The organism is Microbacterium sp. Bi98 (assembly GCF_918698045.1).
GTDB lineage: Bacteria > Actinomycetota > Actinomycetes > Actinomycetales > Microbacteriaceae > Microbacterium.
Window position 1 is genome coordinate 1 of record NZ_CAKKLK010000004.1, and the last position, 57,671, is coordinate 57,671.

Genomic DNA, 57,671 nt, shown 5'->3' on the forward strand with positions numbered 1-57,671 from the left:
GGGAGGGGCACTCGCGGCGTGGGGAGGGAGAGACATGCCCGCCAGAACGGCGTGAACACCGAGAAGTGGGTGCCGCCGCCGGTCTTCACCGTCCACGGTTCGTGCAGCAGCGACGCCTGGAACGACGTGACCTCGTGGCCGTCCGCGCGCAGCGCCGCCTTGAGCGCGGTGTCGACCTCGCGTTCGGCGCCCCCGTATCGCCGGTTCCAGAAGACGGCCGTCGCGCCCGAGTCTGCGACGGTCTCGCGGACGATGCGTTCGGCAGGACCTCGACGCAGCGTCAGAGTGGCGCCGAGTTCCCGCAGCGCGTCGTCCAAAGACGCGAGGGAGTGGTGGAGCCACCAGCGTGCGGCTCCGCCGAGCGGTCGGATGCCGGGGGACTCCTCGTCGAGGACGAACAGCACGACCAGTGGTTCACCGCGATCGATCGCCGCCCTGAGCGCCGGATTGTCGGCGAGTCGAAGGTCGTCGCGGAGCCAGACGAGCGAGGGAGAGGCCATGGCTCCATTCTGACGGGGTGGACGGAACGAGTGGGCGGGCTTGCGCTGCCGGCTGCTCAGCGGATACGAGGCACTGCGCGCATCCGCGGTCGAGCCGGCTCAGTCGTCGCCCACAGCGCCCAGACGACGAGAAGAGGCTGGAGGAAGAGTCGTCCCAGACGCCGCGCCTCGGTGTCGAGCCCCGGGGTGGACCGGTGAGTGCGCCACTGGTGCACGTTTCCCGGGAACACGGCGACGAAGAACGCGGCGGTGGCGATTCCGACACGCCGTCTCTCGTTCGGCAGCAGGAGCAGCCCGGCGGCGAGGGCGACCTCCGCGGCGCCCGACGCGATGATGATCGCCTCCTTGTCAAGACGAGTGGCCCGAGTCGCCCAGTCAGGCACGACGACGCGGAAACCGCGGGTGCTCGTGAAGTGGACGATGCCGATCGCACCCAGGGCGAGTGCGAGGATCCAGCGCGCCAGTGGTCTGATCATCCGCTCACGCTACCCCGGCGGAATCGGAGCTCACGGGTGTCGCCCGGGCGCGTCGCGGCAGGTCTGCCCGCCCAAGTGGCGGCCTTTGCCACACTGAGTGCATGACCGTCCTGCGCATCAGCATCCTCTTCGTGCTCGCCGCCGTCGCCGAGATCGGCGGCGCGTGGCTGATCTGGCAGGCCGTGAAGGAGAACCGTGGCTGGGTCTTCGCTGTGCTCGGCGTGATGGCTCTCGGTGCGTACGGGTTCATCGCGGCGCTCCAGCCTGACGCGAACTTCGGACGTGTGCTCGCCTCGTACGGCGGGGTGTTCATCGCCGGATCGCTCGCGTGGGGCATCATCGTCGACGGCTTCAAGCCGACCGTCTGGGACTGGGTCGGCTCGGCGATCGCGCTCGTCGGCGCGGCGATCATCATCCTCGCTCCCACGGCGGCGAACACCGAGTCTGACGTGGCGTCGTAGCGGTCAGCGGCCCCCGGGCATGCGAGTAGCCTAGATCCAGACCCAGATGGAGTGTGCAGTGCCTGAAAATGCTCAGCCGAAAGACGGCTTCGCCCTGTTCTCTGACCGTTCAGTCGTCGCCATGCGCGTCAACGGGACCCTCAAGGACCTCGCCGCGACAGTGACGGATGCCGACGAGGTCGAGCCGGTCACGATCGACAGTTCCGACGGGCTGAACATCCTGCGTCACTCGGCCGCGCACGTGCTCGCGCAGGCGGTGCAGCGGATCAACCCGCAGGCGAACCTGGGCATCGGGCCGCCCATCACCGACGGCTTCTACTACGACTTCGGCGTCGACACCCCGTTCACGCCCGAAGACATCAAGGCCATCACGAAGGAGATGCAGCGCATCGTCCGTGAGGGGCAGCGCTTCGTGCGTCGTGTCGTCACGGACGACGAGGCGCGGGCAGAGCTGGCCGACGAGCCGTTCAAGCTCGAGCTCATCGGTCTCAAGGGCGGCAAGGAAGCCGCCGAGGGCGCCTCCGTCGAGGTCGGCGAGGGCGAGCTGACGATCTACGACAACACGACCCGCGACGGCGAGGTCGTCTGGAAGGACCTCTGCCGCGGGCCGCACCTGCCCAACACCCGCATGATCGGCAACGGCTGGGATCTGACCCGCATCGCCGCCGCGTACTGGCGGGGCAGCGAGAAGAACCCGCAGCTGCAGCGGATCTACGGCACCGCCTGGCCGTCGAAGGACGAGCTGCGTGAGTACCAGCACCGCCTCGAGGAGGCCGCCAAGCGCGACCACCGCCGTCTCGGCAAGGAGCTCGACCTCTTCTCGTTCCCCGAGGAGATCGGTTCGGGTCTGTCGGTCTGGCACCCCCGTGGCGGCATCGTCCGCGGCGAGATGGAGCAGCACGCTCGCAGGCGCCACATCGAGGGCGGCTACACCTACGTGTACACCCCGCACATCTCGAAGGAAGACCTCTTCCTCACCTCGAACCACCTCGTGACGTACAAGGAGGGCATGTACCCGCCGATCGTCATGGACGAGGAGCGCGACGACGAGGGCAACATCACGAAGCAGGGCCAGGACTACTACCTGAAGCCCATGAACTGCCCGATGCACATCCTGATCTACAAGGAGCGCGCGCGCAGCTACCGTGATCTGCCCCTGCGGTTCGCCGAGAACGGCACCGTCTATCGCAACGAGCTCTCCGGTGCGCTGCACGGCCTCACCCGAGTGCGCGGCTTCACTCAGGATGACTCGCACCTGTTCGTCACCCCCGATCAGCTCGAGGGCGAGGTCGCGAAGGTCCTGGAGTTCATCCTGTCGATGCTGCGCGACTTCGGTCTCACCGACTTCGAGCTCGAGCTGTCGATGAAGGATGACGAGAAGTCCAAGTGGATCGGCTCGGACGAGTTCTGGGAATCGTCGACCGATGCTCTCCGCCGGGTCGCCGTGGCATCCGGCCTGAAGCTCACCGAAGTCCCCGGCGAGGCCGCGTTCTACGGACCGAAGATCGACCTCAAGACGCGTGATGCGATCGGCCGCACCTGGCAGCTGTCGACCGTGCAGGTCGACCCGAACCTGCCCGAGCGCTTCGAGCTCGAGTACATGGACAAGCACGGCCAGAAGAAGCGTCCGATCATGATCCACCGTGCGCTGTTCGGCTCGATCGAGCGGTTCTTCGCGATCCTCCTCGAGCACTACGCCGGCGACTTCCCGGTGTGGCTGTCGCCCGTGCAGGTCGTGGGAATCCCCGTCGCCGACGAGTTCGCCGACTACCTGGGCGAGATCGTCCAGACGCTGCGCACGCAGGGCGTGCGCGCCGAGCTCGACGCCTCCGACGACCGGATGCAGAAGAAGATCCGCACGCACACGACCGGCAAGGTCCCGCTGCTGCTGATCGCGGGCGAGAAGGATCGCGACGCGGGCACCGTCTCGTTCCGCTACCGCGACGGCACGCAGGAGAACGGCGTGCCGATCACCGATGCAGTAGCGCGCATCCGCGCAGCGATCGATGCACACACTCTCGTGCAGACAGCAGGGGACCTGGCGTGACGTCCTCGGAGTCGTGGGAGGACGCCGGCGAGTTCGCGGGCGTCCCCGACGAGTTCCAGCGGCTCTGGACGCCGCACCGGATGGCCTACATCCAGGCTGGTCCTGAGCCACTGCGCGAGGAGTGCCCGTTCTGCGAGGCTCCGAAGTTCCCGGATGCCGAGCGGCTGATCGTCGCCCGGGGGGAGACGGCCTATGTGCTGCTCAACCTTTTCCCGTACAACTCCGGACACCTGCTGGTGTGCCCGTACCGCCACATCGGCACCTACGACCAGGCAACACCCGAGGAGGTCGCCGAGATCGGGGCACTGACCCAGATCGGCATGCGCGTGCTCCGCGAGGTCTCGCGCTGCGACGGCTTCAACATCGGGATGAATCAGGGTGCCGTCGCCGGTGCCGGAGTCGACGGCCACCTGCACCAGCACATCGTGCCGCGGTGGACGTCGGACGCCAACTTCTTCCCGATCATCGCGAAGACCAAGGCCCTGCCCCAGCTGCTCGGCGAGGTGCGCGAAGCCGTGGCGAACGCCTGGCCGACGACGGCGTAGGCCACGGCTCGGAATCGCGGGTCAGCGCACCTGGCGTGCCGTGAACTGCATCCGAGGGTTCGCGTAGAACTCCTGCGCTTCGACGAGCTGCAGCTCGCGCGCACCCGACTCGAGGGTCGCGGCGAGCAGGTCGAACACGCTGGACGCGGTGCGCTCGAGCGCCGTCTTCGCGTCACCGGATCCGACATAGTGGGCCGTGAAGAGCGCCGCGGTGACGTCGCCCGAGCCGTTCGCCTTCATCGGAAGCCGAGGCGTCTGCACGATCCAGGCTCCTGCGGCGTCGGCCACGAGCATCTCGATCGTGTCGTCCTCACGGTCCGGCCGCTCGACGCTCGTGACCAGCACCGTGCTCGGTCCCATCGCCATGGCCAGGTCGACCGAGGCCAGGGTGGACTCGAGCGTGTCGGGCTCGGTGCCGGTCAGGAACCCGAGCTCGAACTGGTTCGGGGTGATGATGTCGGCAGCCGGCACGACCTTCTCGCGCAGCAGGATCGGGATGGCCGGGGCGACGAAGCATCCTGACTTCGCGTTGCCCATCACCGGATCGCAGGCGTACACGGCGGCGGGATTGGCGGCCTTGACGCGCGCCACGGCGTCGATGATCACATCGCCGATGCCCTCGCCGCCCTGGTAACCGCTCAGCACCGCGTCGATCTCGCCGAACACGCCGCGCTCCTCGATGCCCGTGATGACCTCGCGCACGTCGTTCGGAGAGATGAGCGGACCGCGCCAGGCGCCGTAGCCGGTGTGATTGGAGAAGTTCACGGTGTAGACCGGCAGAACCTCGACGCCGATGCGCTGCAACGGGAAGACCGCGGCGGAGTTCCCGACATGCCCGTACGCGACGGCGGACTGGATGGAGAGGACCTTCATTCCCCGATCCTTTCTTTCAGAGCGGGAATGCTCCCGCGGCGGTGGGTCATCGTGCGGCCGATACGAGGTCGGCGACGAGTGTCGCAGTGTCGTCTTCGGACAGATCATGCACTGTGAGGCGCAGATGGCGCGACGGATCGGCGCGTTCGTCGAGGGCGAAGTCGTCGCCGGTTCGAGCGAGCCAGCCCCGACGCATGAGGCGTTCGGCGACGATGCGCGCCGGCTTCGGCAACTCGATCCACAGGCTCAGACCGTCGGTGGCGGGGGAGTCGAGGCCATGCTCGCGCAGCCGCGACGCGAAGGCCGCATTGCGTGCCGCGTAGTGCTCGCGGGCGTCGGCGATGCGTGCGAGCACCGACTCGTCGGTCAGCTGAGTGAGGGTGAGACGCTGCAGCAGGTGGCTGACCCAGGTGGTTCCGGGACTCAGACGCATGGCGAGGCGCTCTGCCGTGGTGGCATCCGTCGCCGCGATGGCGAGGCACATGTCCGGCCCGAGGAACTTCGAGACCGAGCGAACCAGCGCGAACCGCCGGTGGTCCGGGCCGATCAGCGATTCGTATGGACGCTGCGACAGCATCGAGAAGTGATCGTCCTCGATGATCAGCACGTACGGATGAGCGGCGAGCACGGCGCGCAGCTCCGCCGCACGAGCGGCCGTGAGACTTGCCCCCGTCGGGTTCTGAGCGCGCGGGGTGCAGATCACCGCTCGCACGCCGGCATCCAAGGCGGCGCGCAGCCCCTCGACCGTCATCCCCTGTTCGTCCACCGGCACGGGAACGGCCCGATACCCGCCGAGTCGGACCGTGTGGATGCTCGCCAGGAAGCAGGGATCCTCGAGTGCGACGGCATCGTCGCGCATCAGCGCCTGCGCGAGCAGTCGCTCGACGGCGTCGACGGCGCCGCTCGTGACGGTGATGCCGAAGTCGAGGTGACCGAGATCATGCGCGATCCATTCGCGCGCCCAGTCCTGCAGCCCCGGGTCGATGACGGGCTCGCCGTAGAGCACCGGACGACCGGCCACCGTGGCCAGCGCAGGCGATGGATCGGGGATCAGTCGAGGGTCCGGGTTGCCGGTCCCGACGTCGCGCAGCACCGTATCGGAGGCGTAGCCCTCCTGGGCCACCGACTCGAGACCGGCGATGACCGTGCCGGCGCGACCTCGGGAGATCACGAGCCCGGCCTGAGCGAGCTGTCGGTATGCGGCGACCGCGGTGTTGCGATTGACTCCGAGGGTCGTGGCGAGCTCCCGCACGGGAGGGAGGGGACTGCCGGCGCGCAGCACACCGCGCTCGCGCAGACCGCGCACGCTGTCGGCGATGTCCGCTGCGGTCGTTCCGGTGATCTGGTCGCTCATGTGTCCTCACCACCGATTCTAGGTCGTTCCGGACAGTGCTACTGTTTGGCCTAGATCAAACGAGACATCGTTCGACACACTCATGCACATCGTGCTTCCCCGACAGGAGCTCTCATGACCGAACAGACCACCACCGGATCCTCGCGCGTCAAGCGCGGTCTCGCCGAGATGCTCAAGGGCGGCGTGATCATGGACGTGGTCACCGCCGATCAGGCCAAGATCGCCGAAGACGCGGGCGCCGTCGCCGTCATGGCGCTCGAGCGGGTTCCCGCCGACATCCGCGCACAGGGCGGTGTCTCGCGCATGAGCGACCCCGACATGATCGACAGCATCATCGCGTCGGTGTCGATCCCCGTCATGGCGAAGGCACGCATCGGCCACTTCGTCGAAGCGCAGGTGCTGCAGGAGCTCGGCGTCGACTACATCGACGAGTCCGAGGTGCTCTCTCCCGCCGACTACGTGAACCACATCGACAAGCACGGCTTCGCTGTGCCCTTCGTCTGCGGTGCCACCAACCTCGGTGAGGCGCTGCGCCGCATCAATGAGGGCGCGGCGATGATCCGCTCCAAGGGTGAGGCCGGCACGGGGGATGTCTCCGAGGCGATGAAGCACATCAGGAAGATCCGTGGCGAGATCGCGGCTCTCACGGCTCTTCCGAAGGACGAGCTGTTCGTCGCGGCGAAAGAGCTGCAGGCGCCGTACGAGCTCGTGGCCGAGATCGCCGAGACCGGCAAGCTCCCCGTCGTGCTGTTCGTCGCGGGTGGCGTCGCGACCCCCGCGGATGCAGCGATGATGATGCAGCTGGGCGCCGACGGCGTCTTCGTGGGCTCGGGCATCTTCAAGTCCGGCAACCCGGCGGAGCGCGCCAAGGCGATCGTCAAGGCGACCACCTTCTTCGATGACGCCAAGGTGATCGCCGAGGTCTCACGCGGACTCGGCGAGGCTATGGTCGGCATCAACGTCTCCGACCTCCCCGCGCCGCACCGCCTGGCCGAGCGTGGCTGGTAGTCCACGGGTCGGCGTCCTCGCGCTGCAGGGCGACGTGCGCGAGCACGCCGCCCTGCTCGCGGGACTCGGAGCCGAGGTGGCGCTGGTGCGCCGCCCGGAGGAGCTTGCGTCTGTCGACGGTCTCGTCATCCCCGGCGGCGAGTCCAGCGTGATCGACAAGCTGTCGCGCACATTCGGGATGCAGGAGCCGATCAGGGACGCGATCGCTGCGGGACTCCCCGTGTACGGGACATGCGCCGGGCTGATCCTTCTCGCCGATGAGGTACTCGACGGCATCGAGGGACAGCAGTCATTCGGCGGCCTGGACATCGCCGTACGCCGAAATGCCTTCGGACGCCAGACGGAGTCCTTCGAGATGGACCTCGACGTTCCGGCGCTCGGTGAGGTGCCCGTGCACGCGACGTTCATCCGAGCTCCGATCGTCGAAGGCGCAGGCGAGCGGGTCGAGGTGGTCGCCTCGCTTCCGGACGGCAGAATCGTCGCCGTGCGGCAGGGGCCACTCGTCGGCACCAGCTTCCACCCCGAGGTCGACGGCGAGACGCGCTTTCACGAGCTGTTCCTCGCGGGAGTCCGGGAGCGCACCTCGCGCCGTTGACGCCATGCCGTGCGACCCGCCACGGACCGGCGCGTGACAGGCGAGGGCCCGAGGTCGGACTATTCTCGTTCGAGTGACTGGATCCAGGGCTGAGGCCGCGTATGCGCGTGCCGTCACCGCATTCAGCACCCCGACACTCGATCTGCTGCACGGTCGGTTCGCCCCGTTCGTGGTCGCGTCGCTCACTCTTCTGTTCACCGCCGACCGGGCGTCTGTCGCGGTCGCGGATGCGCACGCCGAGCTGGGCGAGGTGCTCGACGAACTCCGAGCGGCGGGGTACGACGACGACAGGCGCCTTCCGTCCGGGAGCGGCCGGGACGTGTGCCGGAACTGGGTGCGCCTCGGCTGGCTGATCCAGCAGATCGACGACGACGTCGAGGTCTACCGCCTGTCTGCGCATGCCGTCGCAGCACTCGAGATATCCGGCCGCACCGGCGGAGGGCGCACGCGCGTGTCGAACTCCCGCGTGCGCACCCTCCTCGACGCGGTCGACCACCTGTCGGTGAGCGCGGAAGTCGACCCGGTCCGGCGGCTGGCGCGGCTGTATGACGAACGCGATCTGCTCGACGCAGAGATCGCTCGCATCCAGGAGACCGGGCATGCCGACCCTGCCGACGATGAGGAGCTCCTCGAGGAGGCCGAGAACGTCCTGCACCTGGCACGCGAACTGCCCGCCGATTTCACGCGCGTCGCCGAGTCGCTCAGGTCGATGCAACGCGACGTCGTCGCCCACCTGCGCAGGGACGAGAGACCGACGAGCGAAGTGCTCCGCGAGTATCTGCAGCGCGCCCAGGATGTGATGCAGTCGACACCGGAGGGGCGCGCGTTCGCAGGAGCCCTGCGTCTGATCGGCGACCCCGATCGCATCGATGCCCTCACAGAGCAGCTTCGCGGACTGCTCGGCCGGCCCTTCGCCCGTATGCTCGACGGCGCGCAGCGCGCCGAGCTCGACGCCATCGGTCGACGCGTAGAGCAGGGGGTGGAGGAGGTGCTGGCCGCGCAGCGCCGCGCTTCGCACGTGATCACCGGCCAGGTGAAGACCCACGATCCGCTGCGCGATCGTCAGATCGACGACCTCCTGCGCGACGTCATCGCCGGGCTCCATGGGTGGTCCGGCCCGGCGACGGTCGTCGACCCGGTGCGCAGCATGCCGCTGATCGATCTCGGGCATCTGCGTCAGACCACCAGCGATATCCGCCCGCCGCGTGCACCGGCGCCCCTCGCCGACGCCGATGACGTCGACTTCCTCGATCATGACACGCGCGCCTGGGGCGGTCCGAGATATGCCGAGCTCGAGGAATACGTCGCCGGACTGGGGACGGACTTCGACCTCGCCGATGCCTTCCGGTCGGTGCCCGACGCGGCTCGGCGCCCTGTCGATCTGCTCGGTCTGCTCGAGATCGCGCACCGGAACGGCCTCACCGAGGGAGATGGTATCTCGACGGTCGAAGCATTGCGCCCGGACGGCACGAGCAGGCGATTCGCATTCGGCGCCGTGACCGCCCGCAGCACGAAAGAGGATTCAGATGATGAGTGACGACGACCTCACCACAGCCGGCGCGGATGAGGGGTTCATCGCTCCGACGGCGATGGAGGACGACCTCGAGGCGCACTTCCCCGGCGATCGCGGCACGCTCGATCCCGAGATCAGACGCGTGCTCGTGCACCTGCTCCAGCGGCGTTTCATCTCGATGGAGCGCAACCGACGTGAGTGGACGCTGCTGCTCGAGCACCAGCAGGTGATCGAGTCGCGGCTCAACGACATCTACCTGCGTCTGATCATCGATCACGCCAGAGGGTTCGCGTACAAGCAGCAGCTGCGCTCTGACGAGGTCGAGATGCCCGTGCTGCTGAAGGACTCTCCGTACTCGCGCGCCGAGACGCTCGTTCTCGTGCACCTGCGGACCGTCTACCAGCGCGAGTCCGCGTCCGGCGAGGGTTCAGTGCGGATCGACATCGAGGACGTCGAGCAGACCGTGCTGAGCTACTTCGCGGACGTCGACGGCGGAACCGCGAAGCAGCAGCGCGCCATCCGCAGCGCATTGGATCGGCTGGATCGAGAGGGCATCGTGCAGGAGGAGACCAGCGGACGCTACCGGATCACCGCGCTCGTCGAGGTGGTGCTCAGTGCGGAGACGCTCAAGGAGCTGCGGGAGTGGCTGCGATCCCAGGCGGTGGTGGCGCGATGACGATGATGGACACGCTCTTCGGGATGATCCCCGCGAGCTCACGCGGTCAGCAGTGGGTCGCGGAGGAGCTCCAGCTCATCAACTGGGGCGGCTACGACGGCGGTCCCCACCGAGTGCGGTTCTCGCCCGATGCGACCCTGCTGTGCGGCGGATCGGGGTCGGGCAAGTCGACGCTCATGGACGGCTACATCGCGCTGATGATGCCGCACACGACGCCCTTCAACGGCGCGTCCAACGGCGGCGTCACGGGCCGTCCCCGCGGCGACGAGCAGCGGAACATCCTGTCGTACGGGCGCGGCAAGATCGACGAGTCCCGCACCGAGGAGGGGACGAAGCTCCGCGTGCTGCGCGGCGACGGCGAGGACACCTGGAGCGCCGTCTCGATGACGTGGTTGGATCACGACGGCTCGCGCTTCACGGCGGTGCGCGGGTGGTACATCCCCGCGGACGCCCGCACCCTCGAGGACACCACGCGATTGCGGGCCACGATCGACGGCGCCTTCGACCTCTCGCAGCTCGAACGCGCTGCGGTCCAGCGACTCAGTGACGCGTCGGTGCGCGCCGTCGGGCTGGAGCCCGTGGCGACCGACCGCGAGTTCTCGGCTCGACTTCACGCCGTGCTCGGCATCGGCGCGGCCGGTTCGGGGGCGAAGGCGATCAGTCTTCTGGCCCGCATCCAGGCCGGTCAGCAGATCACGACGGTCGACGACCTCTACAAGAAGCTCGTGCTCGAGGAGCCCGAGACGATGGCGACCGCGGACGCGGTGGTCGCTCATTTCGATGAGTTGGAGAGCACCCGGACGCGGATGCTCGTCGCCAAGCAGCAGGTGGCGGCTCTCGAGCCGATCCGCGAGATCTCGCAGCGCATCGCGGCGGCGTCGGCGCGGATGAGCGTCGTGGACGAGGTCGGGGTCTTCTCGGAGCCGACCTCCCTCGCGTCCCTGTGGAGCGCCGAGCGCCGCCTCGATCTGCTGCGCGAGGTGGAGGCGGATCTGCGTGACCGCACCCAGGCGCTGCAGCTGGCCGTCCGCGAGAAGAACGCACTGATCGCCGCCGCCGAGGTCGAGCGGGAGGGGCTGCTCGACGTCCTGCGGCAGTCCGGAGGCGACCGCCTCGAGACCGCTCAGCGCGAGCTGCGGGGTGTCGAGCGCCGACTGGAGGACGTCCAGCGCGAGCGGGCGCGCTTCGACAGCGTCGCCAGGGAGCTCGGCGCCGAGGTGCGCACCGCATCCGATTTCGAGGAACTGCTCGCCCGCGTCGGCCGGGAGCTCCCGCAGAGCGGACTGCGCGGAGCCCGCGCCGCCTTCGCCGATGCAGAGTCGTCACGCCGAGCGGTCGAGAGCGAGCTGAGTCGGGCGCGTGCCGAGCAGGACCGCACCCGTGAGCTCCGCGGGAGCATTCCCGCGCATCTGCATGAGGCGAGAACTCTCCTCGCCCAGGCGGCCGGGCTCACCCCGACGGATCTGCCCTTCGTCGGTGAGCTCATCGAGGTGCGCACCGAGTTCGAGCCCTGGCGGGACGCGTTCAACCTCGCCCTCGGCGGGTTCGCGCGGACATTGCTCGTCGATGTCGCGGACCTCGGGCGGTTCCGTGCGGCCATCGAGTCGGTGCGCATCGCTGAGCGGATCAGCTACGAAGGCGTCCCGACGGGCGTCGCCGAGTCTCGGACGGCGGACCCCCGCACGCTCCCCGGTCGTCTCGATCACCGATCGACGCCGTTCACCGGATGGCTTCAGCAGCGACTCCGTGAGCGGTTCGAGTACGTGTGCGTGGACTCGTCGACCGAGCTCGCCGAGCACCCTCGCGCGCTGACGCTCGCGGGGCAGGTGTCGCACGGAGACCGCGGGTCCCATGGCGGGCATGGCCGGGCGAACATGCTCGGATTCTCGAACGCGCGCCGTCTTCGCGAGCTCGACGAGCAGATCAGCCAGCTCGAGAGCCGCCGCGATGCTGCGACTCAGGCCGCTGCGGACGCCGAGGCCGACCTCGACCGGATCGAGGCGACGTCCAAGGCGCACGCGAAGATCGAGGACCTCACCTGGGATCAGATCGACGTCGAGGCCGTCACGGCGGAGCGCGCGCGATGGGTCGCAGTGGAGGCGGAGGTCACCGACGAGAACCCGAAGATCGCCGAGCTGAAGTCGCAGGCCGAGGAGCTCAGAAGACGGGTCGGCCGTCTGCGCGACGAGAGCTCCCGACTCGGGGGAGACCTCACACTCGCTCAGGACCGTTGGGTGGAGGTCACCGACCAGGTCGACGACTGTCAGCGGATCGTCGATGCGGCTGAGGCGGCCGAGATCGCGCTGGAGGAGCGGCATCGTTCGTTCCTCGACGCGCGCTTCCTCGGAGCAGACGCGGCCGTCAGCGTGACGGCGTCGGAGCGCCTCGCTCACCTCGACGCCGCATTGCGCACGGCCGCGACCAGATTGCTCGAGGATCGCACGTCGGCAGCCGCGGCACACGCCGAGCAGCGTGAGCAGATGCGACGCCTGATGACCGGCTTCCTCGAGCGCTGGGATACGCTCACGATCCTCCCCGACCCCGACGAGTCGGTCGCGGAGTTCGAGAGCATCCTCGTGGCGCTCGAGACCAACGGCCTGCACGAGCTGGAATCCGAATGGCGAGACAGCCTCCTCAAGCTCTCCGGAAACGATCTGACGAGCCTGGATTCGACGCTGGGTCGTGCACTGCGCGAGATCAAGAACCGCATCGACCCGATCAACAGGATCATGGAGGAGCTGCCGTTCTACGACGATGATCACCGTCTTCAGATCACACCGCGCGAGAACCAGTCCGAGGCGCGCAGGCGATTCCGCAAGGAGCTTCGCGAGGTGCGCAGTCTCATCGACGCAGCGGAGACGGATGTCGATCGTGAGAGCGTCTACCGGAGGATGAGCCGTCTCATCGGTCGGATGCGACGCACGGCTCCCGACTTCGCCGAGCTCATCGACGTGCGCAACCATGTGCGGGTGAGCGCGGAGCGGGTCCATGCGACGACCCGGGAGCATGTCGCGCTCTACGACCACATCGGCGAGAAATCGGGTGGAGAGTCGCAGGAGCTGGTCGCCTTCATCGTGGGCGCGGCACTGCGCTACCAGCTCGGCGACGCGGGTGCCGAGCGTCCGAGGTATGCACCCGTGTTCATGGACGAGGCCCTGATCAAGGCGGACGCGCACTTCACGAAGCGTGCGATCGGAGCATGGCGGGGTCTCGGCTTCCAGCTCGTGATCGGTGCGCCGAACGACAAGTACAGCGCCATCGAACCGCATGTCGACGTGGAGTACGACATCCTCAAGGACACGCGCGGCCGCTCGTGGGCACGGCCGAAGGTCGGTCTGCCCGCCGAGTGACACCGGCGATAATGGTCAGCGCGACACGAGAGTTCGGATCGCGCCGACCGTGCGGTCGATGTCGTCCCGGGTCGTCGCCCAGGACGACATCGAGCAGCGCAGCGCAGCGCGACCTCTCCACTCGGCCCCGGTCACAGCGGCGGTGCCCTCCACGAGCACGGCCTCACCCAGCCGTCGCGTCGCCTCATCGGAATCGAGACAGAACATGACCTGCGTGTAGTCGACGTCGTTGAGGATGCGGATGCCGTCGATCGTCGTGAGCCCGTCGGCCATCGCCACCGCGTTCTCGTGCAGCCTGTCGATCAGGTTCGAGATGCCGTCCCGTCCGAGGCTGCGCATCGCCGCCCACGCGGGCACGCCGCGTGCGCGACGGGACAGTTCCGGCGTCACGTCCCACGGGTCCAGACTCGTGTAGATGAGGTAATCGCCACCCGTGCGGAACGCGGCGATGGAGTCCGCAGGGTCGCGGACGATCGCCATGCCGCAGTCGTAGGGCACGTTGAGCGTCTTATGCGCATCTGTCGCCCACGAATCGGCGTCGGACATGCCCGCCGTCAGCGGCTGCAGCGACTCGGAGGCCGCAGCCCAGAGGCCGAATGCGCCGTCGACGTGCACCCAGGCTCCGTGCCGATGGGCTATCGGTATGAGGGCTGCGAAGTCGTCGAATGCGCCGGTGTGCACTTCTCCGGCCTGTAGACAGACGATGGTCGGTCCTGAGCCGTCCGCGAGGACGCTGTCCAGGGCGTCTGGTCGCATGCGCCCCTGCGCGTCGGATTCGACGGCAGTGATGCCGGTGCGTCCGATCCCGAGGAACCGCGCTGCACGGTCGATCGACCCATGGCGGTCGGCACCTACGACGAAGCGCATCTGCGGAGATCCGTGCAGTCCCTTCTCGCTGAGGTTCCAGCCGACTCGAGCGAGAACGGCGTTCCGTGCCGTCGCGAGGCAGGTGAAGTTCGCCATCTGGCCGCCGGTGACGAATCCGACGCTCGCGTCGTCGGGCAGGCCCAGGATGTCGAGCATCCACCGGCCGGCTATGCGCTCCAACGCCACGGTCGTCGGCGTGAGCAGGGCGGATCCCGAATTCTGGTCCCAGGCGGACACGAGCCAGTCGGCGGCGAGGGCAGCGGGATGCGTGCCGCCGATGACGAACCCGAAGAATCGTCCTCCGGGGATCGCGACGAGACCGGGGTCCGCCCGCGACACGATCTCGCCGATCACCTCTTCCGGGTCCATGCCTTCGGCGGGCAGGGGGCCGCCGAAGGCGTCGAGCATCTCGGCGAGGGTCGCCCGCGGCCACACCGGTCTGTCGTCGAGCGACCCGAGGAACTCGAGTGCTGCTCGGTGGGCGGCGTCCAGTCCGCGGATCCTGTCATCGTCGACGCTCTGGTCCATGTGTCAGGACTACACCCACGCCTGACCTCACACCAGAGCGATCACGGGAACAGGAGGCCGCCGCTCCGTGTGCGGCCACAGGCCGCGGGCATGGTTCGATAGAATGGACGATGCCCTGGGCCGTGCCCACGGGCGGATACGACGAGCGGAGAATTATGTCCGGGCATTCCAAGTGGGCCACCACGAAGCACAAGAAGGCCATCATCGACTCCAGGCGCGCCAAGTCCTGGGCCAAGCTCATCAAGAACATCGAGGTCGCGGCCAAGCTCGGCGGAGCCGACCTGCAGGGAAACCCGACGCTGTTCGACGCGGTGCAGAAGGCGAAGAAGACGTCGGTCCCGAAGGACAACATCGATCGCGCAGTGAAGCGCGGCGCGGGCATCGGCGGCGAAGCGGTCGAGTACACCTCGATCATGTACGAGGGGTACGGACCCAACGGCGTCGCGATGATGATCGAATGTCTGACCGACAACAAGAACCGTGCTGCGGCCGAGGTCCGCACTGCTCTCAGCCGCAACGGCGGAACCCTCGCCGACCCGGGCAGCGTCGCCTACAACTTCAGCCGCAAGGGCGTGATCGTGGTCGGCTCCGAGGGGACCACCGAGGATGACGTGATGATGGCCGCGCTCGAAGCGGGGGCCGAAGAGATCGAGCCGCACGCCGAGGGCTTCGAGATCATCACCGAGGCGACGGATCTCGTGACCGTCCGCAGCGCGCTGCAGGAGGCGGGAATCGACTACGAATCCGCCGACGTCGAGTTCGTGCCGAACCTCAAGGTCGAGATCGACGCCGACACCGCTCGCAAGATCTTCCGCCTCATCGATGCACTCGAAGACAGCGAGGACGTGCAGAACGTCTTCACCAACTTCGATCTCACCGCCGAGGTGCAGGCCGAGCTCGAGAACGACGACGCGTAGGCGCGCCGACCGCGTGCCGTCGGACGAGACGCTTAGCCTGGGGGAGTGACCTCCTCCTCGCTTCGCGTGCTCGGCATAGACCCGGGTCTCACCCGGTGCGGCGTGGGGGTCGTCGACGTCGACCGGGCTCGACGAGGGACGCTGGTGCATGTCGGAGTCATCCGCTCGGCGCCCGATCTCCCGATCGGCGAACGACTCGCGATCGTCGCCGCGGGCATCCGAGAAGTGCTGGAGCTCCATCGGCCCGACGCTGTCGCGGTCGAGCGCGTGTTCGCGCAGCAGAACAGTCACACGGTGATGGGCACCGCCCAGGCGAGCGGCGTGGCTCTGCTGCTCGCTGCTGAGGCAGGACTCCCGGCGGCCACGCACACTCCGAGCGAGGTCAAGGCGGCGGTCACCGGCTACGGCTCGGCGGACAAGCGTCAGGTGCAGACCATGATCGCCCGGATCCTGCGCCTGGATGCGCCGCCGCAGCCGCCGGATGCCGCTGACGCCCTCGCGATCGCGCTCTGCCACGCGTGGCGTCGGGGCGCAGCGGGGGTCCCGGGTGTGGATGCGCTCACCCCGGCCCAGAAGGCTTGGGCCGACGCGGAGCGTGTCGCTCGAACATATCTACGATCGGGTGCGTAGGCTGGGCGGATGATCTCCTCGCTGCACGGCGCTGTCCTCCACTCGACCGCCGATCAGGTCATCATCGACGTCGGGGGAGTCGGGTTCTCCGTCTCGGTGCCCGCAGACGTGGCTCACACCGCGACCGTCGGCGAGAAGCTGATGCTGCACACGAGCCTCATCGTGCGCGAGGATGCGCTGTCGCTCTACGGTTTCGCCGACCGCAGCGAGCTGGAGATCTTCGGTCTGCTGATCAGCGTGACCGGCGTCGGGCCGAAGTCGGCGCTGGGGGTGCTGTCGCATCTCACCGTCGACCAGATCGCGGAAGCCGTGACATCGGAGGATGACGCCCCGTTCCGCCGTGTCTCGGGTATCGGCCCCAAGACCGCCAAGCTCATCGTCCTCCAGCTCGCGGGCAAGGTGCATCCGGTGGGCGCGGCGTCGAAGCCCGCCGCGAACGGACCCGTCGACGTCGTCGATCAGGTCGCTGCCGCGCTCGTCGGTCTGGGGTGGTCCGAGAAGGTCGCCGCCGAGGCCGCCGCGCAGACGGCCACGGAGGCCTCTGAGGCCGAGCGGGCAGCCGTCGCACCGCTGCTGCGCCGCACCCTCGCACTGCTGGGGCCGGCGCGTGTCTGACATCCGCGACGCTGCCGAGCCCTCCGACGACACCGAGCTGGCGATCGAGGGAGCCCTGCGACCCACGAGCCTGGGTGAGTTCGTCGGTCAGCAGAAGGTGCGGGGGCAGCTCCAGCTGCTCCTCGATGCCGCACGGATCCAGAATCGCCCGCCCGACCACATCCTGCTCGCGGGCCCGCCCGGGCTCGGCAAGACCACGCTGGCGATGATCGTCGCTCACGAGAGCGAACGTCCGCTGCGCCTCTCGAGCGGACCGGCGATCCAGCACGCCGGCGACCTCGCCGCGCTCCTCTCGAGCCTCGTGCCCGGCGAGGTGCTGTTCATCGACGAGATCCACCGGATGGCGCGGTCGGCGGAGGAGATGCTCTATCTCGCGATGGAGGACTTCCGCATCGACATCATGGTGGGAAAGGGCGCGGGGGCGACCAGCATCCCGCTGGACCTCGCACCGTTCACGCTCGTGGGTGCGACGACGCGCTCGGGTCTGCTGCCGAACCCGCTGCGGGATCGCTTCGGCTTCACCGGTCACCTGGAGTTCTACGAGGAGGCGGAGCTCGAGCGCGTCATCGCACGCTCGGCCCTCATGCTGGGCGTCGATCTGCCGCGGGATTCACTGTCGGAGATCGCCCGTCGCTCGCGCGGCACTCCTCGTATCGCGAACCGCCTGCTGCGTCGAGTGCGCGACTATGCGCTCGTTCACGGCGGCGGCGCGGCCTCCCTGGTCGGGGTCAAGGCGGCGCTGGAGCTCTACGACGTCGACCCCATCGGACTGGACCGCCTCGACAGAGCGGTGCTCGAGGCGCTCGTTCGGCGCTTCCGCGGGGGTCCCGTGGGGCTCAGCACGCTCGCGGTCGCCGTGGGCGAGGAGGCCGAGACGGTCGAGAGCGTCGTCGAGCCCTATCTCGTGCGCATCGGATTCCTGGGTCGCACACCTCGAGGTCGCGTCGCCATGCCGGAGGCCTACAGCCACCTCGGCATCGCGCACCCGGACGGGGCGCTCCGACTTGATGACCTATAATCGCTGAAGACTTCCCCTGATAGAACTGCGCGACCGTCCTGTGGTGCGCGCACCTGAGAAAGGCCCTTTGCCACCATGCCCATGGAAATCCTCCTCTTCGGCCTTCTCGCCGTTCTCGTCGTCTTCATGTTCGTCAACGGACGCAAGCGCCAGAAGCAGATGAAGGCTGAGCAGGAGGAGAAGGCGACCAAGACCGTTCCCGGGGTCAAGGTGCTCCTCCAGGGTGGTATCTACGGCACGATCGTGGCCTACGACCACGACGACCTCGACTCGCCCGCGCTCGTCGAGATCGCTCCCGGCACCGTCATCGAGGTGCACAGCCAGGCGATCCTGCGCATCGTCGAGCCCAAGGACGCGATCGAGACCGACCCGGCAGTGCTCGCCGCCGAGGATGCACCGATCGTGAACGACGTTCCCGTCGTCGACGACGCTCCGGCCCTCGAGACTCCCGAGGAGACCCGTCGCCGCCTCGAGCGCGACGCCGACGACAAGTAGCCTTCGCGCTGCACCACCTCGGCACTCCGGCATCTTAGAAAGCTGATCACACGTGGCCACTTCTTCCCCGGTCCGTCATGCCTGGCGGGTCCTCATGGGCCTGCTCCTGGTGACGGGCGTCCTCTTCGGCATCAACGCGCTCGGCGTCCACGTGTTCGAGAAGAGCTCCTGGACCCCTGAGCTCGCGCTCGACCTGCAGGGCGGCACGCAGATCGTGCTCAGTGCCGAGACCGAGGACGGCGCTGCGCCCTCCCCGGAGCAGCTCGATCAGGCGGCCGCGATCATCCGCCAGCGCGTCGATGCGTCCGGTGTGGCCGAGGCCGACATCACCACCGAGGGCGGCCGCAACATCGTGGTGCAGATCCCGGGTGTCGCAGACGAGCAGACGCGTGCGCGCATCCAGTCCAGCGCGCAGCTGGAGTTCCGCCCGGTGCTCGCCACGACGGCCGGCACCAATCAGTACGTGGGTGAAGACGGCAACGAGACGGCGTATCCGACCCCGGACGACTCGCTGAACGCGACGCCGACGGCCGAGCCGACGGATGCGAGCGACCTCGCCTGGGTGACCGACAGGCTCGCCGCGGAGTTCCAGGCCTACGACTGCGCCAACCCCGAGAACGACCCCTCGAATGCGCCCAAGGACCAGCCGCTCATCGCGTGCGATCCCTCGGGCCAGGCGAAGTACCTCCTCGGTCCGACCGAGCTCACGGGTGACGCCATCACCGACGCATCCGCGGGTCGCGACCCGAAGACGGGCGCGTGGCTCGTCCAGCTGACGATGAACGGCGACGGCGCCGAGGCCTTCGGCGAGGTGAGCACCCGCCTCAACCAGAACCGCCTCGCGGAGCTCTCGCCGCGTGATCAGTTCGCCTTCGTCCTCGACGGATCGGTGATCAGCGCACCGCGCATGAACGGACAGATCCTCGACGGTCGCCCGAGCATCTCGGGAGACTTCAACCAGGAGTCGGCGACGGCCCTTGCCGACCAGCTCAAATTCGGCGCCCTGCCCCTGAGCTTCGAGGTTCAGAGCTCCGACACCATCTCCGCGACCCTGGGCACCCAGCAGCTTCAGATCGGTCTCATCGCGGGCCTCATCGGTCTCGCACTCGTGGCGATCTACTCACTGATCGTCTATCGGGCGCTCGGCTCCGTGATCATCGCGTCCATCGCGGTGATGGCGGTTCTGACGTACATCATCATCTGCATCCTCGCGTGGCGATTGGGCTTCCGCCTGTCGCTCGCCGGCGTCGCGGGCCTCATCGTCTCGATCGGCTTCACCGCCGACTCGTTCATCGTGTACTTCGAGAGGATCCGAGACGAGCTCCGCGACGGAAAGTCGATCACCTCGGCGGTCGAAGACGGCTGGGGCAGAGCGAAGCGCACGATCTACATCTCGAAGTCGATCAACATCCTCGCGGCAGTGGTGCTGTACATCCTCGCGGACTCCACTGTGAAGGGCTTCGCCTTCACTCTGGGGCTCACGACCCTCATCGACGTGTTCATCTTCGTGATCTTCACGCACCCGGTGATGCAGCTGCTCGCCCGCACCAAGTTCTTCGGCGGAGGCCACAAGCTCTCCGGTCTCGATCCCGAATCGCTCGGTGCGGTGTACCGCAGCCGATCGCAGTTCCGTCAGGTGTCGACCGCCACCGCGGGCCGCGGCGCGAAGAACGCCAGAGCCAAGGGCGAAGCCGAGCGCCGTCAGACCATCGCAGAGCGCAAGCGCGCCGAAGCACTAGCCGGTGAGAGAACCACCCGCACCGGAAGCGAGGGGGACGCCTGATGGCTTCCATGAACGAGTTCGGTAACAACCTCTACACGGGAAAGACGTCCTTCCCGTTCGTCGGCAAGCGCCGCCTGTGGTTCATCATCGCGATCGTGCTGGTCGTCGGCTCGGCGCTGGTGCCGCTCATCCGCCCGATCCAGTTCTCGATCGAGTTCACGGGCGGGTCGCAGTTCACCGTGCAGGCGCCCGACAGCTTCGAGCAGGAGACCGCGAAGACCGCGGTGCAGTCGGTCGTACCCGGCGCGGCGACCAAGGTCGTCGTGGTGGGCGGCAACGACATCCGCGTCCAGACCGATCAGATGAGCGCCGCCGAGACGCAGCAGGTCTCCAACGCCCTCGCCGATGCCTACGGCGTCGAGCCCGAGAGCGTGACCTCGTCGTTCATCGGACCGGCGTGGGGTGAGAACGTCACCAAGCAGTCCCTCTGGGGTCTCGCGATCTTCCTCGCACTGACGTTCCTGATCCTCGCGATCTACTTCCGGACGTGGAAGATGTCCGCGGCAGCGATCCTCGGCCTGCTCGACGTCCTCGTCATCACGGTCGGCGTCTACGCCCTGGCCGGGTTCGAGATCTCACCGGCCGCGGTCATCGGATTCCTGACGATCCTCGCCTACTCGCTGTATGACACCACGGTGGTGTTCGACAAGATCAGGGAGAACACCACGGAGGACGGCGAGAACTCGACGCGAACCTTCGGCGAGTCGGTCAACCTCGCGGTGAACCAGACGCTCATCCGATCGATCAACACCTCGGTCGTCGCCGCACTGCCGGTCGGCGCGGTCCTCTTCATCGGAGCCTTCTGGCTGGGCGCCGAGTCCCTCACGGACATCTCGCTCTCGATCTTCGTCGGCATCCTGGTCGCGACCTACTCGACCCTGTTCGTGGCCGCGCCGCTCTACTCGCTCTTCCGCGAGAACGAGCCGCAGATCGCGGCACGAGATGCCAAGATCCGCGAGGCGCGAAGCCTCGCGACCGCAGAGACCCGATAGTCCCCGCTCCGCGGGGCCGCACCCCGTGGAGCACGCGTAAGCTGTTGTGATTCGGAGGTGAGCGGATGGCGGAACCGCAGACGGCGTCGCAGGGCTCCAGCCTGAGACGACTGGTTCCCCGCATCTTCTCCCGCGCGCCCAGGATCAACGACCTCGACAATCTGATCCGCACGGTCCGTGCGAATCACCCGCGAGGCGATCTCGCCGTCATCGAGCGCGCCTACGCCGTGGCCAAGGAGAAGCACACCGGCCAGCAGCGCCAGAGCGGCGAGCCCTACATCACGCACCCGCTCGCCGTCGCGCAGATTCTCGCGGAGATGGGCCTGGGTCCTCGAGCCATCGCTGCGGCGCTGCTGCACGACACCGTCGAAGACACCGGCTATGCGCTCACCGACCTCACGGCGGAGTTCGGCGACGAGGTCGCGATGCTCGTCGACGGCGTCACCAAGCTCGACAAGGTCAAGTACGGCGAGAGCGCCCAGGCCGAGACCGTCCGCAAGATGATCGTCGCGATGTCGAAGGACATCCGCGTCCTGCTGATCAAGCTCGCCGACCGCCTGCACAACGCCCGCACGTGGGGATTCGTCCCGCCCGAGAAGGCTGCGAAGAAGGCCAAGGAGACGCTCGAGATCTACGCGCCTCTGGCCAACCGCCTCGGTATCCAGGCGATCAAGTCCGAGCTCGAGGACCTCTCGTTCGCCGTGCTGCATCCGAAGATCTACAACGAGATCCACAACCTGATCGCCCAGCGCACCCCGCAGCGCGAGAAGTACCTCGCTCAGGTCGTCGAGGAGATCGACGAGGACCTGCGCGATCTGCGCATCCGAGGCAAGGTCGTCGGGCGTCCGAAGCAGCTGTACTCGGTGTACCAGAAGATGGTCGTACGAGGCCGTGAGTTCGACGACATCTACGACCTGATCGGCATCCGCGTGCTGGTCGCGTCGGTGCGCGACTGCTACGCGGTGCTCGGCGCCATCCACGCGCGCTGGACGCCGCTGCCCGGTCGCTTCAAGGACTACATCGCCACCCCGAAGTTCAACCTCTACCAGTCGCTGCACACCACGGTGATCGGACCGTCGGGTCGGACGGTCGAGATCCAGATCCGCACGCACGAGATGCACCAGCAGGCGGAGTACGGCGTCGCCGCGCACTGGATGTACAAAGAGCGGATGAACGGCGGCAAGACCGAGGTCCGCGCCGCCGACAACGACATGGCGTGGCTCGCGCACATCTCGGACTGGCAGGCCGAGACGGCGGATCCCGGCGAGTTCCTCGACTCTCTGCGCTTCGAGATCGGCGCGAAAGAGGTCTACGTCTTCACGCCGAAGGGGCGCGTCGTCGGGCTACCGGCGGGTGCGACGCCGGTCGACTTCGCGTACGCCGTGCACACCGAGATCGGCCACCGCACGATGGGCTCGAAGGTCAACGGGCGCCTCGTGCCGTTGGAATCGGAGCTCAAGAGCGGTGACGTGGTCGAGGTCTTCACCTCGAAGAACCCCGACGCCGGCCCTAGCCAGGATTGGCTCGGCTTCGTCAAGAGCACCCGCGCACGCAACAAGATCCGCGGATGGTTCACGAAGGAGCGTCGCGAAGAGGCGATCGAGCAGGGCAAGGAGGCCATCGCTCGCGCGATGCGCCGCCAGAACATGCCGCTGCAGCGCCTGATGAGCCAGGACTCGTTCGCCGAGGTCGCACATCAGCTCCGCTATGAGGACGTCTCTGCGCTGTATGCCGCCGTGGGCGAAGGTCACGTCTCCACGCAGTCCGTGCTCGAGAAGGTCACCGCGCTGGTCGCGGCGACCGATCCCGCCACAGGTCCGATCGACCTCCCCGGCAGCATGCCGTCGCGGGAGCCACGGGCAGGGGATTCGGGTGTCCTGGTGCGCGGAGCATCGGACATCCTCGTGAAGGTCGCGAAGTGCTGCACTCCGGTTCCCGGAGACGAGATCGTCGGTTTCGTGACGCGTGGTAGCGGCGTGTCCGTGCACCGCACGGACTGCCCGAACGTCAAGGCGCTCGCGAGCGAGGAGGACCGCTTCGTCGAGGTGTCGTGGGCCCCGACGACGAAGAGCGTCTTCCGGGTGCAGATCCAGGTCGAGGCCCTCGACCGTTCGGGGCTGCTCTCGGATGTCACCCGGGTGCTGAGCGAGCATCACGTCAACATCCTGTCGGCGACCGTCAGCACCACCGACGAACGCCTCGCCATCAGCCGCTTCGTCTTCGAGATGGGCGATGCCGTCCACCTCGACCGGGTGCTGAACGCGGTGCGTCGCATCGACGCGGTGTATGACGTGTACCGCGTCACCTCGTCCTGACGAGAATCCTCTCGAGCGCGCCGCGTCCGGCGCGCTTTCCCGGCACGCGGGTCATGCGCTCGAGCTCCCGAAGCGCAGCGGATACGAGATCGGGTTCGGCGTCGGCGAGGAGCACCATCCACCGATGCAGGGATCCGTCGCGGTGGAGTCCGAGAGCGAGATCGACCATGGTGCGCTCCGGCGTCATCACCGGTACGCCGCCGATCACGACGAGATCCGACGGTGGCAACGCTGTGTCATGAAGGATCACTCGTGCGGGCAGTGCGGGGCGGATCCGATGGCTCACTGCGCGCCGGACGTGATGGCGTGCAGGGGGAGTGTCGCCGGCACCGTGGATCCAAGCTGCCGTCGGGCCGGAGGCGGCCGTGTCCGCAGGGACGAGGGGCGCGAGCGCGGCTGCTCTCGCGCTTGCGCTCTCGACGAGATCGGCGGGGATGTACCCCTCGCCCAGATCGACGAGATGCCCGTCGAGCCTCGCCGCGCTGAGTTCGGGGATCGTGAGGCGTTGGCCGGGCAGATACAGGAACGCGGGATGCATCACGCCAGTCTGGCGCGGTGCATCCCGCGTACTGATTCGATCCGGAGATCTGTGGAGAAGGTCAGCCGCCGAGGGCGTTGAGCCAGGTGCGGCGCGCTTCGAGTGCATCCGCCGCGGCCTTGGCGGCCTTCTTGTCTCCCGACTTCTCTGCGGCGGCCAGCTCGGACTCGAGCTTCTCGATCGCCTCGAGCAGCTGCGAGCTCATGTCGTTGGCGCGTGCCTTGGTCTCGGGGTTGTTCTTCTTCCAGTCGACCTCTTCGCGTGCCTTGAGCGCCTGCTCGATCACACGGAGACGATCGTCGAGAGCGCGCTCCTTCTCGCGGGGGAAGATGCGGCCGATCTCATCCCACTGGCGCTGGATGCCGGTGAGCAGCGCGCGGGCGCGCTTGATGTTCGGCTCGTCTGCGACTGCCTTGGCCTCTTCGAGAAGGGCCTGACGCGCTTCGATCTTCGGGGCGGAGTCCGCCTCTTCAGCCGCCGACTGCTCGGCACGAGCGGAGTACAGCGCGTCGCCGGCTGCCTTGAATCGCGCCCAGAGCGCGTCGTCGGCCTTGCGACCAGCGCGACCGGCGGCCTTCCACTCGTCGAGCAGACTGCGATACGCGGGGATGCCGTCGACTCCGCGAGGAGCGAGAGCCTCCGCGCGCTCGACCAGCCGCGTCTTGGCGTCACGAGCGGTCTTGTGGGTGTCGTCGAGCTCGGAGTAGAACGCGCGGCGTGCCTTGTCGACGGTGCCGCGCGCATCACGGAACCGCTTCCAGAGCTGCTGGGACACCCCCTTCGACAGACGAGGGCCGTTCTGCTGCTGCGCCTGCCACGCGTCGAAGAGCTCGCCGAGCTCGGCGGTCACCTGCTTCCACTGCACCTTCGAGAGGTCGCGGGCTGCGATCTCCTCGGCGCGCTCGACGAGAGCCGTGCGCTCGGCGATGGCCTTGTCGACCAGCTCCTTGGCCTGCTGGGCCTCCTGAGCGGTCGCCTCGGAGAGCGAGGAGGTCAGGGTGTTCAGACGCTCACGGAGTCCGGCGAGGTCGCCCACAGCGGCAGCGTCGGTGGCCTCGGTGAGAAGATGACCGGCCTGCTTGACCAGGTCACCCGCAGACGCGCCGCCGGCCTGGTGACGCTGCTCGAGCGTGTGCACCTTGAACGCGATGTCCTCGTACTTACGCACGAAGTAGGCGAGTGCCTCGTCGGGGGTGCCGTCGGGATACTGCCCGACCACGCGCCACTCGTCGCCCTCGCGAACCTCGACCGTGCCGTCTTCGGCGACACGGCCCCACTTCGCTGCCTCGGCACTCGATGCGGAGGTCGCGGGCGATGCTGCGGCTGCGGGAGTCGCTGCAGTGGGCTTGGTCAGCTTTCGCGGCAGCGGCGCTGCCGGGGGAGCGGGAATGGGGGGAGTCGGCTTGGACGGCTCAGACACGGTGATTCTCCTTGCGCGGTAGGGCCCGCGGGAGGCGGAAAGGACGAGCTTCAGCCTAGTACGAGAGCGAGGTTGCAGTGTGGTCGTCGAACCTCACAATGGCCGTTACCGTTCTGTGAGCGAATCGTTCGACGCACGAAACACCGCGCGTCACATGCGGGAAACACCAGGCTCCTATCGTCGCCATCACGACGTCCCCCGGCGATTGGAGCAACATGAGCGAGGTCCTCCTCACACCCCAGGAGATCGTGGTGGTCGGTGCAGGGATGGTCGCGCATCGATTCGTGGAGAGCCTGATCAGCCGGGCCGAGACGCCGATGCATGTGACGGTGATCGGAGACGAGGCCCGTCGACCGTACGATCGGGTCGGACTCACCGGGTTCTTCTCGGGGGCGACTCCCGAGGAGCTCGAACTTGATCGCTCGGTGTTCGACGACTTCCGCGTGCGATTCCTCGCCGACGACAGAGTGCTGCGGATCGATCGCTCGGCCCGCACCGTCACGACGAGGTCGCGCACGAGCATCCCGTACGACACCCTGGTGCTCGCGACCGGCTCCTACGCCGCGAAGGTCGCCGTGGACGGTGCGGACCTGCCCGGCTGCTTCGTCTATCGCACACTCGACGACGTCCAGGGCCTCAAGGACTTCGTCGAGCGGCGAGGACGCATGCTCGGTCGTCCGCTGCGCGGCGCGGTGATCGGCGGAGGGCTCCTCGGGCTCGAGGCCGCCGGCGCTCTGCAGGGAATGGATGTCGACGCCACCGTCGTGCAGTACTCCGATCGCCTGATGTCCGCTCAGCTCGACTCAGCGGGTGGAGGGATGCTCAAGCGTCTGCTCGAAGCGCGTGGCATCTCGGTGCGCACCGGATCGAGAACGACTCGGCTGGACCCGGATGACTCCGGCGCGGTCACGGCGCTCGAGTTCCAGGACGGATCGATCGAACGGGCGGACGTCGTGGTCTTCACCGTCGGCGTGCGTCCCCGGGACGAGCTGGCGCGCAATGCGGAGATGCAGGTGGACCCCCGCGGCGGTGTGATCATCGACGATCGGTGCTCGACGTCCGACCCCCACATCCTGGCGATCGGCGAGGTCGCCAACTTCGACGGTCGCTGCGTCGGACTGGTGGCTCCCGGATACGCCATGGCAGAGGTGGCGGCGACGCGCCTGCTCGGAGGCGATGCGGCGTTCCCCGGCTACGACGACTCCTCCAAGCTGAAGCTCTCGGGTGTCGATGTCGCGAGCTTCGGCGATGCGATGGCCACGACTCCCCATGCGCTCGACGTCGTCTATGCGGATCCTGTCGCCGGTGTCTATAAGAAGCTCGTGCTGTCGGATGACGCTCAGACGCTGCTCGGTGGGATCCTCGTCGGCGATGCGGCGGCCTACGGCGCGCTGCGTCCCCTCGTCGGCGCGAAGCTCGGCGCCGACCCGGCCGCCTACCTGCTGCCGGAAGGCGGGAACGAGGCTCCTGGTGGCGAGCTGCCGGATGAGGCCGTGGTCTGCTCGTGCTCGAATGTGACCGCCGGGCGCATCCGCCGGGCAGTGCACGACGAGGGGTGCACGGACGCCGCCGCGGTGAAGGGCTGCACGAAGGCCGGGGCGACCTGCGGATCCTGCGTGCTGATGGTGAAGAAGGTCGTGGGGCAGGAGCTCACCAAGCTCGGCCAGACCGTGTCGCATGCCCTCTGCGAGCACTTCGATCTCTCGCGCCGCCAGCTCTTCGACGCGGTACGGGTGGCTCAGCTCACGACGTTCAGTGGCATCGTCGAGCGCTTCGGGCGCGGCCGAGGGTGCGACATCTGCAAGCCGGCGATCGCCAGCATCCTCTCGGTGCTCGTGGGCGCGCACGTGCTCGACGGCGAGAACGCCACGCTGCAGGACACCAACGACCACGTGATGGCCAACATGCAGAAGGACGGCACGTACTCCGTCGTCCCGAGGATGGCCGGTGGCGAGGTCACCCCGGAGGGACTGATCGCGATCGGGCAGATCGCGAAGGACTTCGCGCTGTACACGAAGATCACCGGCGGGCAGCGGATCGACATGTTCGGAGCGCGGCTGGAACAGCTTCCGGTGATCTGGCAGCGTCTGGTCGACGCGGGCTTCGAGTCGGGGCAGGCGTACGGCAAGTCGCTGCGCACGGTGAAGTCGTGCGTCGGGTCGACGTGGTGCCGCTATGGCGTCCTCGACGCGGTCGGCATGGCCGTCAAGCTCGAACTGCGCTATCGGGGGCTCCGTGCTCCCCACAAGCTCAAGCTCGGCGTCTCGGGCTGCGCTCGTGAATGCGCGGAGGCGCGGAGCAAGGACGTGGGAGTCATCGCCACCGAGACGGGGTGGAACATGTATGTCGGCGGCAACGGCGGCTTCACGCCGCGGCACGCGCAGCTGCTCGCGTCGGACCTCGACGACGAGGGTCTCATCAGGGCCATCGACCGCTTCTTCATGTACTACATCCGCACCGCCGATCGTCTGCAGCGCACGGCTCCCTGGTGCGAGGAGCTCGAGGGCGGACTCGACGGGCTGCGGAGTGTGATCTTCGACGACAGCCTGGGCATCTGCGCCGACCTCGATGCCTCGATGGCGCAGCACGTCGATCGCTACGAGGACGAATGGGCGGCCACCCTCGCCGACCCCGTGAAGCTCGAACGGTTCCGGTCGTTCGTCAACGCGGCCGATACGGCGGATCCGTCACTCGCCTATGTCTCTGAGCGCGGGCAGATCCGCCCGGCGTCGCCGGAGGAGCGTCGCGCCGGAGGCATCCTGATCGCCGGAACCGCTCTGGAGGTGCGCCGATGACCGTCGCGATGGACTCCACCACGCATGTGCGGGTATGCACGCTCGAGGACCTCGAGGTCGAACGAGGGCGAGCCGCTCTCTTGGACGGACAGCAGGTGGCACTGTTCCTCCTCTCGGACGGCACCGTGCTCGCAGTCGACAATCTCGACCCGTTCAGCGGAGCCAATGTCATCTCCCGCGGGATCGTGGGAAGTCGTGGGGATGTCCCCACGGTCGCATCCCCACTCCACAAGCAGATCTTCGATCTCCGCACCGGCGAGTGCATCGAGACCCACGGCAAGCCCCCCGCAGCACTGCGGGTGTGGCCGGTCGCGATCGACGACGGCGTCGTGTACGTCCGGATGCCGGAGAGCGTCGGATCATGAGGCGGACGCGTGTGGGCAGGGTCGACCTCGTCGGCGGTGGGCCGGGTCCCGCCGACCTCATGACGGTGCGCGCCTATCGCCTGCTGATGGCGGCCGACGTCGTGGTCGCCGATCGCCTCGGTCCGTTCGCGGAGCTCCGGAACGAGCTCCCGTCGCACGTCGAGGTCATCGATGTCGGCAAACGACCGGGTCACCACCCCGTCCCTCAGCACGAGATCGATGCCCTCCTCGTCGAACGCGCCCTCGCCGGCCACCGCGTGGTGCGGCTGAAAGGCGGCGATCCCTTCGTGCTCGGTCGCGGGGGAGAAGAGGTTCTCGCGTGTGAGGCCGCCGGTGTGCCGGTCAGTGTGACCCCGGGCGTCAGCAGCGCGATCTCGGTGCCTCAGGCCGCGGGGATCCCGGTGACCCATCGCGGCGTCGCGTCAGCGGTGCACATCATCAACGGGCACGGCGACCTCACCCCGAGTGCGCTCGCATCTCTGTCCGATCCGACGGTCACCACCGTCGTCCTGATGGGCGTGGCCTCGCTGCCTCGCCTCGCAGCCTCGGCCGCGTCGCACGGGGTGTCCGGCGACATCCCCGTGGCGATCGTCGAGAACGGTCACACCGAACGACAGCGGACCATCCGCAGCACCCTGGCGACGGCGGCGCAGGACGCGGCCGCTGCGCAGGTCGTGAACCCGTCCGTCATCGTGATCGGCGAGGTGGCTCGCGCGGGACTGCTGCTGCCGACGAGGGCGATGATCGCGGAGAGCGCCACATGACGACCGCGCGCACGCTCGACTCGGCGCTGGCCGGATGCACGATCATCGTCGCCGCAGACCGCCGCTCGATCGACCTGGCGACAGCCCTCGAGCGTCGCGGTGCGGTGGTCCATCGCGCGCCGGCGCTGAGCATCGTCACCAACTCCGACGACGCGCAGCTTCTCGCCCGCACCGAGCAGGTGATCGCCGCTCCTCCGGACATCGTGATCGTCACCACGGGCGTCGGGTTTCGCGGATGGATGGATGCCGCGCACGAGCACGGCCTCGACGGACAGCTCGACGCGGCACTGCAGGGCGCGCACTTCGTCGCACGGGGACCCAAGGCGCACGGCGCGATCCAGCAGGCGGGTTTCACGGCTGACTGGGTCGCCGAATCCGAGACGTCGGCCGAGGTCGGCGAGTACCTCCTCGCCTCCGGGGTCGCGGGCAAGCGGATCCTCGTGCAGCATCATGGCGCCGGATCGGACGGCCTCGACGAGTTGCTGGCGGATGCCGGAGCCGAGGTGCTGAGCATCACGGTCTACCGGTGGGGGCCGCCGCCGGATCCTGAGGTGGTGCGGCGTTCGGCATTGCAGGCGGCGGCCGGCGAGGCGGACGCCGTGCTGTTCACCTCGGCACCGGGAGCGGCGTCGTGGATCGCGGTGGCAGAGGAGTCCGGCGCGCTCGAGCGCATCAGGAGACGCGCGGAGTCGGGCCGCCTCCTCCTGGCGTGCGTGGGCCCGATCACGGCCGCGCCGCTGCACGGCGCGAACCTCCGCACCACGATCGCCGACCGGGGGCGACTCGGATCCCTCGCTCGAACGGTCATCGCGCATTTCGGCGGCGGGAGGGCACCGTCACTCCCGACCGACGCGGGTCTGGTCGAGGTACGCAGCGGCGGAGTCCTCGTGGACGGCGTGTTCATCCCGCTCTCGCGGTCGGCTGCCGCCTTGATCGAGGCGCTCGCCTCTGCGGGCGGGCGTGTGCTCTCGCGCGCCGAGCTCGGGGGCGTTCTCCCCGGCGCCGAGCGCAACGGACATGCGGTCGAGGTGGCCGTCGCACGGCTGCGGGAGGCTCTCGGCGGCAACGAACTCGTGCACACGGTGGTGAAACGCGGCTACCGCCTGGCGGTCACCGAGTACTGAGCGAGGTGCGCGCGGGGGAGTGCGGGCAGTGAACGCCCGTGTCCGCCACCCACAGGGACCGTGTTCTATCCGGCGGGGGCCTCAGTGGGTGCAGGCTCCGGCGTCGCGGGGTCTGTCGGCACGGGCGCCTCCGTCGGCTCGACGGTAGGCGAAGGCGAGGGGGCCGGGGGATTCACCTGCGCGTGAACGACCTGGCTCACCACGGCTCCGGCGACGATGAGCAGTCCGGCGACGACGGCGATCGTGTTGTCGCGGGTGCGACGCCGGATCTGACCCTCATGCCACGTCTTGCGGGCGGTGTGCAGACGTGCGCGCTCCACCTCGGTGCGCGACTGCTGCGTGCTCTTCCCGCGTCCGGCCATTGCGTGCTCCCTTACTGGACGTGAATGTGCAACGTCGCCTGAGAGCCTACCGTCGAGATCGCGTCACGCCGTTCCCACCCGAAGTGTCGGTGCCCCGCGTTAGCCTGGACGGATGACCTCCGCCTCCGCACTGCTCTCCGGGCAGACGCCTCTCGCCGTGCGAATGCGCCCCGTGTCGCTCGATGAGGTCGCCGGTCAGAAGCACCTGCTGCGCGCGGGTTCCCCGATCGTCGCACTCGCCGACCCTGCCGCGACATCCCCGGGTGCCGTCTCGATCATCCTGTGGGGTCCGCCCGGCACCGGCAAGACCACTCTGGCGCAGGCGATCGCACGCTCATCGGGCCGCCGGTTCGTCGAGCTCTCCGCGATCACCGCCGGCGTGAAGGACGTGCGCGAGGTCATGCAGGAGGCGATCACCCAGCGCGACCTCTATGGCCAGACGACGATCCTCTTCCTCGATGAGATCCATCGGTTCACCAAGGCGCAGCAGGACGCCCTGCTCCCGGGCGTCGAGAACGGCTGGGTGCTGCTGATCGCGGCGACCACCGAGAATCCCTCGTTCTCGGTGATCTCGCCGTTGATGTCGCGATCGCTGCTCCTCACGCTCCAGCCGCTGACGGATGACGACATCGGGCTCCTGGTCGATCGGGCGGTGACCGATGCGCGCGGACTCAATGGCGCGGTCACCCTGGCCGACGACGCGCGCGCGGCGCTGATCCGGCTGGCGTCGGGCGATGCGCGGCGTGCGCTCACCGGACTCGAGGCGGCAGCGGCCGTAGCCCTCTCGAAGGGGGAAGAAGGCGCGGTGCCCGCCGCGACGGCGGACGACGTCGCTCAGGCCGTCGACAAGGCGCTGCTGCGATACGACCGTCAGGGAGACGAGCACTACGACGTCATCAGCGCGTTCATCAAGTCGATCCGAGGATCCGACCCGGATGCGGCCCTGCACTATCTCGCGCGGATGATCGAGGCGGGGGAGGACCCTCGCTTCATCGCTCGGCGCCTGGTCATCTCGGCCTCCGAGGACGTGGGCCTCGCCGACCCGCAGGCGCTCTCCATCGCGGTCGCGGCCGCGGACGCCGTCGCGTTCATCGGAATGCCGGAGGGGCGGATCCCGCTCGCCGAAGCGACCGTCTATCTGGCCACGACAGCCAAGTCGAATGCGGCGTACGTGGGAATCGACCAGGCGATCGCCGACATCCGCTCCGGGGGGTTCGGACGCGTCCCGCTGCATCTGCGAGACGCGCACTATCCGGGCGCGAAGCGGCTCGGTCACGGCCGGGGATACGTCTACCCGCACGACAGCGAGTTCGGCATCCTGCCGCAGCAGTACCTCCCTGACGAACTGCGCGGAAAGCGGTACTACGAACCCAAGAACCTGGGTGCCGAGCGCGACATCTCGGCTCGCCTCGAGCGCATCAGACGCATCCTCGACGGGCGCTGACGCGAATCTGTTAGACTTGATCGGCTCGAAACCGTGTTTTCGGGCATCTCCTCGTTCACACCACACCTTGCTGGCGCCCCGGCGTGCGCTCCAAGGCAGAACGCGGACGATACGTCCGTGAGTCGTGAAAGACGCGACCACGTCATCGGAAGGAACACTTCGTGACCACGAAGTCCCAGGACCGCCGCAAGGTACGTCTGAGCCGTGCCCTCGGCATCCCGCTCACCCCGAAGGCCGCCCGCTACCTCGAGAAGCGTCCCTACGCTCCGGGTGAGCACGGCCGCACCAAGCGCAAGGCAGACAGCGACTACGCCGTCCGTCTGCGTGAGAAGCAGCGTCTGCGCGAGCAGTACGGCATCCGCGAGAAGCAGATGCGCAACACGTTCAACGAGGCTCGCCGTCAGGACGGCCTGACCGGTGAGAACCTGGTCGAGCTGCTCGAGATGCGTCTCGACGCCCTCGTCGTGCGTTCGGGCTTCGCCCGCACCACCGCGCAGGCTCGTCAGCTCGTCGTGCACCGTCACATCCTCGTCGACGGCCAGCTCGTCGACCGCCCGTCCTTCCGCGTGAAGCCGGGTCAGCTCATCCACGTCAAGGCCAAGAGCGAGGGCACCGAGCCCTTCCAGGTCGCAGCGGCCGGCGGTCACGCCGAGGTCCTGCCTCCCGTTCCCGGCTACCTCGAGGTCGAGCTCGACAAGCTCCAGGCTCGCCTGGTTCGTCGCCCGAAGCGCGCCGAGGTCCCCGTGACCTGTGAAGTGCAGCTCGTCGTCGAGTACTACGCAGCTCGCTGAGTTCCAGCTTTTCCGCAGAAGGCGTCGGGGTCACCCGACGCCTTCTGTCGTTTGCGCATACGATGGTGACACCGCGCCTTCGCGGGTCAGAGGCAAGGATGACGACATGAAGAACGTGCTGTGGTTCCTGATCGGTGTGATCGGCGGATTCGTCGCTGCGCATTTCATGAACAAGGACCCGCGCGGTCACGACATCCTCGCCGAGGTCGACGCTCGCTTCAACGAGTTCACCGGCATCATCGGCGACTCGTACCGCGAGCAGCAGGCGCGACTCGTAGACCCCGCGGACGACTGATCGCGCGCGGTCTCCCGGCCGCTGCCGCATCATCGCCCCGCCCTTCCACACCCTGTACGCAAGGACACCTGGCACCCCTATGAAAACTGCGGAGATCGCGCAGCGCTATCTCGACTTCTTCGAGAAGAACGACCACGTCATCGTCCCCTCGGCCTCTCTGGTCAGCGACGATCCGTCGCTGCTGTTCACGGTCGCCGGAATGGTGCCGATGATCCCGTACCTCACCGGAGTCGTGCCCGCACCGCACCCGCGCATCGCGGACCTGCAGAAGTGCATCCGCACCAACGACATCGAAGAAGTCGGGAAGACCGCGCGTCACGGCACCTTCTTCCAGATGATGGGCAACTGGTCCTTCGGCGACTACTTCAAAGAGGGCGCGATCCGCTACGCGTGGGAGCTGCTGACGAGCTCGGAGGCAGACGGCGGCCTCGGTTTCGACGAGAAAGACCTCTGGGTCACCGTCTACGAGACCGACGACGAGGCTGAGGCCATCTGGCGCGACATCATCGGCCTGAAGCCGGAGCGCATCCAGCGTCTGGGGCGTGCGGACAACTACTGGAACACCGGTCAGCCCGGTCCCGGTGGCCCCGACAGCGAGATCTTCTTCGACCGAGGTCCCGCGTACGGCAAGGACGGCGGTCCCGCGGCCGACGACTCGCGGTTCCTCGAGATCTGGAACCTCGTGTTCATGCAGGACTTCATCGACAACATCCGCGGCAAGACCGAGTTCGACATCGTGGGCGAGCTGCCCCAGAAGAACATCGACACCGGCATGGGACTCGAGCGCGTCGCGTTCCTCAAGCAGGGCGTCGAGAACATGTACGAGACGGATCAGGTGCGCCCGGTCCTCGATCGCGCGGTCGAGCTCTCCGGCCGCCGTTACGGTGCCGTCCACGAAGACGACGTGCGCTTCCGTGTCGTGGCCGACCACGTGCGCTCGTCCCTCATGCTGCTGTCCGACGGCGTCCGCCCGTCCAATGAGGGCCGCGGATACATCCTCCGCCGCCTCATGCGGCGCACGGTGCGCTCGATGCGTCTGCTCGGCGTCGACGAGCCGGTCTTCCCCGAGCTCTTCGCCACGTCCCGTGATGCCATGAAGTCGGCATACCCGGTGCTCGAGAAGGAATGGTCGACTCTCTCGGCCTCCGCCTTCGCCGAGGAGGAGACCTTCCGGCGCACTCTGGCGCAGGGGTCGACGATCCTCGATCTCGCGCTGGACGAGACGAAGAAGGGCGGCGGGGCGGCGCTGAGCGGCTCCGAGGCGTTCCTGCTGCACGACACGTACGGCTTCCCGATCGATCTCACGCTCGAGGTCGCTGAGGAAGCCGGTCTCGCGGTCGACCGTGAGGCGTTCGACACCCTGATGCAGGAGCAGCGCTCGCGCGCCAAAGCTGACGCACGCAATCGCAAGCGTCAGCTCGCGGACGTCTCGGTGTACCGCGATCTCCGTGCGCTGGGCGAGACGGGCTTCGACGGCTACTCCGAGCTGGAGGTCGACTCGCGCATCCTCGGCATCCTGGTCGACGGACAGCCGGCCCGCACCGCCTCAGAGGGGCAGATCGCCGAGGTCGTGCTCGCCGAGACGACTCTCTACGCCGAGTCCGGCGGTCAGGTCGCCGACAAGGGCGTCATCGTCGGGCCGGGCTACGAGCTCGAGGTGCTCGATGTGCAGCGTCCGGTGCCCGGTCTGATCAGCCACACGGTCGAGGTCACTCGCGGGGCTGTAGCCGTGGACGACCCCGCGACCACGGTCGTCGACGCCGCCAACCGACGCGCCGCCAGGCAGGCGCACTCGGCGACGCACCTCGTGCATGCGGCGCTGCGTGACACGCTCGGACCGACCGCCACGCAGGCCGGTTCGCTCAACCGTGCCGGGTACATGCGTTTCGACTTCTCGTGGTCTCAGGCTCTCTCGGCCGACACGCGCACCGAGATCGAGGAGATCACCAACCGCGCGGTCAACGACGCCCTCGAGGTCACGACTCGCATCGTGACGCTCGACGAGGCGAAGGAGGCCGGTGCTATGGCGCTCTTCGGCGAGAAGTACGGCGACGTCGTGCGGATGGTCGACATCGGCGGTCCGTGGTCGCGCGAACTCTGCGCGGGCACGCACGTCACCACGAGTGCCGAGATCGGCCTCGTCAGCGTCGTCGGCGAGTCGTCGGTCGGCGCGTCGAACCGCCGCATCGAGGCCCTGGTCGGCCAGGACGCGTTCCGCGAGCTCGCTGCAGAACGCGCGCTCGTGTCGCAGCTGACCACCTCGCTCAAGACCCCTCGCGACCAGCTCGCCGAGCGCATCGCGGATCTCTCCGCCAGCCTCAAGGCGGCCGAGAAGCGCATCGCCCAGTTCGAGTCCAAGGAGCGCGCGGGCCGTGTCCCGGCCATCGCCGATGCCGCGAACCGCGTCGGCACGTTCCGTGTGGCCGCGCAGTCGCTCGGTGAGGTGGCGTCGGCCGACGATGTGCGCGAGCTCGTCCTCGGCGTCCGCGACCGTCTCGGTTCCGACCCCGCCGTCGTCGCTCTCGGCGCTGTCGTGAACGGACGCCCGGTGGTGGTCGTCGCGACGAACGATGCCGCACGCACCGCCGGAGCGAAGGCCGGTGCCCTCGCGAAGCGCGCCGCCTCCGTACTCGGCGGCGGCGGAGGAGGTCGTGACGACGTCGCTCAGGGTGGTGGCACAGATGTCGCGGCCCTGCACGCAGCGCTCGAGGCCGTGTCGCAGGAGCTGCAGTCAGCGTGAGCGGCTTCCGCCGCGGCGTGCGGCTCGGTGTCGATGTCGGGCGTGCCCGGGTCGGCGTCGCCCGCTGCGATCCGGACGGCATGCTCGCGGTGCCGGTCGAGACCGTGCAGCGCAACGACACGTCGATCGACAGGATCGCCGCGATCGCCGAGGACTTCGACGTGCTCGAGTTCGTGGTCGGGCTGCCGGTCAATCTGCAGGGCGCCGACACCGCGTCGACGACCGACGCTCGCGAGTTCGCCGCGGCTCTGCAGGCGCAGACGGGCACTCCCGTCCGGCTCGTCGACGAGCGCCTCAGCACCGTCACCGCACACGCCGCTCTGCGTTCTTCGGGCAGAACACAGAAGAAGTCTCGTAGCATTGTGGATCAGATCGCCGCGGTGATCCTGCTGCAGCAGGCGATCGACACGGAGAAGAGCACCGGAAACCCGCCCGGTGCCACGATTCCGCTCGACGAGGAGTCCCCCCGATAATGCCCGAACGCGAGAGCGCTTCGCCTCAGCACGATCCGGATGCCCGTCTGGGCGATCTGTTCGAGAACCTTCCCGACCCGTCGCCGCAGATCCCGACGGTCGACAACACCCCGCCCGCTCCAGGGTCGCGCCGGGCGGCGCGTGAAGCCGCGGCTGCGCAGCCGGGGGCTCCGGCCGGGCCAGCCGGCACCCCCGCGGACCGCTCGTCGTCGGACGATGCGTCGACCAGGGCGATGCCCGCACTGTCCGCGGACGAGCCCGTTGCCGCCCGACTTTCCGAAAGCGAGTCCTCCGTCGGCGAGGCGGCCGCGGACCGAGCCGAATCCGGCTCGGGGTCGGAAGCATCTGCCGGCGCCGCGGTGGGTGCCGCGTCGGGGAGCGCGGCAGCAGGCGGACGCCTCGAAGACCTCTTCCACGCGCATCCGGAACACGATGCCGGCCACCCAGCGCCCGCGAAGAAGAAGCGCCGCACGGGCTGCCTGGTGGCGCTCGTCATCGTCCTCGCCGTGATCGGCGGCATCGTCGGCGCGGGATTCTGGGCGTGGGGCACCTACGGCGACAAGATCAGCGAGGCGCTCGGATGGGGCGACCCCAAGGACTGGGAGCCCGGGCTCGCATCCGGCGAGGTGCTCGTCACCATCCATGAGGGCGACACCGGCGCTCCCGTGTCCACCGCGCTCTACGAAGCGGGCGTCACGCGCACGGAGGACGTCTTCTACGATTACCTGGTCACCGAGAACGTCGCGGTCACCTTCTATCCGGGCATCTACAGCCTGAAGGAGAAGATGACAGCCGAGGCGGCGCTCGAGGCGCTGCAGGACCCCGCCAACAAACGCGAGAACTCTGCGAGCGTGGGCGAGGGCGCGACCATCGAATCCTCCCTGCCCGACATGGCCGAATCGCTCGGCATGCCCATCGAGGAGCTCCAGGCGGCGGTCGACGCCGACCCTGCGACCTACGGCGTGACCGCGCAGAGCCTCGAGGGGTGGCTGTTCCCGGCCGTCTACACGTTCGATCCGGGAGTCACCGCCACCCAGGTCATCCAGCGGATGGTCGACCGCACGAAGGAATCGCTGACAGAGGCCGGGGTGCCGGCGGAGGATGCTCAACGCGTGCTCACGATCGCCTCGATCATCCAACGTGAGGGCCTCACCGCAGACTTCCCGAAGGTGTCTCGTGTGATCGAGAACCGCCTCGACATCGACATGAAGCTGCAGATGGACTCGACGGCGCAGTACGGCTACGGTTCGCTGCACGAGGGCGTCGTGTCGAGTTCGGCCGAGGCGCTCGAGGACGACAATCCCTGGAACACCTACGTGCACACCGGCCTGCCGGTCACGCCGATCGCGAGCCCGAGCTTCGCTGCGATCGACGCGGCGATGCACCCCGCAGACGGCCCCTGGCTCTACTTCGTGACGACGAACCTCGCCACCGGAGAGACCCAGTTCTCGGTCACCTACGAGGAGCACCTGCAGGGAGTCGAGAAGTGGGAGCAGTGGTGTCAGGAGAACCCCGACGGGGGTTGCTCGGCCGGATGAGCTCCCCGCGGCTCGCAGTCTGGGGCGACCCGATCGCGCACTCCAAGTCTCCGCAGCTGCACGCGGCCGCCTACCGTGCGCTGGGCCTCGATTGGGAGTACACGCGTCGCCAGGTCGACGACGTGGCGTTCGACACGGCTCTGGCCACTCTGGACGATTCGTGGCGGGGGCTCTCGCTCACGATGCCGCTGAAGGAGAAGGCGCACAGCGCGTCGGTCACGCACGACCGCTATGCCGACCTCACCGGAGCAGTGAACACGCTGCTGCTCACCGACGGCATCCGCGGCTTCAACACCGATGTCGGCGGGATCCTCGACGCCCTGGGCGAGCAGGACCTTCGGGGAATCGGTGATGTCCGCATCCTCGGCGCCGGCGCCACGGCATCCTCGGCTCTGGTCGCGTGCGTCGAGGCCGGGGCCCGCACTGTCGATGTGAGGGCGCGCCGTCCCGAACGGGCAGCCGGACTGGTGGCTCTCGGACGGAGACTCGGCGTCTCGATCACGACCTCGACGTTCGATGCCGACGCCGACGATGTCGGGCTCACCGTCGCGACGCTCCCCGGAGGCTCCGTGCTGGACGAGGCGACGTCAGCGCGCCTCAGCGAGAGCGGGGGCGCGCTGTTCGACGTCGCGTACTCACCCTGGCCGTCGGCGCTCGCATCGGTGTGGCGCGGGGGGCGGGCCGTCTCAGGGGAGGCGATGCTGCTGCGTCAGGCCGTGCGCCAGATCCGCATCTTCCTGCACGGAGACCAGAGCGTTCCGCTCCCCTCGGAGGAGGTCGTGGTCGCCGCGATGGAAGCCGCCCTGTAGTCACCGGCCGTCACGCGGCACGATCCGAGGCGAAACGCGTGGGAGACTAGACCAATGCTCCGCGTGCTCACGGCCGGCGAATCGCACGGCCCAGAACTCATTGCCGTCATGGAGGGTCTGCCTTCGGGCGTCCCGGTGTCCTCCGAGGCGATCCAGGCCGATCTCGCACGACGCAAACTCGGCTACGGTCGAGGCTCGCGCATGAAGTTCGAGCAGGACGAGCTGACGATCTCGGGCGGCGTCCGCCACGGCAAGACGCTCGGAAGCCCGATCGCTCTTCGCATCGGCAACACGGAGTGGCCGAAGTGGATCGAGGTCATGAACCCGGAGCCGGTCGAGCTGACAGACAGGTCGCGTGGCCGGAGCGCACCGCTGACCCGCCCGCGGCCGGGACACGCCGATCTCGTCGGCATGCAGAAGTACGACTTCGACGAGGCTCGACCCATCCTCGAACGCGCCAGCGCCCGAGAGACGGCGGCCAGGGTGGCGCTCGGCGCCATCGCGCGCTCGTTCCTCGGCGAGCTGGGCATCCGTCTCGTCAGCCACACCCTCTCGATCGGACCGGTGCGCGTGCCCGACGGCGCCGCGCTGCCGACCCCGGACGACGTGGACCGGCTGGACGCCGATCCGCTGCGCTGCTTCGACGCGTCGACCTCCGCCCTGATGGTGGCCGAGGTCGATGACGCGAAGAAGGACGGCGACACGCTCGGCGGGATCGTCGAGGTGCTCGCCTACGGTCTTCCGCCCGGACTCGGCTCGCACGTCCACTGGGATCGCCGTCTGGACGCGCGGCTGGCGCAGGCTCTCATGAGCATCCAGGCCATCAAGGGCGTGGAGGTCGGCGACGGCTTCGAGACCACACGACGACGCGGATCCGCGGCTCACGACGAGCTGTTCGCGACGGCAGACGGCATCTCGCGCGGCTCCGACCGCGCCGGAGGCACCGAGGGCGGGATGTCGACGGGCACGGTGTTGCGCGTCCGTGCAGGCATGAAGCCGATCGCCACCGTGCCGCACGCGCTGCGCACGATCGACATCGCGTCCGGCGAGGATGCCACGGCGCACCATCAGCGATCCGACGTGTGCGCCGTGCCTGCGGCAGGCGTCGTGGCCGAGGCCATGGTCGCCGTCGAGCTCGCCAACGCCGTGCTCGAGAAGTTCGGCGGCGACAGCATCGGCGAGACGCGCCGCAACCTCGACGCCTACCTCGCTGCGATCCCGGCCGAGCTGCGGACGACGCCTGCGTCCGAGGCGGCGCTCATCGCGCATGACGAGCGCGGCTGACCAGCTGTCGCTGGTGCTCGTCGGCCCGATGGCGGCGGGCAAGACCAGCGTCGGTCGTCGTGTCGCGCGCAAGCTCGGCGTCCCGTTCGTCGACACGGACAAGCGGGTGGTCGCGGTGCACGGCCCGATCCCCCTGATCTTCGAGGAGCACGGGGAGTCGCATTTCCGCGCGCTCGAACGGGCCGAGGTCGCAGAGGCGCTGCGTGCGGGCGGCGTGATCTCGCTGGGCGGGGGAGCGGTGACCGACCCTGAGACCAGGAGGCTGCTGCTCGACCACCCGGTCGTCTTCCTGACGGTCACCCCCGCAGCGGTGGCTGACCGCATACAGAGCGGCGGCCGACCGCTGCTCGCGGGCGACGACCCTGTCGGGCGATGGACGCAGATCTTCGAAGAACGTCGAGACTGGTATGACGAGGTGGCATCCGTGACGTTCGACACGTCGCGGCGCCCCATGCAGCGCATCGCCGACGACATCGCGGCGTGGAGGAGAGAACTGGGATGACTACGACAACCATCAGCGTGACGGGCGAGAACCCCTACGACATCGCCATCGGGCGGGGGATCCTCGATCAGGTGTCCGCGGCACTCGATCCCGGAGTCCGCAAGGTGCTGGTCGTCCACCCGCCGACCCTGGCCGCGCGTGCGGCAGAGCTTCGTGACAGGCTGCTCGCCGATGTCGAGAACGGTCCGCGGGAGGTCCTGCTCGCCGAGGTGCCGGATGCCGAGCAGGGCAAGCGCATCGAGGTCGCCGCCTTCTGCTGGCAGGTCATGGGGCAGGCTGACTTCACGCGCTCGGACGCGGTCGTCGGATACGGCGGAGGCGCCGTGACCGACCTCGCCGGATTCGTCGCGGCGACCTGGCTTCGCGGCGTGCAGCTCGTGCAGGTGCCCACCACCGTGCTCGGCCTCGTCGATGCCTCCGTGGGCGGCAAGACGGGGATCAACACCGCTGAGGGCAAGAACCTCGTCGGAGCGTTCTGGGCTCCCCGTGCGGTGATCGGCGATCTCGACGAGCTGGCGAGCCTCAGCCCGAACGAGGCGACCGCCGGATTCGCCGAGGTGGTGAAGGCGGGGTTCATCTGGGCACCGGAGATCCTCGACATCATCGAAGCCGATCCGGTGCGCGCCGTCGACTCGACCACACCGGAGTTCCGGCGTGCGGTCGAGCTCGCGATCGACATGAAGGCCCAGGTCGTCTCGGACGACTTCCGCGAGGCGGGGCAGCGCGAGATCCTCAACTACGGCCATACGCTCGGCCACGCCATCGAGCATGCCGAGCGCTACCGCTGGCGGCACGGTGCGGCGATCTCGATCGGCATGCTGTACGCCGCCGAGCTGTCGCGACTCGCGGGGCGACTGTCGGACTCCGCAGCGGAGCGCCACCGCACGATCCTCGAGTCGCTGGGCCTTCCGACCGGCTACCGTGCCGGTGCGTGGCCGCAGCTGCTGGCGACGATGCAGCGCGACAAGAAGAGCCGCGGCGGCATGCTGCGCTTCATCCTTCTCGACGACATCGCGAAGCCCACCGTGCTGCAGGCACCCGATGAGTCGCTGCTCTTCGCCGCCTACCAGGAGATCGGCGAATGACCCGCCGCATCCTGCTCGTGAACGGGCCGAACCTCAACCTGCTCGGCAGTCGCGAGCCCGAGGTCTACGGCACGGCGACGCTCGCCGATGTGGAGCGACTCACCGCTGAGGCGGCCGCAGCCGAGGGCTTCGAGATCCGCGCTGTGCAGAGCAATCACGAGGGTGTGCTGATCGACGCGATCCATGCCGCGCGCGCGGACTGCGCGGCGATCATCATCAATCCGGGCGGGCTCACGCACACGAGCGTGTCGCTGCGCGATGCGCTCACGGGAGTCGCGCTGCCGTTCGCCGAGGTGCACATCTCCGACGTGTACGCACGTGAGGAGTTCCGGCACCACTCGTACCTGCACGATGTCGCTGCGGTGCGGGTCATCGGCGAGGGTGTCGACGGCTACGCGAGCGCTGTGCGGCAGCTCGCAGCGCTGATCCCGTAGAATCGACTCTCGGCCCACCCCAGTCCAGACCGGACGCGAGCGGCCCCCAGACTCGAGAAACGGAAAGTCCAGCGCATGGCATCTACCGCAGACATCAAGAACGGCGTCGTCCTGAGCATCGAGCGGCAGCTCTGGAGCGTCGTCGAGTTCCAGCACGTCAAGCCCGGCAAGGGTGGCGCCTTCGTGCGCACCAAGCTGAAGAACGTCATGACCGGAAAGGTCGTCGACAAGACGTTCAACGCCGGCGCCAAGGTCGAGATCGAGAACGTCGACCGTCGCGACTTCACCTACCTCTACACCGATGGTGACGGGTACGTGTTCATGGACCAGACGGACTACGACCAGATCACGGTCCCCGCTGCGACCGTCGGCGACGCGAAGAACTTCCTGCTCGAGAACCAGCAGGTCACGATCGCGCTCAACAACGGCAACCCGCTGTACATCGATCTCCCCGCGTCCGTGATCCTCGAGATCACCTACAGCGAGCCCGGTGTGCAGGGCGACCGCTCGTCGGCGGGAACGAAGCCGGCCACGCTCGAGACGGGCTACGAGATCCAGGTGCCGCTCTTCGTCGAGACCGGCACCAAGGTCAAGGTCGACACGCGCACCGGCGACTACCTCGGTCGCGAGAAGTAAGGCGTGAGCGCCCGTACGAAAGCGCGCAAGCGCGCACTCGACATCCTGTTCTCCGCCGACGTCCGTGGAGACGAGATCGCGGTGACCCTGGCCGCAGAGGCCAAGCGCGCCGCGAGCGAACCCGCTCGCGAGGCCTCCTGGCTCTACGCCCGTGAGGTGGTGGACGGCATCATCGACCACCACGACGAGATCGACGAGCAGATCACGACGCACAGCCGCGATTGGAGGATCGAGCGCATGCCCGCGGTCGATCGCGCGCTGCTGCGCATCGGCGTCTGGGAGATCCTGTTCAATGACGCGGTGCCGACCGCTGTCGCCATCGATGAGGCGGTCGAACTCGCCAAGGAGTTCTCCACCGACGATTCGGGCGCGTTCGTGCACGGCGTGCTCGCACGCGTCTCTCGCGCGGCCTGAGCGACGACTCGGGACGCGGTCTCCGAGATGTCGGAGGCCGCGGGAAGGATGGGGCCATGCCCGCGCCGCACGTCGATCTTCGCGACCTCATGCAGATCACCGATGTCGGGGGCTACCAGCGCGGTCTCGCGTACTTCCGCGAGGGGAATGTGCTCGACGTGGTGTGGCACGAGGATCTGCTCGAACTCGAGGGCCATGTGCGCGGCAGCTCGGACGCCCAGTATGTGACCGAGATCGTCTTCCTCTCGTCCAACGGGACGAGACGGGTTCGGACGACCCGCTGCACCTGCCCGGTGCGGAGCGGCTGCAAGCACGTGGTCGCCACGCTGCTCGCGTCCAATGTGCACGAGTACTCGCAGCAGGCCGCGGCTCTCCAGCGGCAGCCCGACGCGGAGCAGAAGCCCGCCGCACCGCGCACCGCCGCAGTAGCGTCGTGGCGGACCCTGCTCGACCCTGCGGTGTCGCAGCACCCGCAGCGCCTCGCTCTCGGCATCGAACTGCGTCACCGTGAGTCTCGGAGCGAGAACCACTGGGGGCCGCGCCCCGTCCGGGCGGCGACCGCGCGCGATCTCGCCCACCCGAGCGGTGAGCTGCTTCTGGCGATCCGCCCGATGATGCGCAGCGCGCAGACCGGTGCATGGATCCAGGGCGGCGCAGGCTGGGATGCGGTCCGTCGCGACGCCTCGCAGTTCGGTCGCGACCAGAACCGCTGGTTCGGGGATCTCCTCAGCATCTCGCGGGACTCGCTGCTCTCCGGCAATGCCGGCGAGTGGCTCGTCCTCGACCAGGTCGAGTCGCCGCTGCTGTGGAGGCACCTCCGATCGGCCACCGACGTCGGAATCCCTCTCGTTCCCAGTCAGAAGAGCGCCTCGGTGCGGATCGCATCCGCGGCCGACGTCTCCGCGAAGATCAGTCGCACCGAGGAGGGTGCTCTGGAGGTCGCCGCCGACGTGCGCATCGACGATCGAGTGATTCCCGCCCGCGAGGTGCATCCGATCGGTCGTACGGGTGTCTACGCGGCGAGCCTCGTGGGTGCGCGGATCGAGGTCGTCCTCGCCGAAGTGTCGTTGAGCGAGCAGACACGTGCCCTGCTCGCGGCCTCCGACCCTATCCTCGTGCCGGCCGACGACGAGCAGGCGTTCATCGCCGACGCCTATCCGCTTCTGGCCCGGCGCAGCACCGTGCGCACGGTCGGGGAGGTCGCGCTTCCCGACGTGCCCGAACCGGAGGCGGTGCTCACGGTCAGCTACGAGCGCGGCGACGTCGTCAGCTACGCATTCGAGTGGTCGTACGGTCCGTTCGGCCGAGTGCCGTTCGCGTGGAATGACGCAGCGGTGCGAGATGCCGAGAGCGAGACGATCAGACGCGCGGCGATCGAGGCGGCATGGCAGGAGTTCCGCACGACGAGCTTCCGCCCGAGCGGTTCGTTCCACGACATCGATGCGGCGGCGTTCATCGCGGAAGGCGTTCCCGCGCTCGAGGCTGTGGGCGTCCGCGTCGAGTCCCACGGAGAACGCAAGGCGTATCGCGAGCTGACGGGGGATCCTGAGGTCAAAGTCACGACCGTCGAATCGACCGACTCGGACTGGTTCGATCTCGGCATCCTCGTGACGATCGACGGTCGACTCATCCCGTTCGGACCGCTGTTCACGGCGCTGAGCAGGGGGCGCAAGAAGCTGCTCCTCTCCGACGGCGGCTACTTCTCGCTCAACCACCCGTCGCTGGATCGTCTGCGTGATCTCATCGAGGAGGCGGGCGAGCTCGACGAGTGGGAGACCGGTCCGCGCATCAGCCGCTACCAGACCGATCTGTGGGAGGAGTTCGAAGACCTCGCCGACGAGGCCCAGCCGGCTGTCAGCTGGCGCGCCACGGCCGACGGGCTCCGTCAGGCCACGGGGGTTCCGCCGACGCCCGTTCCTGCGGGAGTGCAGGCCGATCTCCGCCCTTATCAGAAGGCCGGCTTCGACTGGCTTGTCTTTCTGTGGCGTCACCGACTGGGCGGGATCCTCGCCGACGACATGGGTCTGGGCAAGACCCTGCAGCTCCTCACGTTCGTCCAGCACACGCGGGATGCCGGCGAGACGAGACCGTTCCTGGTGCTGGCCCCCACGTCTGTCCTGAGCACGTGGCGGTCGGAGGCGGCCCGATTCACTCCCGGGCTTCGTGTCTCCATCGTCGACAGCACGAGCGGGAAACGGGCCGATGTCCTGAGGGCGGCGGCCCGGTCGAGCGATCTCGTCGTCAGCTCGTACACGGTCGCCCGACTCGACGAAGAGGAGTTCCGCGAGATCGAGTGGGCCGGACTGATCCTCGATGAGGCCCAGTTCGTCAAGAACCCCAAGACGCGGCTCCACCGCGCCATCTCGACATTCCATGCCGACGTCACGTACGCGGTCACGGGAACCCCGATGGAGAACAGCCTCTCCGAGCTGTGGTCGCTGCTCAAGCTCGCCGCCCCCGGCCTGTTCCCCTCGGCTCGGAAGTTCAAGGACCGCTACATCCAGCCGATCGAGAAGGGCAAGGTGCCCGAGAACGAGGAGGGCGGCGAGTACCGCGCGCGGCGCCTCGCTCAGCTGCGTCGTCGAGTGAGGCCCCTGATGCTGCGACGTACCAAAGAGCTCGTCGCTCCCGACCTGCCGGCGAAGCAGGAGCAACTGCTCGAGGTCGAGCTGAGTCCGGCGCACAGGGCCCTCTACGACGTCGTGCTGCAGCGCGAACGGCAGAAGGTCCTGGGGCTGATCGACGACCTCGATCGCAACCGCTTCATCGTGTTCCGCTCGCTCACCCTGCTGCGCATGCTGAGTCTCGCTCCCGCGCTGGTCGACGAGGCCGACGCCGAAATCGGGTCGAGCAAGCTCGACACACTGCTCGAGCGCGTCGCCGAACTGCAGGCCGAAGGCCACCGTGCTCTGGTCTTCAGCCAGTTCACGTCGTTCCTCGACCTCGCGGCTGCCCGGCTCGAGGCCGCCGGCATCCCTTACGCGCATCTCGACGGCTCGACGCGCCGCAGAGAGCAGGTGATCGACGGCTTCAAGTCGGGGGAGCAGCCGGTCTTCCTCATCAGCTTGAAGGCGGGTGGGTTCGGACTCACGCTGACGGAAGCCGACTACGTGTTCCTCCTCGATCCGTGGTGGAATCCCGCGGCCGAGGAGCAGGCGATCGACCGCACGCACCGCATCGGTCAGACCAATCAGGTGTTCGTCTACCGGATGATCTCGACCGGCACGATCGAGGAGAAGGTGCTCGAGCTGCAGCGCCGCAAGGCCAGGCTCTTCACCGCGGTGATGGACGACGACGAGCTGTTCGCGCAGTCCCTCACCGCAGACGACATCAAGGGTCTGTTCGACGGCGCGTGATTTCTCCCGGCCGGGTCACCGCGTCCGCCCAGGACCCCGTCGGTAGAATCGAACGGTTCACTTCAGGAGGAATGCATGCGGATCACGGGACTCGGCCACGCCGGGATGTTCATCGAGACGGTCGGCGGGAACATCATCTGCGACCCGGTTCTCGGGCCCTCGTTCTTCGGCTCGTGGTTCCCGTTCCCCGACAACCGCGGGCTCGACTGGGAGCGTTTCGGACGCGAAGCGGACTTCCTGTACGTCTCGCACCGGCACCGCGACCACTTCGATCCCCGGCTCCTCGAGCGCTACATCCGCAAGGACATCGAGGTGCTGCTACCCGAGTACCCGATCGATGACCTCGAGCAGGACATCAGGGCGCTGGGCTACACGAACATCACCTACGCCCCGGCCGGTGAGATCATCGAGCGCGGCGATCTGAAGATCATGATCACTCCGCTGCGCGCTCCGAGCGACGGACCCATCGGAGACTCGTCGCTGAGCGTCGACGACGGCACCGGCTCGGTGCTCAACCAGAACGACTCGCACCCTCTCGATCTCGACACGTTGCTGCACTTCGGCAAGCCCGACGCGTACTTCACGCAGGTCTCGGGTGCGATCTGGTGGCCCATGGTCTATGACCTGCCGCTGGATGCGAAGCAGAACTTCGCGAAGCTCAAGCGCGACGCGCAGAACAAGCGGGCGATGTACTACATCGACAAGGTGGACGCGCCTCACGTCTTCCCGATGGCCGGTCCGCCGATGTTCCTGCGCGACGAGCTCTTCGATTTCAACGGCGTCGGGCGCAACGGCGAATCGATCTTCACCGACCAGAAGCAGTTCCTGGCCCACATGAAGGAGCTCTCGCCCCAGTACGACGGACATCTGTTCGTGCCGGGCACGGTGGTCACCGTCGAGAGCGGCTCCGTGTCCACCGAGCAGTCGCTCTACACCGAGGCCGAGCTCGCCCACATCTTCGACGAGAAGTGGGACTACCTCGAGGAGCAGCGCGCCTCCCGACGGCGGGAGATCCGTGACGAGGAGGCGTCGCGCGCCGAGGTCATGCCCGCCGCCGAGATGCTCGAGGAGCTGAAGACCTGGTGGGAGCCGCTGCTGAAGAAGTCGCGCACCATCCGGCTCGGAGTCGGGGGATGCGTGCGCTTCAGGATCGGCGACCTCGACATGGTCGTGGACTTCCCCCGCGCGAAGGTTCGCGAGTACGCGGGCGAGGAGTGCATCTACTGGTACACGATCCCCGCCGACCTCGTCTCGACGAACATCCGCGACCACGAGATCGACTGGTCGAACTCGATCTTCCTCTCGATGCAGTTCGAGGTGGGGCGCAGCGGAAAGTTCAACGAGTTCCTCACGACGTTCCTCAAGTGCCTCTCGGTCGATCGCATCGAGTACGTCGAGAACTGGTATCAGGAGCAGACGGACCAGACCGAGGATGCCGAGATCGGCGACTGGGTCGTGCAGCGTCGCTGCCCCCACCTGCGCGCCGACCTGACCAAGACCGGAAAGGTCGACGACGACGGCATCCTGACCTGCAGCATGCACGACTGGAAGTGGGACCTCAACACAGGCCGCTGCCTGTCGACGAGCGGCCACCCGATCCGCTCCACGAAGATCGACGAGGTCACCGACGCAGTGCTTCGCGAGGCCAGCTGACGTGGTTCGTTCCTCGCACCCGCACGGATCGGGGCGCGACGCTCGAACGCCGATGCCGATGTTCACGGGGCCTCTCCGCGGGGCTCGATGGATCACCCGCTCCACGCCGGAACGGCTGATCCGGGTGGCCGTGGCATTCCTCGAGGACGCCGGTTTCGAGCAACGGCACGATGGCTTCGACGAGAAGCTGAGAGGCCGCGGATCCGAGTGGACGGCCGTCGCGCTGGAGATCGGGGACGAGGAGAAGTCGAAGAGGCGCGCACTGCTCGGGCTCGTGATCGACGAACTCCCGTTCCCCGTCCCCCGGGCGTTCCAGCGTGTGCTGTCGCCGACGCTGGTCGTCGTCGCGTCCCGTCCCGTCGGACCCCTCGTGTCGGAGCTGATCGTCTTTCCCCACACCTCGCGTCGCGGTGCGCCGCCCTACTCGAGAGCCGCGGCTCCTCGCGTGCGCGACGCCCTCGAGCAGATCACCGCGGCAGCGGGCCTGGAAGGCGCGATGCTCTCGCACGAATCGCTCGCCGGAGTCCCGGATGACGGTTCCCCCGTCTCGCAGGCGGTCGTCCGAGAGGTCCTGGGCTGGCACTGACGCACGCTAGACTGGTGCCATCAAGCAACCTTTAACACCGTCCTGTGAGGCGGAGAAGGGAGCGGCCGATGTCTGCACGAACCGTGCTGCACGAAGCCGATATCTCGCGGGCTCTCACCCGTATCGCGCACGAGATCCTCGAATCCAATCGAGGGGCTGAGAACCTCGTCCTGCTGGGCATTCCGACCCGCGGCGTCACTCTCGCCCACCGCCTGTCCGCAGCGATCGGCGCCATCGCGCAGACCACCGTTCCGGTGGGGGCTTTGGACGTCACCCTCTTCCGTGACGACCTCGCCTCGCAGCCGACGCGTTCTCCGCGGCCCACGGACATCCCTGCCGGCGGGATCGACGGCAGGACCGTCGTCCTCGTCGACGACGTGCTGTTCTCCGGCCGCAGCATCCGCGCCGCACTCGACGCGCTGCAGTCGATCGGTCGCCCGTCGATCGTCCGCCTCGCGATCCTCGTCGATCGCGGCCACCGGGAACTCCCGATCCGCCCCGACTTCGTCGGCAAGAACATCCCGTCGTCTCGCCAGGAGCGCGTCAACGTCCGGCTGACCGAGCACGACGGCACCGAAGAGGTGACGATCGAAGCATGAGACACCTGCTGGATACCCGCACCCTCGACCGAGAGTCGGCTCTGCGCATCCTCGATGTCGCCGAGGACATGTCCGACACCCAGTCGCGCGAGGTCAAGAAGCTTCCGACCCTTCGCGGCAAGACGGTCGTGAATCTGTTCTTCGAGGACTCGACCCGCACCCGCATCTCCTTCGAAGCCGCTGCAAAGCGCCTCTCAGCCGATGTGATCAACTTCGCAGCCAAGGGCTCGAGCGTGTCGAAGGGCGAGAGCCTCAAGGACACCGCCCAGACGCTGCAGGCGATGGGAGCGGATGCGGTCGTCATCCGCCATCCCGCCTCCGGCGCCCCGCAGACCCTCGCGACCAGCGGGTGGATCTCCGCCGGAGTCGTGAACGCCGGCGACGGCACGCACGAGCATCCGACCCAGGCTCTCCTCGACGCGTTCACGATCCGCAAACGGCGCTTCGGCGCCGACAGCCGCGGTCGTGATCTCGCCGGCATCCGGGTCGTGATCGTCGGCGACGTGCTCCACTCCCGCGTCGCACGGTCGAACGTCTGGCTGCTCGCCACGCTCGGCGCCGAGGTCACCCTGGTCGCGCCGCCCACCCTGGTGCCGCAGAACGTCTCGCTCTGGCCTGCGAAGGTCGTCTACGACCTCGATCAGGCTCTGGCAGACGGTCCGGACGCCGTGATGATGCTCCGCATCCAGCTCGAACGGATGAGCGCTGCATATTTCCCCACTGAGCGGGAGTATTCCAGGCGATGGGGTCTGGACGCACTGCGTGTGGCCGGCCTTCCGGACGGTAGCATTGTGATGCACCCCGGACCCATGAACCGAGGGTTGGAGATATCCTCCGAAGCCGCAGATTCCCCGCGCTCGACAGTGCTGGAACAGGTGACGAACGGGGTGTCCATCCGCATGGCGGTGCTGTACCTGCTCCTTGCAGGAGAACGAGACGACGAACGAGGGGGAGACCAGTGAGCGAGACCCTCGTCATCACCGGAGCACAGCTTCTCGGTGCCGAGCGCGCCGACATCATCGTGGAGAACGGGCAGATCTCCGAGATCGGCACCGGACTGAGCCGCTCCGGTGCGCGAGTCATCGACGCCGACGGCCTGGTGGCCCTTCCCGGACTCGTCGACCTGCACACCCACCTCCGGGAGCCGGGCTACGAAGCCTCCGAGACGATCCTCACCGGGACCCGTGCTGCGGCGGCAGGCGGGTTCACGGCGGTGTTCGCGATGCCGAACACCTCGCCGGTCGCGGACACGGCCGGTGTGGTCGAGCAGGAGCTCGCCCTGGGCGAGGCCGCCGGGTACGCGACCGTGCAGCCCATCGGCGCCGTCACCGTGGGGCAGAAGGGCGAGCGCCTCGCCGAACTCGGTGCGATGGCCACCTCGCGCGCCCAGGTGCGCGTCTTCAGCGACGACGGCTTCTGCGTCTTCGATCCGCTGATCATGCGGCGCGCACTCGAGTATGTGAAGTCGTTCGACGGAGTCATCGCGCAGCACGCTCAGGATCCACGCCTCACCGAGGGCGCCCAGATGAACGAGGGCACAGTGTCGGCCGAGCTCGGACTCGCCGGATGGCCGGCGGTCGCGGAGGAGTCGATCATCGCTCGCGATGTGCTCCTCGCGGAGCATGTCGGATCCCGACTGCACGTGTGCCACCTGTCGACCGCAGGCTCTGTCGACATCATCCGCTGGGCGAAGAAGCGGGGGATCAACGTCACGGCCGAGGTCACCCCGCACCACCTCCTGCTCACCGATGAACTGGTGCGCGGCTACGACGCCCGCTACAAGGTCAACCCGCCGCTGCGCCGTGAGGAAGACGTCATGGCGGTGCGCGAGGGCCTCGCCGACGGCACCATCGACATCGTGGCGACCGATCACGCCCCGCACCCGAGCGAGCACAAGTCGTGCGAGTGGCAGGCCGCAGCCAACGGCATGGTCGGACTCGAGAGCGCCCTGCGCGTCGTGCACCAGTCGATGGTGCAGACCGGCCTGATCGGCTGGGAGGACGTCGCCCGGGTGATGAGTGCGGCCCCCGCACGGATCGGACGTCTGTCCGATCATGGGCTGCCCCTGCAGGCCGGTGCCGCTGCGCAGATCACCCTCTACGACCCGTCCGCCGCCGGCGTCTTCACCGAATCCGACCTGCACGGTCGGAGTGTGAACTCGCCGTACCTCGGTCGCGACCTCCCCGGCCGCGTCGAGTTCACGATCCACCGCGGGCTGCTGACGGTCGACGGCGGATCCGTGGTCGAGGAGCTGAACGCATGAGCACGCGCGACATCGCCATCGCGATCACGATCGCCGTGGCGGCACTCGTCCTGGTCGCCATGTTCACGGCGTGGCGCCGACGACTCCGACGCGACTCGGGTCTGGCGGCTCCCTTGGGCGTGCCGGAGCATGCGGAGGTCCTCGACCGTCACGAGGTGCTCTACGTCTCGACGACGAAGCACGATCAGCCGCTGGAGCGCCTCGCCATCCGGCCGCTCGCCTATCGCGCCAGGGGAGAGGCTGCGGTCACCGATCGCGGACTCGCACTCTGCCTCGACGGTGCGCCGACCGTCTTCCTCGCCTCTGCACGGCTCGCGAGCGTCGACCGCGCCACGGTGACGATCGACCGCGTCGTCGAACCGGGTGGACTCGTCCGCGTCGCCTGGAATGCGGACGACGACACGATCGTCGACTCGTATCTCCGGGTCACCGACGGCGATCCCCAGAACTTCATCTCAGAACTGCAGCGCCTCGTCCCCGCCACGGACGACAGCGCCGCCCCCGACACAGGAGCAACGTCATGACAGCCCTCCCCGAACCCGCCGTCCTCGTCCTCGAAGACGGGACCCGCCACGTCGGCCGTGCATACGGCGCGCTGGGCACCACCTTCGGCGAGGTCGTCTTCTCGACCGGCATGTCCGGATACCAGGAGACGCTCACCGACCCGTCGTACGCGGGCCAGATCGTCCTGCAGACGGCCCCGCACATCGGCAACACCGGCATGAACGACGAGGACCCTGAGTCCCGTCGCATCTGGGTCGCCGGCTACATCGTGCGCGACCCGTCACGAGTCGTCTCGAACTGGCGTGCGACCGCTTCGCTGGACGAGATCCTCGAGCGGGACGGCATCGTCGGCATCAGCGGCATCGACACCCGATCGATCACGCGGCACATCCGCTCTGCCGGGTCTATGCGCGGCGGCGTCTTCTCGGGCGAGGCCGCGCAGATCGACGCCGACGAGCAGCTGCGCCTCGTGCGCGAGGCGCCTCAGATGGCCGGCCAGAACCTCTCGGCGCAGGTCTCGGTCGACGTCGCCACGGTCACGACGGCGATGGGGGAGCGGGTCGGCAACCTCGCCGTCCTCGACCTCGGCGTCAAGCAGGCCACGATCGACAACCTGGCGGCCCGTGGCTTCGAGGTGCACGTCCTGCCTCAGAACGTCACGATCGATGACATCCGTGCGATCGATCCCGTCGCCGTCTTCTACTCGAACGGCCCTGGCGACCCCGCAGCCTCCGGGGACCATGTCGAGCTGCTGCGCTCGGTGCTCGACGACGGGCTGCCCTTCTTCGGCATCTGCTTCGGCAACCAGCTGCTCGGCAGGGCGCTGGGTCTCGGCACCTACAAGCTGCCGTTCGGGCACCGCGGCATCAACCAGCCCGTACTCGACAAGTCCACCGGACGCGTCGAGATCACCGCGCACAACCACGGGTTCGCCGTGGAGGCGCCGCTGGAGGGCTCGTTCGACAGCCCCCACGGCTACGGCAAGGTCGAGGTCAGTCACATCGGCCTGAACGACAACGTGGTCGAGGGCCTCCGCGCTCTCGACATCCCGGCGTTCTCGGTGCAGTACCACCCGGAGGCTGCGGCCGGACCGCACGACGCCAACTATCTCTTCGACCGGTTCCGTGACATGGTCATCGCCAGCAAGAAGGACACCAAGTAATGCCCAAGCGCGACGACATCAACTCCGTTCTCGTCATCGGCTCCGGCCCGATCGTCATCGGTCAGGCGTGCGAGTTCGACTACTCCGGCACCCAGGCCTGCCGCGTCCTGCGCGAGGAGGGCGTGAGGGTCATCCTGGTCAACTCCAACCCGGCGACGATCATGACCGACCCCGACTTCGCCGACGCGACGTACATCGAGCCGATCACCTGGCAGGTCATCGAGACGATCATCGCGAAGGAGCGTCCCGACGCGATCCTGCCGACCCTCGGCGGGCAGACGGCCCTGAACGCCGCGATCGAGCTGCACAACCACGGCATCCTCGAGAAGTACGACGTCGAGCTGATCGGTGCGAGCTTCGAAGCCATCAACAAGGGCGAGGACCGCCAGATCTTCAAGCAGCTCGTGCTCGATGCCGGCGCCGACGTCGCCCGCAGCATCATCGCGCACACCATGGACGACCTGCTCGAGGGAGCGGCCGAGCTGGGCTACCCGCTCGTCGTGCGCCCCTCGTTCACGATGGGCGGTCTCGGGTCCGGCTTCGCCTACGACGAGGCGGATCTGCGTCGCATCGGCGGTGCCGGTCTGCGCGACTCTCCGACCACGGAGGTGCTCCTGGAGGAGTCGATCCTCGGCTGGAAGGAGTACGAGCTCGAGCTCATGCGCGACACCGCCGACAACACGGTGGTCGTCTGCTCGATCGAGAACGTCGACCCCGTCGGCGTCCACACGGGCGACTCGATCACCGTGGCTCCCGCTCTGACGCTCACGGACCGCGAATACCAGAAGCTCCGCGACATCGGCATCGACATCATCCGCGCGGTGGGCGTCGACACCGGCGGCTGCAACATCCAGTTCGCCATCGACCCGAGCAACGGGCGCATCATCGTCATCGAGATGAACCCTCGCGTCTCGCGCTCGAGCGCCCTGGCCTCCAAGGCCACGGGGTTCCCGATCGCGAAGCTCGCCGCGAAGCTGGCGCTCGGCTACCGTCTCGATGAGATCCCGAACGACATCACGGGCGTCACCCCGGCGAGCTTCGAGCCCACGCTCGACTATGTCGTCGTCAAGGTGCCGCGGTTCGCGTTCGAGAAGTTCCCGGCCGCTGACGCGACGCTGACGACCACCATGAAGTCGGTCGGCGAGGCGATGGCGATCGGCCGCAACTACGCGACCGCGCTGCAGAAGGCGCTGCGCTCGCTCGAGAAGCGCGGTTCCAGCTTCCACTGGGGCGCGGAGAGCCGTTCCGTCGACGAGCTGCTCGAGATCTCGAAGGTCCCGACGGACGGTCGGATCGTCACCCTCCAGCAGGCGCTGCGCAAGGGCGCGACGGTCGAGCAGGCGTTCGAGGCCACGGCGATCGATCCCTGGTTCATCGACCAGATCGTCCTGATCAACGAGGTCGCCGAGATCGTGCGCACGGCACCGGAGCTCGACGCGGCCACGCTGCGCTACGCCAAGGAGCACGGCTTCTCCGACGCGCAGATCGCGGAGCTCCGCGGCGAGAAGGAAGCGGAGATCCGCGGCGTGCGCCACGGACTCGGCATCCGTCCGGTGTTCAAGACCGTCGACACCTGCGCCGGCGAGTTCCCGGCTCTCACGCCTTACCACTACTCGAGCTACGACTTCGAGACCGAGGTCACACCGTCCGATCGCACCAAGGTCGTGATCATCGGATCGGGTCCGAACCGCATCGGTCAGGGCGTCGAGTTCGACTACTCGTGCGTGCACGCGTCGTTCGCCCTCTCGGATGCCGGCTTCGAGACCATCATGGTCAACTGCAACCCCGAGACGGTGTCCACCGACTACGACACGTCCGACCGGCTCTACTTCGAGCCGCTCACGCTGGAGGACGTGCTGGAGGTGCTCGACGCGGAAGCCGCGAGCGGCACCATCCTCGGAGTCGTCTGCCAGCTCGGCGGCCAGACGCCGCTGGGGCTCGCAAAGGGCATCGAGGCAGCCGGCTACCAGGTGCTCGGCACCAGCCCGGAGGCCATCGACATCGCCGAGGAGCGCGAGCTGTTCTCGCAGCTGCTCGACACGGCAGGCCTCATCGCCCCGCGCCACGGCACCGCTGTGGACGCGGACGGCGCGGTGGCCGTCGCCGAGGAGATCGGATACCCGGTGCTCGTGCGTCCGAGCTTCGTGCTCGGCGGACGCGGCATGGAGATCGTCTACAGCTCCGAGTCGCTGCGCGAGTACTTCGTGCGCACGGCGGGCGAGGTCATCATCGAGGAGGGCAAGCCCCTGCTCGTCGATCGCTTCCTCGATGACGCGATCGAGCTCGATGTCGACGCCCTCTACGACGGCACCGAACTGTTCATCGGCGGCGTGATGGAGCACCTCGAAGAGGCCGGCATCCACTCGGGCGACTCGAGCTGCACCCTTCCGCCCGTCTCGCTCGGCCGCACCGACATCGACCGGGTGCGCGAGGCGACACTCGCGATCGCGAAGGGCGTGGGCGTCCGTGGCCTGCTCAACGTGCAGTTCGCGATCAGCGCCGGCGTCCTCTACGTGATCGAGGCGAATCCGCGCGCGAGCCGCACCGTGCCCTTCGTCTCTAAGGCGCTGGGCATACCGATGGCCAAGGCCGCGAGCCGTGTGATGGTGGGGTCGACGATCGCGGAGCTCCGCGCCGAGGGCATGCTGCCCGAGCAGGACGGCTCGCGAGTGCCCCTCGACGCCCCCGTCTCGGTCAAGGAGGCCGTGCTTCCGTTCAAGCGGTTCCGTACGGCCGACGGCAAGACCGTCGACTCGATCCTCGGCCCGGAGATGCGCTCGACCGGCGAGGTCATGGGCATCGACCGCGACTTCCCGACCGCGTTCGCCAAGAGCCAGGCGGCCGCGTACGGCGGAATGCCGACCTCCGGCACGGTGTTCATCTCGGTCGCGGACTCCGACAAGCGCGCCGTGATCCTGCCGGCGCATCGCCTGCAGCAGCTGGGGTTCACGATCGTCGCCACCGAGGGCACTGCCGAGATCCTCTCGCGCAACGGCATCGCGGTGACGGTGGTCGAGAAGTACAGCGAGACCCAGGAGTCCGGCGCGACGAACATCGTCGACCTCATCAACGACGGCTCGATCGACATCGTCGTGAACACGCCGTCCGGGGGCGCGGCGCGTGCAGACGGCTATGAGATCCGCGCGGCGGCTGTCGCGGCCGACAAGGCGCTGTTCACCACGATGGCGGTGCTCGGCGCCGCCGTGAGCGGTATGGACGCAGCGCACGAGGGCTTCCAGGTGAAGAGCCTGCAGGAGTACGCCCTCGACCGGAAGGCCGCAGTGTGAGCGCACGCTTCGGCGAACGGGTCCGTGTCGCCCTCGCGGCGCACGGCCCGCTGTGCGTGGGCATCGACCCGCACGCCGCCCTGCTCGGATCCTGGGGCCTCGGCGACGACGCCTCGGGCGTCCGGGAGTTCGGGCTGCGCACGGTCGAGGCCGCGGCGGGCCGTGCCGCGATCGTGAAGCCTCAGGTGTCGTTCTTCGAGCGCTTCGGATCCGCAGGATTCGCGGCGCTCGAAGAGGTCATCGCGGCTGCGAGGGACACCGGCCTCCTCGTGATCGCGGATGCCAAGCGCGGCGACATCGGGTCGACCATGGACGCCTACGCGGCTGCCTGGCTCACCCCGGGGTCTCCGCTCGAGGCCGACGCCCTCACCGTGAACCCGTTCCTGGGTGTCGGCGCGCTCGACGGCGCCTTCGCCCTCGCCGATCAGCACGACAAGGGTCTGTTCGTGCTGGCTGCCACGAGCAACCCCGAAGCCGAGGTGCTGCAGCGCTCGATCTCCGAGACCGGCCGTGCCGTCTCGGCGGACATCGTCTCGGTCGTCTCGGCGCGCAACACCGAGCACACGCCCGCAGGGGAGTGGGGGAGCTTCGGCTTCGTCATCGGCGCGACCGTGGACTGGACGGATGCCGGCATCGCCGCCTTCGCACCGGTGGCACCCATCCTCGCTCCGGGATTCGGCACGCAGGGTGCGACGCCGTCAGACCTGCACCGCCGGTTCGGTTCGATGAGCGCCGCCGTCATCGCGAGCGAGAGCCGCAGCATCCTCTCGGCCGGACCCGCCGGTCTCGCCGCCGCCATCGACGCCCGCGTCGCAGAGTACAGGGAGGCCGGCCGTGGCTGAGTCCCGTCCCGTCCCCGAGGTCGACCGCGCTGCCGCCGCACGCAAGGC

At 68.2% G+C, this 57,671-nt stretch carries 52 protein-coding genes (1 of these 52 running past the window's edge); 44 read left to right on the top strand and 8 right to left on the bottom strand.

All coding sequences use genetic code 11. The annotated features are described in order from the left end of the window. Positions 1-500 (bottom strand): deoxyribodipyrimidine photo-lyase (locus tag LQZ85_RS08280; RefSeq protein ID WP_230100785.1); only part of this gene is annotated, 500 nt, incomplete at its 3' end. Positions 501-556: 56 nt separating this feature from the next. Continuing rightward, positions 557-976 carry a hypothetical protein gene (locus LQZ85_RS08285; protein ID WP_053096202.1) on the bottom strand — a complete coding sequence of 140 codons (420 nt, stop codon included), beginning with the start codon at positions 974-976 and terminating at the stop codon, positions 557-559. 101 nt (positions 977-1,077) lie between these two features. Between LQZ85_RS08285 and LQZ85_RS08290 the strand changes: the two genes are divergently transcribed. Genes LQZ85_RS08290 through LQZ85_RS08300 form a run of 3 tightly spaced genes read left to right on the top strand, consistent with a single transcriptional unit; the run spans position 1,078 to position 4,029 of the window. After that, complete coding sequence (locus tag LQZ85_RS08290) at positions 1,078-1,437, top strand: YnfA family protein (RefSeq protein ID WP_056278790.1); 360 nt, start codon at positions 1,078-1,080, stop codon at positions 1,435-1,437. Between the two features lie 46 nt (positions 1,438-1,483). Further along, the gene (gene thrS / locus LQZ85_RS08295; protein ID WP_056278789.1) at positions 1,484-3,484 is read left to right on the top strand and encodes a threonine--tRNA ligase; all 2,001 of its coding nucleotides are present in this window, start codon (positions 1,484-1,486) and stop codon (positions 3,482-3,484) included. Beyond that, positions 3,481-4,029: an HIT domain-containing protein gene (locus tag LQZ85_RS08300; RefSeq protein ID WP_053096196.1), complete on the top strand. Its 549-nt coding sequence runs from the start codon at positions 3,481-3,483 to the stop codon at positions 4,027-4,029. The genes thrS and LQZ85_RS08300 overlap by 4 nt, the downstream gene beginning before the upstream one ends. A gap of 21 nt (positions 4,030-4,050) precedes the next feature. Here LQZ85_RS08300 and pdxY read toward each other — a convergent pair whose 3' ends face one another. Further along, positions 4,051-4,902, bottom strand: a complete 852-nt coding sequence (gene pdxY, locus LQZ85_RS08305; protein ID WP_056278788.1) for a pyridoxal kinase PdxY — start codon at positions 4,900-4,902, stop codon at positions 4,051-4,053. A 46-nt stretch (positions 4,903-4,948) separates the two neighbouring features. Continuing rightward, positions 4,949-6,256, bottom strand: a complete 1,308-nt coding sequence (locus LQZ85_RS08310) for an aminotransferase class I/II-fold pyridoxal phosphate-dependent enzyme (RefSeq protein WP_053096192.1) — start codon at positions 6,254-6,256, stop codon at positions 4,949-4,951. Between the two features lie 114 nt (positions 6,257-6,370). Here LQZ85_RS08310 and pdxS point away from each other — a divergent pair, with 114 nt between their 5' ends. From pdxS to LQZ85_RS08335, 5 genes are all read left to right on the top strand, one after another. Continuing rightward, positions 6,371-7,264 carry a pyridoxal 5'-phosphate synthase lyase subunit PdxS gene (gene pdxS, locus LQZ85_RS08315; RefSeq protein ID WP_056278787.1) on the top strand — a complete coding sequence of 298 codons (894 nt, stop codon included), beginning with the start codon at positions 6,371-6,373 and terminating at the stop codon, positions 7,262-7,264. After that, positions 7,254-7,859 (top strand): pyridoxal 5'-phosphate synthase glutaminase subunit PdxT, encoded by a 606-nt coding sequence (pdxT, locus tag LQZ85_RS08320; protein WP_230100786.1) that lies wholly within the window; start codon positions 7,254-7,256, stop codon positions 7,857-7,859. Before pdxS ends, pdxT begins: the two co-directional genes overlap by 11 nt. A 73-nt stretch (positions 7,860-7,932) precedes the next feature. Then, positions 7,933-9,396: a DUF3375 domain-containing protein gene (locus tag LQZ85_RS08325; protein ID WP_053096186.1), complete on the top strand. Its 1,464-nt coding sequence runs from the start codon at positions 7,933-7,935 to the stop codon at positions 9,394-9,396. Continuing rightward, positions 9,389-10,048 (top strand): DUF4194 domain-containing protein, encoded by a 660-nt coding sequence (locus LQZ85_RS08330; RefSeq protein WP_053099121.1) that lies wholly within the window; start codon positions 9,389-9,391, stop codon positions 10,046-10,048. Before LQZ85_RS08325 ends, LQZ85_RS08330 begins: the two co-directional genes overlap by 8 nt. Next, positions 10,045-13,398, top strand: coding sequence for an SbcC/MukB-like Walker B domain-containing protein (locus tag LQZ85_RS08335; RefSeq protein WP_056279074.1), 3,354 nt, complete (start codon positions 10,045-10,047; stop codon positions 13,396-13,398). Before LQZ85_RS08330 ends, LQZ85_RS08335 begins: the two co-directional genes overlap by 4 nt. Before the next feature lie 15 nt (positions 13,399-13,413). Here LQZ85_RS08335 and LQZ85_RS08340 read toward each other — a convergent pair whose 3' ends face one another. Then, positions 13,414-14,793: an aminotransferase class V-fold PLP-dependent enzyme gene (locus LQZ85_RS08340; protein ID WP_230100787.1), complete on the bottom strand. Its 1,380-nt coding sequence runs from the start codon at positions 14,791-14,793 to the stop codon at positions 13,414-13,416. Between the two features lie 155 nt (positions 14,794-14,948). On the opposite strand from LQZ85_RS08340, the gene LQZ85_RS08345 reads away from it, so the two are divergent. The 8 genes from LQZ85_RS08345 (at position 14,949) to LQZ85_RS08380 (ending at position 23,558) form a co-directional block, all read left to right on the top strand. Further along, on the top strand, positions 14,949-15,710 hold the full coding sequence (locus LQZ85_RS08345) for a YebC/PmpR family DNA-binding transcriptional regulator (protein WP_053096182.1): 762 nt from the start codon (positions 14,949-14,951) through the stop codon (positions 15,708-15,710). A gap of 45 nt (positions 15,711-15,755) precedes the next feature. Beyond that, positions 15,756-16,340, top strand: coding sequence for a crossover junction endodeoxyribonuclease RuvC (gene ruvC / locus LQZ85_RS08350; protein ID WP_053096180.1), 585 nt, complete (start codon positions 15,756-15,758; stop codon positions 16,338-16,340). A 9-nt stretch (positions 16,341-16,349) separates the two neighbouring features. Further along, complete coding sequence (gene ruvA / locus LQZ85_RS08355) at positions 16,350-16,955, top strand: Holliday junction branch migration protein RuvA (protein ID WP_230100788.1); 606 nt, start codon at positions 16,350-16,352, stop codon at positions 16,953-16,955. Beyond that, positions 16,948-17,973 (top strand): Holliday junction branch migration DNA helicase RuvB, encoded by a 1,026-nt coding sequence (gene ruvB / locus LQZ85_RS08360; protein ID WP_053096175.1) that lies wholly within the window; start codon positions 16,948-16,950, stop codon positions 17,971-17,973. Before ruvA ends, ruvB begins: the two co-directional genes overlap by 8 nt. Before the next feature lie 75 nt (positions 17,974-18,048). Next, entirely contained in the window at positions 18,049-18,468 is a 420-nt protein-coding gene (locus tag LQZ85_RS08365) for a preprotein translocase subunit YajC (protein ID WP_308418036.1), read from the top strand. A 52-nt stretch (positions 18,469-18,520) separates the two neighbouring features. Continuing rightward, positions 18,521-20,251: a protein translocase subunit SecD gene (gene secD / locus LQZ85_RS08370; RefSeq protein WP_053096171.1), complete on the top strand. Its 1,731-nt coding sequence runs from the start codon at positions 18,521-18,523 to the stop codon at positions 20,249-20,251. Further along, complete coding sequence (secF, locus tag LQZ85_RS08375; protein ID WP_056278783.1) at positions 20,251-21,243, top strand: protein translocase subunit SecF; 993 nt, start codon at positions 20,251-20,253, stop codon at positions 21,241-21,243. Before secD ends, secF begins: the two co-directional genes overlap by 1 nt. Positions 21,244-21,308: 65 nt before the next feature. Then, on the top strand, positions 21,309-23,558 hold the full coding sequence (locus tag LQZ85_RS08380; RefSeq protein WP_053096167.1) for a bifunctional (p)ppGpp synthetase/guanosine-3',5'-bis(diphosphate) 3'-pyrophosphohydrolase: 2,250 nt from the start codon (positions 21,309-21,311) through the stop codon (positions 23,556-23,558). Here LQZ85_RS08380 and LQZ85_RS08385 read toward each other — a convergent pair. Then, entirely contained in the window at positions 23,545-24,096 is a 552-nt protein-coding gene (locus LQZ85_RS08385; protein ID WP_053096165.1) for a type IV toxin-antitoxin system AbiEi family antitoxin, read from the bottom strand. The two genes, LQZ85_RS08380 and LQZ85_RS08385, sit on opposite strands and share 14 nt — an antisense overlap. Before the next feature lie 61 nt (positions 24,097-24,157). Further along, on the bottom strand, positions 24,158-25,522 hold the full coding sequence (locus LQZ85_RS08390) for a DUF349 domain-containing protein (RefSeq protein WP_082586592.1): 1,365 nt from the start codon (positions 25,520-25,522) through the stop codon (positions 24,158-24,160). A gap of 209 nt (positions 25,523-25,731) precedes the next feature. Here LQZ85_RS08390 and nirB point away from each other — a divergent pair, with 209 nt between their 5' ends. From nirB to LQZ85_RS08410, 4 genes are read left to right on the top strand one after another with little or no spacing between them, the layout of a single operon-like run. Beyond that, positions 25,732-28,311: a nitrite reductase large subunit NirB gene (gene nirB, locus LQZ85_RS08395; RefSeq protein WP_200955170.1), complete on the top strand. Its 2,580-nt coding sequence runs from the start codon at positions 25,732-25,734 to the stop codon at positions 28,309-28,311. Continuing rightward, entirely contained in the window at positions 28,308-28,676 is a 369-nt protein-coding gene (gene nirD, locus LQZ85_RS08400) for a nitrite reductase small subunit NirD (protein ID WP_053096163.1), read from the top strand. Before nirB ends, nirD begins: the two co-directional genes overlap by 4 nt. Further along, positions 28,673-29,440 (top strand): uroporphyrinogen-III C-methyltransferase, encoded by a 768-nt coding sequence (gene cobA, locus LQZ85_RS08405; protein ID WP_053096161.1) that lies wholly within the window; start codon positions 28,673-28,675, stop codon positions 29,438-29,440. The genes nirD and cobA overlap by 4 nt, the downstream gene beginning before the upstream one ends. Beyond that, positions 29,437-30,564, top strand: coding sequence for a uroporphyrinogen-III synthase (locus LQZ85_RS08410; RefSeq protein ID WP_053096159.1), 1,128 nt, complete (start codon positions 29,437-29,439; stop codon positions 30,562-30,564). Before cobA ends, LQZ85_RS08410 begins: the two co-directional genes overlap by 4 nt. 65 nt (positions 30,565-30,629) lie before the next feature. On the opposite strand, the gene LQZ85_RS08415 is transcribed toward LQZ85_RS08410, so the two are convergent. Beyond that, complete coding sequence (locus LQZ85_RS08415) at positions 30,630-30,926, bottom strand: hypothetical protein (protein ID WP_056278782.1); 297 nt, start codon at positions 30,924-30,926, stop codon at positions 30,630-30,632. A gap of 112 nt (positions 30,927-31,038) precedes the next feature. Between LQZ85_RS08415 and LQZ85_RS08420 the strand changes: the two genes are divergently transcribed. The 24 genes from LQZ85_RS08420 to gmk all read left to right on the top strand — a co-directional run. After that, the gene (locus tag LQZ85_RS08420) at positions 31,039-32,370 is read left to right on the top strand and encodes a replication-associated recombination protein A (RefSeq protein WP_082297813.1); all 1,332 of its coding nucleotides are present in this window, start codon (positions 31,039-31,041) and stop codon (positions 32,368-32,370) included. Positions 32,371-32,531: 161 nt separating this feature from the next. Next, on the top strand, positions 32,532-33,161 hold the full coding sequence (gene rpsD, locus LQZ85_RS08425) for a 30S ribosomal protein S4 (RefSeq protein WP_052677824.1): 630 nt from the start codon (positions 32,532-32,534) through the stop codon (positions 33,159-33,161). Between the two features lie 106 nt (positions 33,162-33,267). Then, a complete protein-coding gene (locus tag LQZ85_RS08430) occupies positions 33,268-33,456 on the top strand; it encodes a hypothetical protein (protein ID WP_053096155.1) in 189 nt (62 codons plus the stop codon). 79 nt (positions 33,457-33,535) lie between these two features. Next, a complete protein-coding gene (gene alaS / locus LQZ85_RS08435) occupies positions 33,536-36,196 on the top strand; it encodes an alanine--tRNA ligase (RefSeq protein WP_056278781.1) in 2,661 nt (886 codons plus the stop codon). Beyond that, positions 36,193-36,669, top strand: a complete 477-nt coding sequence (gene ruvX, locus LQZ85_RS08440; RefSeq protein WP_053096151.1) for a Holliday junction resolvase RuvX — start codon at positions 36,193-36,195, stop codon at positions 36,667-36,669. The genes alaS and ruvX overlap by 4 nt, the downstream gene beginning before the upstream one ends. Then, positions 36,669-38,207, top strand: coding sequence for an endolytic transglycosylase MltG (mltG, locus tag LQZ85_RS08445; protein ID WP_072591296.1), 1,539 nt, complete (start codon positions 36,669-36,671; stop codon positions 38,205-38,207). Before ruvX ends, mltG begins: the two co-directional genes overlap by 1 nt. Next, positions 38,204-39,016 carry a shikimate dehydrogenase gene (locus LQZ85_RS08450; RefSeq protein WP_230100789.1) on the top strand — a complete coding sequence of 271 codons (813 nt, stop codon included), beginning with the start codon at positions 38,204-38,206 and terminating at the stop codon, positions 39,014-39,016. The genes mltG and LQZ85_RS08450 overlap by 4 nt, the downstream gene beginning before the upstream one ends. Positions 39,017-39,070: 54 nt before the next feature. After that, a complete protein-coding gene (aroC, locus tag LQZ85_RS08455; protein ID WP_056278778.1) occupies positions 39,071-40,300 on the top strand; it encodes a chorismate synthase in 1,230 nt (409 codons plus the stop codon). Further along, entirely contained in the window at positions 40,284-40,802 is a 519-nt protein-coding gene (locus tag LQZ85_RS08460; RefSeq protein WP_056278777.1) for a shikimate kinase, read from the top strand. The genes aroC and LQZ85_RS08460 overlap by 17 nt, the downstream gene beginning before the upstream one ends. Beyond that, on the top strand, positions 40,799-41,887 hold the full coding sequence (gene aroB / locus LQZ85_RS08465; RefSeq protein WP_072591293.1) for a 3-dehydroquinate synthase: 1,089 nt from the start codon (positions 40,799-40,801) through the stop codon (positions 41,885-41,887). The genes LQZ85_RS08460 and aroB overlap by 4 nt, the downstream gene beginning before the upstream one ends. Beyond that, the gene (gene aroQ / locus LQZ85_RS08470; RefSeq protein ID WP_056278775.1) at positions 41,884-42,321 is read left to right on the top strand and encodes a type II 3-dehydroquinate dehydratase; all 438 of its coding nucleotides are present in this window, start codon (positions 41,884-41,886) and stop codon (positions 42,319-42,321) included. Before aroB ends, aroQ begins: the two co-directional genes overlap by 4 nt. Before the next feature lie 75 nt (positions 42,322-42,396). Continuing rightward, positions 42,397-42,957 carry an elongation factor P gene (gene efp, locus LQZ85_RS08475; protein ID WP_053096137.1) on the top strand — a complete coding sequence of 187 codons (561 nt, stop codon included), beginning with the start codon at positions 42,397-42,399 and terminating at the stop codon, positions 42,955-42,957. A gap of 3 nt (positions 42,958-42,960) precedes the next feature. Then, positions 42,961-43,371: a transcription antitermination factor NusB gene (gene nusB, locus LQZ85_RS08480; protein WP_053096135.1), complete on the top strand. Its 411-nt coding sequence runs from the start codon at positions 42,961-42,963 to the stop codon at positions 43,369-43,371. A gap of 56 nt (positions 43,372-43,427) precedes the next feature. Beyond that, positions 43,428-46,727: a DEAD/DEAH box helicase gene (locus LQZ85_RS08485; protein WP_230100790.1), complete on the top strand. Its 3,300-nt coding sequence runs from the start codon at positions 43,428-43,430 to the stop codon at positions 46,725-46,727. 75 nt (positions 46,728-46,802) lie between these two features. Then, complete coding sequence (locus tag LQZ85_RS08490; RefSeq protein ID WP_230100791.1) at positions 46,803-48,380, top strand: Rieske 2Fe-2S domain-containing protein; 1,578 nt, start codon at positions 46,803-46,805, stop codon at positions 48,378-48,380. 52 nt (positions 48,381-48,432) lie between these two features. Further along, complete coding sequence (locus LQZ85_RS08495) at positions 48,433-48,966, top strand: hypothetical protein (protein ID WP_157538191.1); 534 nt, start codon at positions 48,433-48,435, stop codon at positions 48,964-48,966. A gap of 68 nt (positions 48,967-49,034) precedes the next feature. Further along, the gene (pyrR, locus tag LQZ85_RS08500) at positions 49,035-49,565 is read left to right on the top strand and encodes a bifunctional pyr operon transcriptional regulator/uracil phosphoribosyltransferase PyrR (RefSeq protein WP_056278772.1); all 531 of its coding nucleotides are present in this window, start codon (positions 49,035-49,037) and stop codon (positions 49,563-49,565) included. Beyond that, on the top strand, positions 49,562-50,527 hold the full coding sequence (locus LQZ85_RS08505) for an aspartate carbamoyltransferase catalytic subunit (RefSeq protein ID WP_053096128.1): 966 nt from the start codon (positions 49,562-49,564) through the stop codon (positions 50,525-50,527). Before pyrR ends, LQZ85_RS08505 begins: the two co-directional genes overlap by 4 nt. After that, complete coding sequence (locus LQZ85_RS08510; protein ID WP_056278771.1) at positions 50,524-51,828, top strand: dihydroorotase; 1,305 nt, start codon at positions 50,524-50,526, stop codon at positions 51,826-51,828. Before LQZ85_RS08505 ends, LQZ85_RS08510 begins: the two co-directional genes overlap by 4 nt. After that, positions 51,825-52,352: a hypothetical protein gene (locus LQZ85_RS08515; RefSeq protein ID WP_056278770.1), complete on the top strand. Its 528-nt coding sequence runs from the start codon at positions 51,825-51,827 to the stop codon at positions 52,350-52,352. The genes LQZ85_RS08510 and LQZ85_RS08515 overlap by 4 nt, the downstream gene beginning before the upstream one ends. Further along, the gene (carA, locus tag LQZ85_RS08520) at positions 52,349-53,494 is read left to right on the top strand and encodes a glutamine-hydrolyzing carbamoyl-phosphate synthase small subunit (protein ID WP_053096121.1); all 1,146 of its coding nucleotides are present in this window, start codon (positions 52,349-52,351) and stop codon (positions 53,492-53,494) included. The genes LQZ85_RS08515 and carA overlap by 4 nt, the downstream gene beginning before the upstream one ends. Continuing rightward, on the top strand, positions 53,494-56,781 hold the full coding sequence (gene carB, locus LQZ85_RS08525) for a carbamoyl-phosphate synthase large subunit (RefSeq protein WP_053096119.1): 3,288 nt from the start codon (positions 53,494-53,496) through the stop codon (positions 56,779-56,781). The genes carA and carB overlap by 1 nt, the downstream gene beginning before the upstream one ends. Further along, positions 56,778-57,623: an orotidine-5'-phosphate decarboxylase gene (pyrF, locus tag LQZ85_RS08530; protein ID WP_056278769.1), complete on the top strand. Its 846-nt coding sequence runs from the start codon at positions 56,778-56,780 to the stop codon at positions 57,621-57,623. Before carB ends, pyrF begins: the two co-directional genes overlap by 4 nt. Continuing rightward, positions 57,616-57,671, top strand: partial view of a guanylate kinase gene (gene gmk, locus LQZ85_RS08535; protein ID WP_056278768.1) — the 5' portion only. Its footprint extends 853 nt past the window's final position; 56 of the gene's 909 nt are visible here — the first part of the coding sequence; its start codon is at positions 57,616-57,618; the stop codon falls past the right edge of the window. The genes pyrF and gmk overlap by 8 nt, the downstream gene beginning before the upstream one ends.

Bases quoted from the DNA above. Each gene is read 5' to 3' on its own strand.
- LQZ85_RS08285 (WP_053096202.1), bottom strand. From the start codon at position 976: ATGATCAGACCACTGGCGCGCTGGATCCTCGCACTCGCCCTGGGTGCG.
- LQZ85_RS08290 (WP_056278790.1), top strand. From the start codon at position 1,078: ATGACCGTCCTGCGCATCAGCATCCTCTTCGTGCTCGCCGCCGTCGCC.
- thrS (WP_056278789.1), top strand. From the start codon at position 1,484: ATGGAGTGTGCAGTGCCTGAAAATGCTCAGCCGAAAGACGGCTTCGCC.
- pdxY (WP_056278788.1), bottom strand. From the start codon at position 4,902: ATGAAGGTCCTCTCCATCCAGTCCGCCGTCGCGTACGGGCATGTCGGG.
- LQZ85_RS08310 (WP_053096192.1), bottom strand. From the start codon at position 6,256: ATGAGCGACCAGATCACCGGAACGACCGCAGCGGACATCGCCGACAGC.
- pdxS (WP_056278787.1), top strand. From the start codon at position 6,371: ATGACCGAACAGACCACCACCGGATCCTCGCGCGTCAAGCGCGGTCTC.
- LQZ85_RS08330 (WP_053099121.1), top strand. From the start codon at position 9,389: ATGAGTGACGACGACCTCACCACAGCCGGCGCGGATGAGGGGTTCATC.
- LQZ85_RS08335 (WP_056279074.1), top strand. From the start codon at position 10,045: ATGACGATGATGGACACGCTCTTCGGGATGATCCCCGCGAGCTCACGC.
- LQZ85_RS08340 (WP_230100787.1), bottom strand. From the start codon at position 14,793: ATGGACCAGAGCGTCGACGATGACAGGATCCGCGGACTGGACGCCGCC.
- LQZ85_RS08345 (WP_053096182.1), top strand. From the start codon at position 14,949: ATGTCCGGGCATTCCAAGTGGGCCACCACGAAGCACAAGAAGGCCATC.
- ruvA (WP_230100788.1), top strand. From the start codon at position 16,350: ATGATCTCCTCGCTGCACGGCGCTGTCCTCCACTCGACCGCCGATCAG.
- LQZ85_RS08365 (WP_308418036.1), top strand. From the start codon at position 18,049: ATGCCCATGGAAATCCTCCTCTTCGGCCTTCTCGCCGTTCTCGTCGTC.
- secF (WP_056278783.1), top strand. From the start codon at position 20,251: ATGGCTTCCATGAACGAGTTCGGTAACAACCTCTACACGGGAAAGACG.
- LQZ85_RS08380 (WP_053096167.1), top strand. From the start codon at position 21,309: ATGGCGGAACCGCAGACGGCGTCGCAGGGCTCCAGCCTGAGACGACTG.
- LQZ85_RS08385 (WP_053096165.1), bottom strand. From the start codon at position 24,096: ATGCATCCCGCGTTCCTGTATCTGCCCGGCCAACGCCTCACGATCCCC.
- nirB (WP_200955170.1), top strand. From the start codon at position 25,732: ATGAGCGAGGTCCTCCTCACACCCCAGGAGATCGTGGTGGTCGGTGCA.
- nirD (WP_053096163.1), top strand. From the start codon at position 28,308: ATGACCGTCGCGATGGACTCCACCACGCATGTGCGGGTATGCACGCTC.
- cobA (WP_053096161.1), top strand. From the start codon at position 28,673: ATGAGGCGGACGCGTGTGGGCAGGGTCGACCTCGTCGGCGGTGGGCCG.
- LQZ85_RS08410 (WP_053096159.1), top strand. From the start codon at position 29,437: ATGACGACCGCGCGCACGCTCGACTCGGCGCTGGCCGGATGCACGATC.
- LQZ85_RS08415 (WP_056278782.1), bottom strand. From the start codon at position 30,926: ATGGCCGGACGCGGGAAGAGCACGCAGCAGTCGCGCACCGAGGTGGAG.
- LQZ85_RS08420 (WP_082297813.1), top strand. From the start codon at position 31,039: ATGACCTCCGCCTCCGCACTGCTCTCCGGGCAGACGCCTCTCGCCGTG.
- LQZ85_RS08430 (WP_053096155.1), top strand. From the start codon at position 33,268: ATGAAGAACGTGCTGTGGTTCCTGATCGGTGTGATCGGCGGATTCGTC.
- alaS (WP_056278781.1), top strand. From the start codon at position 33,536: ATGAAAACTGCGGAGATCGCGCAGCGCTATCTCGACTTCTTCGAGAAG.
- mltG (WP_072591296.1), top strand. From the start codon at position 36,669: ATGCCCGAACGCGAGAGCGCTTCGCCTCAGCACGATCCGGATGCCCGT.
- LQZ85_RS08450 (WP_230100789.1), top strand. From the start codon at position 38,204: ATGAGCTCCCCGCGGCTCGCAGTCTGGGGCGACCCGATCGCGCACTCC.
- aroC (WP_056278778.1), top strand. From the start codon at position 39,071: ATGCTCCGCGTGCTCACGGCCGGCGAATCGCACGGCCCAGAACTCATT.
- LQZ85_RS08460 (WP_056278777.1), top strand. From the start codon at position 40,284: ATGACGAGCGCGGCTGACCAGCTGTCGCTGGTGCTCGTCGGCCCGATG.
- aroB (WP_072591293.1), top strand. From the start codon at position 40,799: ATGACTACGACAACCATCAGCGTGACGGGCGAGAACCCCTACGACATC.
- aroQ (WP_056278775.1), top strand. From the start codon at position 41,884: ATGACCCGCCGCATCCTGCTCGTGAACGGGCCGAACCTCAACCTGCTC.
- efp (WP_053096137.1), top strand. From the start codon at position 42,397: ATGGCATCTACCGCAGACATCAAGAACGGCGTCGTCCTGAGCATCGAG.
- LQZ85_RS08485 (WP_230100790.1), top strand. From the start codon at position 43,428: ATGCCCGCGCCGCACGTCGATCTTCGCGACCTCATGCAGATCACCGAT.
- LQZ85_RS08490 (WP_230100791.1), top strand. From the start codon at position 46,803: ATGCGGATCACGGGACTCGGCCACGCCGGGATGTTCATCGAGACGGTC.
- LQZ85_RS08495 (WP_157538191.1), top strand. From the start codon at position 48,433: ATGCCGATGTTCACGGGGCCTCTCCGCGGGGCTCGATGGATCACCCGC.
- pyrR (WP_056278772.1), top strand. From the start codon at position 49,035: ATGTCTGCACGAACCGTGCTGCACGAAGCCGATATCTCGCGGGCTCTC.
- LQZ85_RS08505 (WP_053096128.1), top strand. From the start codon at position 49,562: ATGAGACACCTGCTGGATACCCGCACCCTCGACCGAGAGTCGGCTCTG.
- LQZ85_RS08515 (WP_056278770.1), top strand. From the start codon at position 51,825: ATGAGCACGCGCGACATCGCCATCGCGATCACGATCGCCGTGGCGGCA.
- carA (WP_053096121.1), top strand. From the start codon at position 52,349: ATGACAGCCCTCCCCGAACCCGCCGTCCTCGTCCTCGAAGACGGGACC.
- carB (WP_053096119.1), top strand. From the start codon at position 53,494: ATGCCCAAGCGCGACGACATCAACTCCGTTCTCGTCATCGGCTCCGGC.